The 57,671-nt window shown below is 48.4% G+C and carries 45 protein-coding genes, 15 tRNA genes, 1 rRNA gene, 2 pseudogenes and 2 riboswitches (2 of these 65 running past the window's edge); of the genes and pseudogenes, 3 read left to right on the top strand and 60 right to left on the bottom strand.

Going from position 1 to position 57,671, the window contains the following annotated elements; translation table 11 throughout:
- From ACKKE8_RS03780 to ACKKE8_RS03755, 6 genes are all read right to left on the bottom strand, one after another.
- On the bottom strand, positions 1 to 13 hold the 5' portion of the coding sequence (locus ACKKE8_RS03780) for a type II secretion system F family protein (protein ID WP_409176973.1). Its footprint begins 923 nt before the window's first position; the window shows 13 of its 936 coding nt (coding positions 1–13); it begins with the start codon at positions 11 to 13; its stop codon lies beyond the left edge, outside the window.
- A gap of 4 nt (positions 14 to 17) precedes the next feature.
- Entirely contained in the window at positions 18 to 944 is a 927-nt protein-coding gene (locus ACKKE8_RS03775) for a type II secretion system F family protein (protein ID WP_409176972.1), read from the bottom strand.
- Positions 922 to 2,310: a CpaF family protein gene (locus ACKKE8_RS03770; RefSeq protein WP_409176971.1), complete on the bottom strand. Its 1,389-nt coding sequence runs from the start codon at positions 2,308 to 2,310 to the stop codon at positions 922 to 924. Before ACKKE8_RS03770 ends, ACKKE8_RS03775 begins: the two co-directional genes overlap by 23 nt.
- Positions 2,311 to 2,323: 13 nt before the next feature.
- Complete coding sequence (locus ACKKE8_RS03765) at positions 2,324 to 3,481, bottom strand: CpaE family protein (protein ID WP_409176970.1); 1,158 nt, start codon at positions 3,479 to 3,481, stop codon at positions 2,324 to 2,326.
- 3 nt (positions 3,482 to 3,484) lie between these two features.
- A complete protein-coding gene (locus ACKKE8_RS03760; protein ID WP_409176969.1) occupies positions 3,485 to 4,327 on the bottom strand; it encodes a flp pilus assembly protein CpaB in 843 nt (280 codons plus the stop codon).
- A 97-nt stretch (positions 4,328 to 4,424) separates the two neighbouring features.
- Positions 4,425 to 4,880, bottom strand: coding sequence for a prepilin peptidase (locus ACKKE8_RS03755; protein ID WP_409176968.1), 456 nt, complete (start codon positions 4,878 to 4,880; stop codon positions 4,425 to 4,427).
- 221 nt (positions 4,881 to 5,101) lie between these two features.
- On the opposite strand from ACKKE8_RS03755, the gene ACKKE8_RS03750 reads away from it, so the two are divergent.
- From ACKKE8_RS03750 to ACKKE8_RS03740, 3 genes are all read left to right on the top strand, one after another.
- A complete protein-coding gene (locus ACKKE8_RS03750) occupies positions 5,102 to 5,422 on the top strand; it encodes a thioredoxin family protein (protein ID WP_409176967.1) in 321 nt (106 codons plus the stop codon).
- A gap of 265 nt (positions 5,423 to 5,687) precedes the next feature.
- Complete coding sequence (locus ACKKE8_RS03745) at positions 5,688 to 6,842, top strand: response regulator (protein ID WP_409176966.1); 1,155 nt, start codon at positions 5,688 to 5,690, stop codon at positions 6,840 to 6,842.
- Between the two features lie 32 nt (positions 6,843 to 6,874).
- Positions 6,875 to 8,269, top strand: coding sequence for a DUF4832 domain-containing protein (locus ACKKE8_RS03740; RefSeq protein ID WP_409176965.1), 1,395 nt, complete (start codon positions 6,875 to 6,877; stop codon positions 8,267 to 8,269).
- A gap of 67 nt (positions 8,270 to 8,336) precedes the next feature.
- On the opposite strand, the gene ACKKE8_RS03735 is transcribed toward ACKKE8_RS03740, so the two are convergent.
- The 54 genes and pseudogenes from ACKKE8_RS03735 to ACKKE8_RS03470 form a co-directional block, all read right to left on the bottom strand.
- Positions 8,337 to 9,023 (bottom strand): DUF4956 domain-containing protein, encoded by a 687-nt coding sequence (locus tag ACKKE8_RS03735; protein WP_409176964.1) that lies wholly within the window; start codon positions 9,021 to 9,023, stop codon positions 8,337 to 8,339.
- 22 nt (positions 9,024 to 9,045) lie between these two features.
- On the bottom strand, positions 9,046 to 9,780 hold the full coding sequence (locus ACKKE8_RS03730) for a polyphosphate polymerase domain-containing protein (RefSeq protein ID WP_409176963.1): 735 nt from the start codon (positions 9,778 to 9,780) through the stop codon (positions 9,046 to 9,048).
- Positions 9,777 to 11,501, bottom strand: a complete 1,725-nt coding sequence (locus tag ACKKE8_RS03725) for a CotH kinase family protein (RefSeq protein WP_409176962.1) — start codon at positions 11,499 to 11,501, stop codon at positions 9,777 to 9,779. The genes ACKKE8_RS03730 and ACKKE8_RS03725 overlap by 4 nt, the downstream gene beginning before the upstream one ends.
- A gap of 31 nt (positions 11,502 to 11,532) precedes the next feature.
- Positions 11,533 to 12,933: an exopolysaccharide Pel transporter PelG gene (pelG, locus tag ACKKE8_RS03720; RefSeq protein WP_409176961.1), complete on the bottom strand. Its 1,401-nt coding sequence runs from the start codon at positions 12,931 to 12,933 to the stop codon at positions 11,533 to 11,535.
- 5 nt (positions 12,934 to 12,938) lie between these two features.
- The gene (gene pelF, locus ACKKE8_RS03715) at positions 12,939 to 14,345 is read right to left on the bottom strand and encodes a GT4 family glycosyltransferase PelF (protein WP_409176960.1); all 1,407 of its coding nucleotides are present in this window, start codon (positions 14,343 to 14,345) and stop codon (positions 12,939 to 12,941) included.
- Between the two features lie 3 nt (positions 14,346 to 14,348).
- Positions 14,349 to 16,139 (bottom strand): DUF2194 domain-containing protein, encoded by a 1,791-nt coding sequence (locus ACKKE8_RS03710; protein ID WP_409179066.1) that lies wholly within the window; start codon positions 16,137 to 16,139, stop codon positions 14,349 to 14,351.
- A gap of 113 nt (positions 16,140 to 16,252) precedes the next feature.
- A complete protein-coding gene (locus ACKKE8_RS03705) occupies positions 16,253 to 17,227 on the bottom strand; it encodes a hypothetical protein (protein ID WP_409176959.1) in 975 nt (324 codons plus the stop codon).
- Positions 17,220 to 19,424: an NAD-dependent epimerase/dehydratase family protein gene (locus ACKKE8_RS03700; RefSeq protein ID WP_409176958.1), complete on the bottom strand. Its 2,205-nt coding sequence runs from the start codon at positions 19,422 to 19,424 to the stop codon at positions 17,220 to 17,222. Before ACKKE8_RS03700 ends, ACKKE8_RS03705 begins: the two co-directional genes overlap by 8 nt.
- 30 nt (positions 19,425 to 19,454) lie before the next feature.
- Positions 19,455 to 19,841, bottom strand: coding sequence for a response regulator (locus ACKKE8_RS03695; RefSeq protein WP_409176957.1), 387 nt, complete (start codon positions 19,839 to 19,841; stop codon positions 19,455 to 19,457).
- Positions 19,842 to 20,088: 247 nt separating this feature from the next.
- Positions 20,089 to 20,952 carry a cellulose biosynthesis cyclic di-GMP-binding regulatory protein BcsB gene (locus ACKKE8_RS03690; protein ID WP_409179065.1) on the bottom strand — a complete coding sequence of 288 codons (864 nt, stop codon included), beginning with the start codon at positions 20,950 to 20,952 and terminating at the stop codon, positions 20,089 to 20,091.
- 14 nt (positions 20,953 to 20,966) lie between these two features.
- A pseudogene (locus ACKKE8_RS03685) lies at positions 20,967 to 21,071 on the bottom strand (response regulator); the annotation flags it as partial.
- A 140-nt stretch (positions 21,072 to 21,211) separates the two neighbouring features.
- Entirely contained in the window at positions 21,212 to 22,822 is a 1,611-nt protein-coding gene (gene ggt / locus ACKKE8_RS03680; protein ID WP_409176956.1) for a gamma-glutamyltransferase, read from the bottom strand.
- A 315-nt stretch (positions 22,823 to 23,137) separates the two neighbouring features.
- Complete coding sequence (locus tag ACKKE8_RS03675; RefSeq protein WP_409176955.1) at positions 23,138 to 23,668, bottom strand: chromate transporter; 531 nt, start codon at positions 23,666 to 23,668, stop codon at positions 23,138 to 23,140.
- Positions 23,665 to 24,246 carry a chromate transporter gene (locus tag ACKKE8_RS03670; RefSeq protein ID WP_409176954.1) on the bottom strand — a complete coding sequence of 194 codons (582 nt, stop codon included), beginning with the start codon at positions 24,244 to 24,246 and terminating at the stop codon, positions 23,665 to 23,667. The genes ACKKE8_RS03675 and ACKKE8_RS03670 overlap by 4 nt, the downstream gene beginning before the upstream one ends.
- 24 nt (positions 24,247 to 24,270) lie before the next feature.
- Positions 24,271 to 25,257 carry an ABC transporter ATP-binding protein gene (locus tag ACKKE8_RS03665; protein ID WP_409176953.1) on the bottom strand — a complete coding sequence of 329 codons (987 nt, stop codon included), beginning with the start codon at positions 25,255 to 25,257 and terminating at the stop codon, positions 24,271 to 24,273.
- Entirely contained in the window at positions 25,254 to 26,228 is a 975-nt protein-coding gene (locus ACKKE8_RS03660) for an ABC transporter ATP-binding protein (protein ID WP_409176952.1), read from the bottom strand. The genes ACKKE8_RS03665 and ACKKE8_RS03660 overlap by 4 nt, the downstream gene beginning before the upstream one ends.
- A 35-nt stretch (positions 26,229 to 26,263) precedes the next feature.
- Positions 26,264 to 27,094 (bottom strand): ABC transporter permease, encoded by an 831-nt coding sequence (locus tag ACKKE8_RS03655; protein WP_106652428.1) that lies wholly within the window; start codon positions 27,092 to 27,094, stop codon positions 26,264 to 26,266.
- Positions 27,094 to 28,050 carry an ABC transporter permease gene (locus ACKKE8_RS03650; protein WP_409176951.1) on the bottom strand — a complete coding sequence of 319 codons (957 nt, stop codon included), beginning with the start codon at positions 28,048 to 28,050 and terminating at the stop codon, positions 27,094 to 27,096. Before ACKKE8_RS03650 ends, ACKKE8_RS03655 begins: the two co-directional genes overlap by 1 nt.
- 41 nt (positions 28,051 to 28,091) lie before the next feature.
- Positions 28,092 to 29,654 carry an ABC transporter substrate-binding protein gene (locus tag ACKKE8_RS03645; protein WP_409176950.1) on the bottom strand — a complete coding sequence of 521 codons (1,563 nt, stop codon included), beginning with the start codon at positions 29,652 to 29,654 and terminating at the stop codon, positions 28,092 to 28,094.
- A gap of 114 nt (positions 29,655 to 29,768) precedes the next feature.
- A complete protein-coding gene (locus tag ACKKE8_RS03640; protein WP_409176949.1) occupies positions 29,769 to 30,245 on the bottom strand; it encodes an Lrp/AsnC family transcriptional regulator in 477 nt (158 codons plus the stop codon).
- 241 nt (positions 30,246 to 30,486) lie between these two features.
- A complete protein-coding gene (locus ACKKE8_RS03635) occupies positions 30,487 to 30,957 on the bottom strand; it encodes a nucleoside deaminase (protein ID WP_409176948.1) in 471 nt (156 codons plus the stop codon).
- A gap of 70 nt (positions 30,958 to 31,027) precedes the next feature.
- Positions 31,028 to 32,914, bottom strand: a complete 1,887-nt coding sequence (locus tag ACKKE8_RS03630) for an FtsX-like permease family protein (protein WP_409176947.1) — start codon at positions 32,912 to 32,914, stop codon at positions 31,028 to 31,030.
- Complete coding sequence (locus tag ACKKE8_RS03625) at positions 32,889 to 33,659, bottom strand: ABC transporter ATP-binding protein (protein WP_007729857.1); 771 nt, start codon at positions 33,657 to 33,659, stop codon at positions 32,889 to 32,891. Before ACKKE8_RS03625 ends, ACKKE8_RS03630 begins: the two co-directional genes overlap by 26 nt.
- A gap of 67 nt (positions 33,660 to 33,726) precedes the next feature.
- Entirely contained in the window at positions 33,727 to 34,743 is a 1,017-nt protein-coding gene (locus tag ACKKE8_RS03620) for a sensor histidine kinase (protein ID WP_409176946.1), read from the bottom strand.
- Positions 34,740 to 35,438, bottom strand: coding sequence for a response regulator transcription factor (locus ACKKE8_RS03615; RefSeq protein ID WP_409176945.1), 699 nt, complete (start codon positions 35,436 to 35,438; stop codon positions 34,740 to 34,742). The genes ACKKE8_RS03620 and ACKKE8_RS03615 overlap by 4 nt, the downstream gene beginning before the upstream one ends.
- 560 nt (positions 35,439 to 35,998) lie before the next feature.
- On the bottom strand, positions 35,999 to 36,514 hold the full coding sequence (locus ACKKE8_RS03610; RefSeq protein ID WP_409176944.1) for a sigma-70 family RNA polymerase sigma factor: 516 nt from the start codon (positions 36,512 to 36,514) through the stop codon (positions 35,999 to 36,001).
- A gap of 242 nt (positions 36,515 to 36,756) precedes the next feature.
- Positions 36,757 to 37,144: pseudogene (locus ACKKE8_RS03605) on the bottom strand (GNAT family N-acetyltransferase).
- Positions 37,145 to 37,391: 247 nt separating this feature from the next.
- The gene (purB, locus tag ACKKE8_RS03600; protein ID WP_106842108.1) at positions 37,392 to 38,687 is read right to left on the bottom strand and encodes an adenylosuccinate lyase; all 1,296 of its coding nucleotides are present in this window, start codon (positions 38,685 to 38,687) and stop codon (positions 37,392 to 37,394) included.
- The gene (gene purK / locus ACKKE8_RS03595; RefSeq protein WP_409176943.1) at positions 38,684 to 39,847 is read right to left on the bottom strand and encodes a 5-(carboxyamino)imidazole ribonucleotide synthase; all 1,164 of its coding nucleotides are present in this window, start codon (positions 39,845 to 39,847) and stop codon (positions 38,684 to 38,686) included. Before purK ends, purB begins: the two co-directional genes overlap by 4 nt.
- The gene (gene purE, locus ACKKE8_RS03590; RefSeq protein ID WP_012684280.1) at positions 39,844 to 40,332 is read right to left on the bottom strand and encodes a 5-(carboxyamino)imidazole ribonucleotide mutase; all 489 of its coding nucleotides are present in this window, start codon (positions 40,330 to 40,332) and stop codon (positions 39,844 to 39,846) included. Before purE ends, purK begins: the two co-directional genes overlap by 4 nt.
- Positions 40,333 to 40,513: 181 nt before the next feature.
- On the bottom strand, positions 40,514 to 42,052 hold the full coding sequence (locus ACKKE8_RS03585) for a M1 family metallopeptidase (RefSeq protein WP_409176942.1): 1,539 nt from the start codon (positions 42,050 to 42,052) through the stop codon (positions 40,514 to 40,516).
- 19 nt (positions 42,053 to 42,071) lie between these two features.
- The gene (locus ACKKE8_RS03580) at positions 42,072 to 43,568 is read right to left on the bottom strand and encodes a M1 family metallopeptidase (RefSeq protein WP_409176941.1); all 1,497 of its coding nucleotides are present in this window, start codon (positions 43,566 to 43,568) and stop codon (positions 42,072 to 42,074) included.
- Positions 43,569 to 43,627: 59 nt separating this feature from the next.
- Positions 43,628 to 44,929, bottom strand: coding sequence for a histidine--tRNA ligase (locus tag ACKKE8_RS03575; protein WP_409176940.1), 1,302 nt, complete (start codon positions 44,927 to 44,929; stop codon positions 43,628 to 43,630).
- Between the two features lie 292 nt (positions 44,930 to 45,221).
- Entirely contained in the window at positions 45,222 to 46,598 is a 1,377-nt protein-coding gene (locus ACKKE8_RS03570; protein ID WP_409176939.1) for an NCS2 family permease, read from the bottom strand.
- A 196-nt stretch (positions 46,599 to 46,794) separates the two neighbouring features.
- A riboswitch (purine riboswitch) is annotated at positions 46,795 to 46,896 on the bottom strand.
- Between the two features lie 280 nt (positions 46,897 to 47,176).
- The gene (gene guaA / locus ACKKE8_RS03565; RefSeq protein WP_409179064.1) at positions 47,177 to 48,715 is read right to left on the bottom strand and encodes a glutamine-hydrolyzing GMP synthase; all 1,539 of its coding nucleotides are present in this window, start codon (positions 48,713 to 48,715) and stop codon (positions 47,177 to 47,179) included.
- Between the two features lie 159 nt (positions 48,716 to 48,874).
- Positions 48,875 to 48,977: riboswitch (purine riboswitch) on the bottom strand.
- 20 nt (positions 48,978 to 48,997) lie between these two features.
- Positions 48,998 to 51,232 carry a DUF3488 and DUF4129 domain-containing transglutaminase family protein gene (locus ACKKE8_RS03560; RefSeq protein ID WP_409176938.1) on the bottom strand — a complete coding sequence of 745 codons (2,235 nt, stop codon included), beginning with the start codon at positions 51,230 to 51,232 and terminating at the stop codon, positions 48,998 to 49,000.
- A 4-nt stretch (positions 51,233 to 51,236) separates the two neighbouring features.
- Positions 51,237 to 52,442, bottom strand: a complete 1,206-nt coding sequence (locus tag ACKKE8_RS03555) for a DUF58 domain-containing protein (RefSeq protein WP_409176937.1) — start codon at positions 52,440 to 52,442, stop codon at positions 51,237 to 51,239.
- A gap of 14 nt (positions 52,443 to 52,456) precedes the next feature.
- Entirely contained in the window at positions 52,457 to 53,410 is a 954-nt protein-coding gene (locus tag ACKKE8_RS03550) for an AAA family ATPase (protein WP_409176936.1), read from the bottom strand.
- Between the two features lie 195 nt (positions 53,411 to 53,605).
- Positions 53,606 to 53,682, bottom strand: a tRNA-Arg gene (locus ACKKE8_RS03545).
- A 7-nt stretch (positions 53,683 to 53,689) separates the two neighbouring features.
- Positions 53,690 to 53,765: transfer RNA gene (locus ACKKE8_RS03540), tRNA-Gly, on the bottom strand.
- 51 nt (positions 53,766 to 53,816) lie between these two features.
- Positions 53,817 to 53,898 (bottom strand) — tRNA-Leu (locus ACKKE8_RS03535).
- A gap of 68 nt (positions 53,899 to 53,966) precedes the next feature.
- Positions 53,967 to 54,042 (bottom strand) — tRNA-Lys (locus ACKKE8_RS03530).
- Positions 54,043 to 54,047: 5 nt separating this feature from the next.
- A tRNA-Gln gene (locus ACKKE8_RS03525) sits at positions 54,048 to 54,122 on the bottom strand.
- A gap of 4 nt (positions 54,123 to 54,126) precedes the next feature.
- A tRNA-Thr gene (locus ACKKE8_RS03520) sits at positions 54,127 to 54,202 on the bottom strand.
- A gap of 18 nt (positions 54,203 to 54,220) precedes the next feature.
- Positions 54,221 to 54,296, bottom strand: a tRNA-Phe gene (locus tag ACKKE8_RS03515).
- Between the two features lie 35 nt (positions 54,297 to 54,331).
- A tRNA-Asp gene (locus ACKKE8_RS03510) sits at positions 54,332 to 54,408 on the bottom strand.
- Between the two features lie 5 nt (positions 54,409 to 54,413).
- Positions 54,414 to 54,490, bottom strand: a tRNA-Met gene (locus ACKKE8_RS03505).
- Between the two features lie 57 nt (positions 54,491 to 54,547).
- Positions 54,548 to 54,623 (bottom strand) — tRNA-Val (locus tag ACKKE8_RS03500).
- 33 nt (positions 54,624 to 54,656) lie between these two features.
- A tRNA-Glu gene (locus ACKKE8_RS03495) sits at positions 54,657 to 54,730 on the bottom strand.
- Positions 54,731 to 54,744: 14 nt separating this feature from the next.
- Positions 54,745 to 54,829, bottom strand: a tRNA-Leu gene (locus ACKKE8_RS03490).
- Between the two features lie 8 nt (positions 54,830 to 54,837).
- Positions 54,838 to 54,914: transfer RNA gene (locus ACKKE8_RS03485), tRNA-Met, on the bottom strand.
- Between the two features lie 24 nt (positions 54,915 to 54,938).
- Positions 54,939 to 55,029 (bottom strand) — tRNA-Ser (locus ACKKE8_RS03480).
- Positions 55,030 to 55,036: 7 nt separating this feature from the next.
- Positions 55,037 to 55,112 (bottom strand) — tRNA-Asn (locus ACKKE8_RS03475).
- Positions 55,113 to 55,165: 53 nt separating this feature from the next.
- A 23S ribosomal RNA gene (locus ACKKE8_RS03470) occupies positions 55,166 to 57,671 on the bottom strand (it continues 423 nt past the right edge of the window).

Below are 57,671 nucleotides of genomic sequence, written 5' to 3'. Positions count from 1 at the left end.
TGAGAGCATCCATGTTTTCACACCTTTATGTTGGTCACTTTCTTTACGAGGATATAGGACAGGAGAGTTCCGATTACGAACAACCCCAGAAGAAAAAGACCAAATCCGGAAAACAACGGATCAATGAAGCCTTCGTTCATCATGTTCATCATCAGTACCAGGGCAATAGGCATAATCGGCACCAAGATGGAGACGTATCGCTGTTCTGCGGTCATCGTCTTGATCTCCTGATTCACAATGCGGCGATCCTCCAATGTCTCCGCCATTTCCTGCAGCACTTGGCTCAAATTCCCCCCTGCGCGCCGTTGAATCAACAGCGTAGCAGTAAAGATACGGAAATCCCGCGTCGGTATCCGTTTTTCCATGTCAGAGAGCGCCCGGTCAAAGCTAACGCCAAGCTGCAGCTCGCGCGCCATGCGACTAAACTCATCACCAGCGGGATAATTCATCTCCTTGGCTACCAATGAGATCCCCTGCGAAAGCGTAAGACCTGCGCGCAGCGAGTTTGCCAAAAGGCGGCACACCTCGGACAGCTGTTCATTCAACCGCTCCTGATACTTATTTCGTCTTACAAAGAACAACACGTTCTGTATGAGATACATCACCGCTGCACCAATAATGATGTTGTAAGGAAAGGGAATATTCACCACGTTACTGAGTAAGAAAGCGAGTCCCATCGTCCCTACAATCAAAATTCCGTAAAACTCGGAGGGCGCAAGAGGGAAATTTGCTTTGATCAGCTTTTTTTGTATTTCTTTGGCATAAAGCGTCTGGTCGAATTTGTCCCCCCAGACGATGACGACGCTTTTTCGTTTGCCCTTCACCTCAAACCATTCTTCTGCTTTCTTTTTCCATTCGGTCTTCTTGGCCCGGTAACCGAGATATTCATAGAGGCCCCAGATACCAAACAACACCGCAAGACTAAACAGAATAGGCATGGTCACGCTGCTTCCCTCCTTCCGCCCTGAACATGGATTCGTCGAGATTGATTCCAAATACTTGGAGCCTCTCCAAGCACCGCGGGATCACTCCGGTTGCCGTAAAGTAGCCAAGCACTTCCCCTTTTGCGCCGATTCCCTTTCGCTGGAAACGAAAAATCTCGTTGACCTCCACCCGTTTGTCTTCCGTTTTCGCTACTTCCGAAATCGAAACAATTTTACGTGTTCCGTCTGACAGGCGTGTGACCTGGACGATGATATCCAGCGCACTGACGATATATTCACGGACAATCGTGGAGGGCAAATCCATCCCGGCCATGACGACCATCCCTTCCAAACGGTTGAAGGCATCCTGTGGTGAGTTGGCGTGGACAGTGGTAAGCGATCCTTCATGTCCGGTATTCATGGCCTGCAGCATGTCGAATGCCTCTGGACCCCGTACCTCCCCTACGATGATGCGGTCTGGCCTCATCCGCAGGGAGTTTCGCACGAGCTGACGGATCGTGACTTCCCCTGTTCCCTCCATATTGGGCGGGCGTGCCTCCATCCCGATACAGTTGGGGTGAGTCAGCTTCAGCTCGGCCGAATCCTCAATCGTGATGACACGTTCATAGTGAGGAATGGCTTTTGCTGTCGCATTCAGCAGCGTCGTCTTACCACTACCGGTACCGCCGGAGATCAGCACGTTCATCTTGGCTTCCACCACGGCCTGAATGAACTGAGACATTGCTGCACTGAAAGAACCAAATTGCATCAGATCATCCATCAAGAAAGGCTCTTTGCGAAATTTACGGATCGAAACGAGTGTGCCATTGAGACTGATCGGAGGAATGACGGCATTCACGCGGCTTCCATCCTTCAGACGGGCGTCGACCATCGGCGAGCTTTCATCGATACGTCGTCCAAGCGGTGCCACAATCCGGTCCACGATATGCCGCAAGTGTTCCTCGTCGCGAAATTTTAAATCGGTTAATTCCAGCCTTCCTCGTTTCTCGACGTATACCAGATTGTGTCCGTTAATCGAGATCTCCGTGATTTCCGGATCGGCGAGCAGCGGTTCAAGCGGGCCAAGTCCCACCGATTCATTGATCAAACGAGTCAGCAGGATATCCTTTTCATTTCTCGGAATGACTACTTTTTCTTCCGACATGTATTGGGAGACGAGACGTTCGATTGCGAGACGCATCTCATCTGAACGAAGGCTGGTCAGTCTCTCCAGATTGGTCTCCCGCAAAAGTCGGGTCTTGTAGTGCTCAGCCAGCTCGTCGATGTACGGATTGAAGGAAGGAGCTGCTAATGTAGTAGCGAGTGTCGTCTGCTTTGCCTCATCCCCTGGCGCTGTCTGCTCTTGCTTGCGTCGGAATAAAGCCATCTAACTCCCACCTTTATGACAGTTTCTTGAGTACCCATTTTCTGATGTCTTTCGCAGCCGGAGAGAGCTTCTTCTCATTCGGTTCTTTTTGCAATGGTCGGCCTTGATTGACGGCCGCTTGCACTCCTTGGTGATCTCTGCTGATTTCAGCAGTAATCGGAGCGTTGAATAATCCTTTCAAATCCGATACGCTCAGTTCGTTATCCCGTCCCACCTGGTTGACGATCACTTCGAGCCTGCCTGCTGTATCAATCCGAAGACGTCTGAACAAGTCTTCCACGAGTCGGTAAATTTGAACAGACGGTGTGTCCAGATTCATCACGTAGTAAATCATGTCCGACTCTGACAAAGCGGCAAAGTTGAGCTCGTTCATATGCGTTGGCAGGTCGAGAATGACAAAGTCATAACTGCGGCGACTGGCGCGGATCAGCCTGGTGACGAAGGCTTCGGACATATTCTCGGCTGTCTCGGCATCCCGCGGGCTGACCAGCACCTCCAGCTTGGAATAGTTCTCCCTCTGCGCCACGTTGCGAATATGAAATTCGTTGATTTCGTCCATAACCGGCATCAGATCGCCCAATGTACGGTTGTTTTCAAACGACAAGAAGGTTTCTACACCGCCGTATTGGAGATTGAGGTCGATGAGCAGCACACTTGCCGTAGATTCCAGCTTCAATGCTTGCGCAAAGCCAGTTGCCAGCTGCGTTCGCCCGCTTCCCCCTTTTCCGCTGTAAAAGGAGTACACCTTCCCCCGTCCTCGCACAAAAGCCTTGCCGGATACATCCGCGCCCTTTTTTCTCTGTTTGATTAGGGATAGATCGGATATTTTGTCGAGACGATCAGACAAAAGGTTCAGCTCATCAGGCATGACGATGTATTCAACCGCACCCGCACGGACGACATCTCGCAGCAAGACAAAATCCTGTCTTTCCGTGAGATAAATGACAATGCCCTCCGGCAGCTCGCCTTGTATATACTGCACCAGCTCTACTCCTGCTCCGTCTTCCGGCTGCACGAGCAAAACGACATCGGGTCCAATGCGGTCAATTTCTTTTTTCACTTCGATGGAAGTCGTGTATCGTACTTGCTCGTAAGCGGACAGAATTTCCCTCAGCATGTCTTTTACAGAGTCGTAATCCGCAACGACGAGAATTTTCATATCTTTGTTCATGACTTACCCTCCGGTTTTCGGTGGTTGATTAGTTGGCTGCGGTGGTACCGAAGTTGGTTTGCTTTGTGGCTGAACCGGAGCCGCTGGTGGTTTCTGGACGGCGGCGGGCAGTCCGGCAGGCTGTGCCGCAGGTGGCGTTACTGCTGGTGTCCCAGGCTTGGCGTCGGCTGGTTTGCCAGGCGGTTTCGTCTGTTCCGGCGTAGGCTCCACAAACGGATCGGGAATACCCAAGTCTCCTTTGCCCACATTCGCTTTCAAAATGCGAACCATCTGGGCATAATGCTGCTGGTGAATGAATTTCGGTGCTTCCTCGAACGGCAGCTCGAGAGCTACCCCCTTGAAGCTGTTCTCCGATTTTGCCACCATGGCGACTGGCACGTCTTTCATGAACACTTCCGTTACGGGCTTTCCACTCACCTCATGCGAGATGATGATGTCGACCCGGTCTAGCGCTTCCAACTCCTGGTCGAAGACGATATTATTCGATGAAAATACCGTCACGAGCCTGTTGTTCTCGTCCCGAACAACGTTCGCTGGCTTCATGATGTTTTTCGTAATGATATCCCCCTTCGACAAAGGGACAATCGTGACTTGATTTTTCAAACTGGCTTTATCGATCACATACGAATCATCCGCATACTTTTTGGGGATTTCCCTTACCGTCAATTGGTCGGGTTGAATCAATGCCCGAGATGGAATGTCTGCATTCGCCTCGTAAATTTCCACCATCTCGCCAAGCTGCGCGTTCAAATCCTTGATTTTTTGCAAAAACAGAAAGCCCGCCAGAGCAGCAAGTAGGAACGATAATACAAGGAAGATGATTGCTCTACGTTTTGATTCCAACATCTGAAGATTCCCTCTCTTTTTTGAAAAATCCATTCATGCGTCATGATTTGTCGTTTTATTACCAAGATTCCGAATCTACATCCTTATGAGAAAAAGACTAGTAATACATGACCATGACCAGCATCAGACTGGTTCCGCCAGCGACAAATGGCGCCAGTGGTATCTCTCGGTTAAGCTTCATTCTGCCCGTCATCTTGGATATGACCCACATGGGAAGTACACTGACTCCCGCGAGCAAATACGTAAGCATGAGTACGACCAATCCTGCTTGCCATCCAACCGCCGCTCCCACCAGAGCCAGCAGCTTGATATCTCCTCCGCCCATCTGCCCTTTACTGATCACCGCCATGAGCAGTGAGATTCCACCCAGCGCGATAGCGCCTATCGCATAGGTTAGCCATTTTTCCGGATGAAGGTACGCATGCACGAGGAGAAAATAAACGATTCCCGGAAGCGTCAGCCAGTCGTAAATGAGACGACTGCGCAGGTCGGTATACATAGCGACTGCCATTACGAAAAGAATGGGAATGATGACATACATGGATAACACCATATGTCCTCCTTCCTGCTTTTTAGGAAAAATTCACCATTACAGACGAAGGATTTTAGAAGATTGTTGCAAAAATACCCAATTTTTTTGGGTGTTTTACTGGAAATCGCTTTCATTTTCTTTTTTCCTGGGATTGTGCGGGACGTTTTTCCTTTTCAATCTGTCGAATCGTAGGTTAAGCTGATGGTAATGTGTGAGGACAACGAAACAAGAGGTGGAGAACTGTGCAGGAATATGTAGAACTGACTAAACTGCTTACAGACATCGAGGGCCATCCCCTCAGCCTGCTGTTCATTAAAACGACAAACTGCGGTGTTTGCGATGTCACCTACGCAAGAACGGTAGAACTGCTGAAACAATACCCACAAGTGAAAAGTATGGTTGCTTCCATGGAAAAAATGCCTAATCTTTCCGGTGAGTTTCTCGTATTTACCGCTCCGGCGATCCTGCTGTTTATGGACGGAAAAGAAGTGTTCCGACAAGCCCGGTTTGTCTCGTTTGATGAGTTGGAGCATGTTCTGAAGTTGACAGTGGAGGGGACCTAGGCGAAGAAAAATACAAAAGCATAACATTCCCTACTTTTTGTAGCGAATCATCATGCTTTCCACTTTCGAAAAAATCCCGGGCATACCACTTGAGTACACTAACTCCCTATTGGCAATTCACCGTAATTTGCTAAAAAATTCACATTTCCTTCCACCGTAAAGATTTGGATAACCTCTCCTTTGATGATAGAGTAGAAAGTATGAACAAATCAGATTCACAAGACAATCTGTTGCATTTTATCGTTTTTTGAAGGAGAGACAGTGGATGAGAGCCTTATTGGTAGACGACGAGCAACTACCCTTGATGCATCTGCAACGATTGCTAGAAAAAGATGTTGGCGGCGTTAAGGTAGTCGGAGCCTACACCAATCCTCTCGAAGCGATCGACCAAGCAATATCCCTTCAACCAGATGTCGTATTTTTAGATATTAATATGCCGCGCATCAGTGGACTGGAGATCGGAGAACGTCTGCAAGGAATCGATAACTCTCCGGAGATCGTTTTTGTCACGGGGTACGATAAGTACGCCGTCAACGCTTTTGAGCTGTGCGCGCTGGATTACATCATGAAGCCTGTACAACTTCAACGATTGCAAAAAACAATGGACCGTCTTCGTGAGAGAATCAAGTCCGCGCAAGAAGCCGAGCCTGTTAAAGAAGAAGAATCAGTCGTTTCCATCCAATGCTTCAATAGTATTTTGTTTCACCAGCCGAATCAGGAGCCGCAAGAGATCAAGTGGCGCACGAATAAAGCCCGCGAACTGTTTGCGTATTTGTTGCATTACCGTAATAAGATGATCGACAAAGATTCGATTATCGAGCTTTTGTGGCCAGACTATGATGGAAGCAAAGGCGTAACCCAGCTATATACGACGATTTACCTCATCCGGCAAACCTTGAAACGCTATGGTCTCCAAACGATATCGATCAACAAAGGAAATTTAGAAGGCGGCTATAAGTTGACGATCGATTCAGCTGTGATCGATGTGGAAGAATGGGAGAATCGTCTCAAACAGTTACCGCCCCTCTCTCTTGCCAGTATGCAAGAGTATGAGCAAATCCTCGCGACGTATACGGGCGATTATTTCGGAGACTACGACTATTTGTGGGCAGAGTACGAGCGGGAAAGACTCCGCAGGATGTGGCTTCAGCTCGCGAAAACAATGAGCAGCTTCTATTTGGGACACGGCAGAGTGCAAGAGGCGATCAACGTCAACCAACGCATTCAGCATTTGCACCCGCTTGAAGAAGACAGCTACATAATCTTGATGCAGTTGTACGCTTCCTTGGACGATCATGCGGCTGTAGAAGAGCAGTATCAACTCTTGACCTCTCGATGGAAGATTGAACTCGGCTCTACTGTAAATGAACATATCACCAAGTGGTATCACATATGGAAACAGGAGACAGAACAAAAGTAATGATACTCTCTCACTAGATCTAGGGGGCACTCATGAAGATCCGAAGTGGTCTATACAGCGTACTTCTCGCTGCTTTTTGCATTCTACCTTCCTCTGCCGCCGCTTCCAGTTATGGAACCGCGACTTATTCGCCAAAGCAATCCCAAGACGTACTACAAAACCCTTATATGGGACTGGCTCCCGATTCACGGACGAGTAATAATGAGCAAGAGCACACCCTCGTCTATGCCAATCTAACCTGGAGGATGCTCGAGCCAACCAAAGGGGATTATGCTTTTGATGAGGTCGAAGATGCGATCCGGTTTGAAGAATGGACAGAAAAAGACGTCAAGTTCATCCTCCGCATCGTTATGGATCTTCCTGATAAAAAATCGGACATGGAGATACCGGATTGGCTATACAACGAGATCGGCGGCGACAATGACCATTTTGATGATGGCGAGTGGTATCGAAACGACTATGGCAAAGGCTACAGTCCCAACTACAGTAATCCATTGATCATCAAGTACCACAAAGAATTGATTGACGCTCTGGGAGAGCGCTACAAGGACGATCCCCGTATTGCTTTCATACAACTGGGAAGCGTCGGTCACTGGGGAGAATGGCACACCGATACGTCTATTCCTTTCCCTGCAACAGAAATCACGGATCAGTACGTACAACCGTATCTAGATAACTTCTCTGATTCCATGCTGCTGATGCGCAGACCACACCCAATTGCCAAGGAGTACAAACTGGGGCTGTTTAATGACATGTTCGGCAACAAAGAAGATACAAACAGCTACCTGTCCTGGATACAGAAGGGCTACGTCTCCTGGCTGACCAAAGAAAAAATGCCTGCCATGCCCGACTTTTGGAAGTATGCGCCAAGCGGCGGAGAATTCTCTCCATCCGACTCATTGACAAGCTACTTTACTCGCTCCTCGATTAACCAGGTAATCTCACAAGCCAAAGCTTCTCATATTAGCTGGCTTGGCCCGAATACACCCGCACGTTTCGAAAAAGACGGCGATCAACAAGAATATTTGGACCGCTTTTTAAACACGATGGGCTACCGCTTCTCCATCACCAAAGAGACACATGTCAAAGCAGTCGAGCCCGGAGACAGTCTCGCTGTGACGATGGATTGGCAAAACCGCGGTGTTGCTCCCTTTTACTTCCCGTGGATTCTCGAGCTGTCACTCGCGGATGAAGATGGCGAGATCGTAACCAAGACCAACACGGATGAAGACATCCGCAAATGGCTTCCCGGCAAGAAAACCGTCAAGCAAAGCTTGGAAATCCCAGATGATCTTCCAGAAGGAACATACACCCTCTGTGTAGCGATCCTCGATCCCCATACAGAAAAGCCGGGCATTCAATTTGCTATGGAAGGCAAACGCTCGGACGGAAGATATACGTTGGGTGCTGTCCAAGTACGAGACTGATCCATCAAAAAAATCCCTTCCTGACCACCTGTAAAGGAGTCAGAAAGGGATTTTTTTCTTCTAATCATTATGGTGCATAATCGCCATCGTAGCTTACCAATGATACGTTTTTCACACCTTCTACCTCTGAAATATCTTGAACAAATGCCGTATTATCTCCTTTGATTTTGACTTCCACGATCAATTCCACCATCTCTTTGTGTACGGTCTTTGACTTCAAGACGTATTTCAATTTGTTCAACTGGTATTTAACCCCGTCATTGGCTTCATCGTGATAGTTGATAATGAGCAGATAGGCAACATCCTTCATTTGCCGCTTGGATAATACGACAATGACAGCCGCCACCACCAGTGATCCCAGGACAGAAACCGGATACACGCCCGCTCCCGTCGCAATGCCTACCGAGATCGACCAAAACATGAAGACAATATCCAACGGGTCTTTGATGGCAGTACGGAACCGCACGATGCTCAACGCGCCGACCATCCCGAGAGAGAGCACGATATTGGTGCTAATCGTCATGATAATCAGGCAAGTAAGCATCGCCATTGCCACCAGCGTGATGTTAAAGGTATGTGTATAGACGACACCGCGAAACGTTTTTTTATAAATATAGTAGATGAACAAACCTATCAATCCCGACAGCACAAGCCCAATGATGGTATCGATGATCGAGATGCTGGCGAATTGATCCATTTTCAGGACGCTTTTTTTGATGATATCTTGAAAATTAATCGTATTGGTAGTATCCATAGTTTCCCGACTTCTCCTCACACTAAAGATTATAGTATCTTTTGGTCTCCTCTCTGCAAATGACATATTTGGAGATAGCCGATCGCTGATTACTCAGGTTTTGTAGTAAATGCCTAATATTGAACGGCAGGAATTGGTCGTACTTCACTTCCATGATCATCATGGGCTGATGAATAGCTCTGACCATCATGATGTTTTCGTCAAAAATATCGAGTGAATTGACGTTTGCCTTCAAATACTTATCAAACGTAATTCTGACATTCCCTTCTCTCACCAAATACGCCTCTCGAACATAATCCGTAATGACGCGAGGCCGAAACAGATGATTTTTGCACGATAAATAAAAATCTCGTAGCACAGCACTTTCCGTCTCTCGCAGAAACTCAACATCGCCTGCCAAAATCAGTTCATATTCATCCCGCGTGATCGACGCTGATTCTTTGCAAATGTATCCTCCGAACTTGCTCTTTCGCTCCATTTTGATGACTGCATCACTTTTGTTGTAGATGCGAATGCGATACTTTTTTCTTTGAAAAACCCCGTAGTTTTTTTCATAGAGAGCCGTATCGTGATAGTCGTCAAAGTACAGGCTGCGAATATGATACCCTTCCTCACTCACAGAATAAGGGTCAGGAGTCGCGATCAGACGCAATTTCTGTCGCAGCGGCTCGTAATGACTCAGCCGAAGATAATACTTCAGCTCATGCCTCAATCGCTTGTTGCCGAGCTGGATGCCCGTGCTCTGTATTCCTTTCATTTCAATACGAACTCCTTCACCCCATGATAAAGCGCATCCTCGGACTCTACCCTGTCAAATGCCGTCTGTGCGTTTCCTTTGCTGTCCCGAACAATCACGCGCCAGAAAAAGCGGCCTTTACCCGGATCGTTTATGGTGTATTGGACCCCTGTCAGCCCCTTGGCCTGCGCGTGTATCTTCGTAAACGCAGGATCGTAACTGACAGCAAAGTCGTAGGTCAGATCGTCACCTTGCAGGTCATAGGAATGGTCCCAGGCAAAAATGAGCTTATCTCCTTCTTTTCTTGGCTCCCCCATAAAAAAGGGCATCGGATTCTCTTGGCGCTCATAGTACCTCTTTTTGTTACGCTCCGGTTCACCAGAGAGAAGTGCTTGCTCATTGTGAAAATAGGAGACATCCAACGGTAAATTATATAAATCAGGTTGTTGCAGCACATATTTACTCACAATCGGATAATAGCTCTTTAAGTATTTTTCCGTTTGCTCCTTCGTAATGATCTTGCTGACTTCCTCAACCTTTTCGTTAAGCGTTTTGATGTTTTCAGGATCTTTAAAGATGCGGCGATGCAAATTCGACACCCAGTAGTCGGAAATGCCAAACTGCCATTGTCCTAGCCCTTTTTCCGGGCTTCGCTTGAGCTCTTCTTCAAAAAACCCCCACGATGCGTCGTAGTCCCACGGTAGGAAATACCACTTGTTGGAGTTGCTAGGGCTGTACAAGTAAAAATTATGAACAGCCGTGTCGTGATTCCCCATCAACAAGTTGGATGCCAGCCATGTATAGTAGTTCTCCCGATCAAAATGCTTGTCCAAAAAGTCTTGCGTATTGATCGCAGGATTGTGAAGATCGTCCAGCATCGAAATGAGCTTTTCATGGTTCTCGCTGCCTTTGATCTCCAAAATTTTCTCAAAGGCTTTCTTGTCGTAGGTAGGATCGGTTGCCAGCTTGATTTGATCCTCGTAACGGTGGAACTCGAAATCAATTGCCTTGTACAAATTTCCGTTTCGGTCCAATCCGTGCGCCTGTAAAAATGTTTTGTTCGGCTGTTCAATTTGAGTGAACAAACCGTAATCAACAAAGTCTCGGTCCGGATTTCTTTTGGTCAAATCCTTGATTTTTACTTGAACGAACTGCGTCCGCAAACTGGTCATATTGGGCATTTGTTCGAAATAATCAAAGCTAAGCTTTTGTCGAACACGCGTCATGTCAGACTTGTGCTTGCTTAAGTTGATGTTGCGCTGATCCCGCCAGTATCCGGCGCTGTCGAACAAACGGATTTTGTACGATTTTTGTTCCGCTCTTCTGCTCGATTCCCCCCGCAGCTCAATCGTTCCGTTCGCTCTCATCTCGCCAAAACCAAAGTACCCCTGAGTTGGCCCCTCCGCCGACCCTTCCTGCATAATGACTTTGGCCCGGAGATCTTCTCCCTTTTCATTCCGTCCGTTAGGAGCTAGATTGAGTTCCGTAAAGGTGGTCGTCTTCAGTTTCGAATTTTCTTCGTTGACTACCGTCACATATAAATGGACGATGCTCCCATCAACATCCTGATCGTATACGCTTCTATTCTCAATCAGACCCTCGTTGATCTGCTGAGTTGACGCCACCTGACTCGTTGCTGGCGGGTTGTCTGACACTGGCTGTTCAGGCGCATCCTGTGTACAACCAGTCGATACAACTCCTAATGCTACGAGCAGGCTCAGTATGAATCGTTTTTTCTTCAACCTAAGTCCTCCCCAATCTATGCGTACCCGTCTATTCCATTCGCTTTCCTTTGACAAAGAGCGGCTGTAGGCAATAGGTGTAATAATCGATATTTTTCAAGTAATAGATCAGCCTGCCGAGACTGGCTACCAGTGCAAGAAACGAAGCAATAAAAAATGAAAAACCGTAGTTATGAAGGGGCAACATCGCTATGGTGATGACAACGGTACTGACGAGAAATAAGGTTGTCACCGTAAGCGCTCCCTTCCGATCGTCAAAATAGAGCAACATCAGCACGATCACAAACATAACAGCGTACAAATATCCCGCGATGACCAAGATGTTGTACCGCTCGATTTGATCGGACGTAAAACCGATGTGCGGAAGTAGCGTAATGCCTAGAGCCAGTGCAACGAAGGAAAAGAACAGCTGCACCTCCATCATGAAGCTGAGCTCCTGCATCAACGTTTGAACCATGTCTGTTTTCGCCCGCTTGATATCCTGTACCGAGCCCGTGCCCAATATCGTTCCGTAATACGCTCGATACTTCTCGTAAAAAGCAGTCTCCACAGATACCACAAACATGACCATGGTAGGCAATATGCTCAAGGAAGCGTAGAACGCCGGCACGTCGTAAAAAGGCGCAATCACGTAAGTATCCGCCACGACCTCCTGCAACGGACTCCCCAGCCAGTAAATAAAATGGTGCACATAAAAACCAAGAGAACAAAAGAGACCCACACCAAGCAGACTTGGGTACTTTTTCACGTACTTCAGAAAATCAAAATAATTCCTCTCCCGCTTAGGGAAAAAACTCTCCAGATGAATCATAGAGAGGACGATCATCGTAAAAAAGCCGAGATCCAAAGAGATCAGCATCGCGATTCCTTTTTCCAGCTCAGTCAGATTCAACAGCAGAAACGCAGCCAGAAGCGTAACGGCAACAGCAGCCAAATACCCACGAATGATGCGCATATAATCCTTTAATGCGGACAAGTAGGCGGATTGCAGCCATACGACGATCAGTTCCACAAAAAGAAGGTAGGCTACGAGTTTGAAGCCAGACGGCAGAGGCGCGAGCCAGTAAAAAACACCGCCCAGAATTCCCCCCAAACCTAGACAAACAGCGATAACTCCATACAAAGACGCAATGATGTCGTTATACTCACGCAAGTAAATTTTGTCTGCAATATAGCGAGAAACGACCATGGAAAAGCCGCAGGTAATTAACAGCGAAAACACGAATGCATAAACGACAGCTGCTAAAAAAGACATCCTTTCCAAATAGCTGACATTCAATTGAAGAAGGATTTGCTGTAGCACCGTAATCATGACCATACAAATCAGCATCGGTCCGACTGTGACCAGCGAAGAAAATGCATACGCCTTCACACTGGACAAATACCCTTTATTCCGAAACATTTTCTTCAGTTCAAAGCCAATGCCCGCCATGTTTCTTACACCTCGTATTTCCGATACATATTGCGATATCCCGCCAAGAAATTCTCATGTGTGTAAATAGTCGATACTCTCTGGAAGCCACATCTGCCCATACGCCGTCTCATGGGCTCGTTTTGGCATAACGTAATGATCGCTTGAGCAATTTGAGTAAAATGCATGACGGGTACGGTTATCCCTGCGTTGCCATAGTTGTCACCATTGCCGTACAACAATTCCCGACAGCTTCCCACGTCCGTTGTGACGAAGGGCTTTCTGCATGCCATTCCTTCCAAAATAACGAGCGGTTGTCCTTCACTGATGCTGGTCAAAACAAGCATGTCCATTTTTCCGAGATACTCTTTCACATTGACCGCACCCGTAAACGTAACATCCTCCAGCTGCAGGCTTTCGACCAATTGTAGGCATTCTGTGTAGTACTCCTCGTCTTCATCCGTCGGGCCCATGATGACAAAGCGTGCGTGTGGCACTTGTTCTTTGACGAGCCCGAAGCTGTGCAGCATTGTTTTAATATCCTTGATGGGTACCACGCGGACGACAGCGCCAATCGTTATTGCGTCGTTCTTTTTTTCCTCCACGATGTCTGCATAGTCGCTCACTTTTACACCGTTTGGGATCACTGATACTTTGGAAGGATCACAGCCTAGCTCAATCTGAATTTCCTTGTTTCGCTCAAACAACGTGATTACCTCATCCGCGTAGGAGTAGGCACATGCAGAAAGGTTATGAAAATAATTGATCCAAATATCTTTAAAGTGACCCTTAATCCAGTTTGCCTTGATAATTTCTTCTTCCCGCTCGCGGGTGTAGATTCCATGCTCCGTCAGCAAAAACGGCTTTGCATGCAAATACTTCCCGAGACTCCCAGCTACACCGCCATATCCCGTACAAACACTGTGATACAAATCCGCTTGCGGCATGCCGTTTTGAATGACCAGACATAGTGGCAACACCATCGAGCGAATCATCCAGATCATTTCGGTAAAGGGAATTTGCGGGTATTTTTGCTCGCAAAGTCGCTGGATTACCTCGAAAAAGTCCTTGCTTGTAAGCAACTCGGCTACGGCTGGCACCTTACTCCCTGACAACACGGAAAAAAGAGCCTGCCAGTCGCCCTTACTGCCATCAAGCAACGAAAGCAACGCTTGCTGCTCATCCTCAGTTAGCCCCAGGCGCTTGCCCGGTGCAGCCTCTTCTTTGAGATAGGCATCCAGAAATACCTCTTTGATTTCCACCACATTTGCGGGGAGCTGGTAGACGTATTTCCCCCTGTTTTTCTCTTCTGCACCAATCGCATAAATGATAAACTCATGCTCTGGCACGCTAGCGATTAAGGAATGAATCCAACTAGAGACGCCCCCTGTAATAAAAGGGTAAGATCCTTCAGCAATCAGACAAATTTTCATCGCTTACTCTTCCAGTCCTATTTCAAATTTTGCACCCGTTGCATGTACGAGATAGGCGCCTTCCTCTATTTTTTCTACCGTGCAATTTACCAAGCTCGTCATTTTTTTGTTTGTCCGCAAGATGTAATACATTTCGTCTGAGAAATTGTTCATGTATCCTGTCATTTTTTTATCTGTATGCGCGATATACACATCCGTCTGCAAATAGCTCTCAAGGCTTGCCGCAGCTTCGGAAGCAGTCTGGCTGCGCAGCCATGGATACTGCTGGTAAAGCTCTTCCAGCATGAGTTGAAAGTCTTTTACCAATTCCGGCCACGACTTGTTATTGCTTCTCTCCTTGTCCAACACATCGTCTGGGTGAACAAAATGAGAAAAAACACCGATGGATGTGATCGCATTCGCTATGTACCAATCATGAATGTCTGTGCGACTGTATCCCGAGGTAATACGCGGCAGCTCTACGATGCCATCTTCGGCCACGGAAAACTCCTGGATGTATTCGTGCGTGCTGTCTGATTCCGCATACAAGGAGGCAATGACTCTCAGATCAGGGAAGGACTTTTTCAGCGCTCGACGCCCTTCCGCTCCCAACACGTTGGAAGGCGGGACATACACCTGTATGTCGTATGACGAGAAGACCTTCCTGATATAATCGTCCAGGTACGCAAGTGACTCAGCCATGCTTGCTTCATCAGGCCAAGCCTTATACTCGTAATGGCTCGCCGTCGCTTGATCAGTAACCAGCGATTGATGATTGTATCCGTGGATGCCCAATTCACCACCCAATTTCAACAAATCCCTGCCGTACGTAATCAGATTGTTCGAATCCGTTCCTTCCTCATCTGTGAAGGGGGCTACAACTCGGTTATTGTAAGTTTTGATAATCGCTCCCGTGTAGGTCACATCATAATCAGCAGCAAGCTTGATCATGTCGGGCCACCACACATCCCGAAAGAAGCTGGGAATATCTTTGCGGTACTCGCGGTAAATACTCGGCTCGATTCCCTGACGAAAGGGAGCGGGAAAGTCGTCAATATACGTGATTTTCATATTGAAAATGGGGTACATGAAATCTTGATTCAGTAAACTGATGCCACCAGCAATCAGTCCTCTGTTCATTGCAGATTGCATATTCGTCCCGTTATAGACCATGAACTTTCCCTGTCCATGCTGGGCCTCCCATAGCAGTGGCATATTGTCGGCAGAAACTGCATGTACTTTCGCTTTCCTATCCAGCTCTACAGGAATCGAGGAATTCACAATGGACTCTGCCCCGATTTTTGCATCTTCTCCTTGGATCAACAGATTGGATGTCATCTGAATGCCGTTTGTCACGATAGGGAGATCGATGGAATTGATCCCTAGCTTTCGGTAAATGCGATATAAGCTGTCGTTGTATTCAGGCGTACGTGAAAGGAACACATTTCCCCCATTGTGCGCATATTGCATCATCGCATCCAGATCGGCTAGCAAGCCCAGATTTTCTATGGTGATAATGACCGTCATGTATTGGGAATCGGGCTTCGAGAACTGATTAACGTCTGCGAGATCGTACTCCTTTTTCATATACCGCAGCACTTGCTCCACATTCCTCGCGATTGCCATACTGCTCTCATCCTTGGAATCATGCAGAATGAGGAACCGCTCCCTTGCAAGCTTGGCGATTTCCTCCTGGCTGATTGCGTTTTGCTTCGGCTCATCAGTCCGCACTCCCGAGCCTCCCGATTTATTACTGCTCACCTGGAGGATGAACTGGGAACGGGTAGCTTCTATGGTGATCCCCAGAATCGCCACAAAGATCAGAATGAGGTAGATGTTTTTTTTCACAGGAATGTCGTTGGACCTCGGCCTGCCCCATTCTCGGTCCTTTTCCCTGTCTCTTTTCTTTCTTCTGTTCCTTGTCATTCTCATTTTGTATCGCTCATCTCTTTCGAATTCGTACCTGTTTCCTGTGCAGCAGCGACTTCCTTCCAAGTGCTTTCTTGCTCATCGGCTTCCAGGGTGTTCCAGTAGCGGATCATCATCAGCGTAGCGTGGGAGATTTTAACCGACGAGCTTTTTAACCGATTCATTTCTGCCACAAAACCTACATGGTCTCTGATCGTAAAGAAGCGCTTTAGCGACATGACATATGGCTGCTCGCTTTCTGGATGATACTCATGAAACAATTGACAGTACTGTGCGGCTTTTTCATAGGACTGGTTCACCAGCTCGCAATTGATCTTGTCCACAAAATAGCTTTCTTCTTCCTGATAAATGTCCAATAAAGACTCCAGCACAAAGGAATACGTATAGCTGTATTTCACATAGGTGCGTTGATCAATCAGTGAACTGTCCAAGTACTTCTTCAATACGTCTGCGTAGGCGCGCAAAACCTCAAGATTCTGCTTGTTTTCCTCGTATTTCACCGATAAATCCTGCAGTTGGAGCTGAAGGTTTCGCCGCATTTCCGTTAAAGCAGCTGCCGCGTAGTGAACCGTTTCCGAATCCTCGTTTTGCAAGGCTGTCTCCAATGTGCCGATCTGCCAAATGGTCTGCTCTTTCAGGACATCGATTAGCATCTTTCGGCGCGTGCTAGTGTCGTTCAAAAACAAAATGTCCTCAACTGGAACGATGTTCATTTCCTTTTCCATGTCCGCTCTTCGGAAAATATTCGATCCCTCGGCTAGTTTAAGCAAATCACTCTCCAGCATTAGCTCATTCACATTCTTTTTCGACGTTCGCTTGTACACATCGGTAATTCCCAATAACAGGAGTCCAAAAACAGGAAGAAAGCCAGCAACAAGCATTCGCATAATAAGCACCTGCTTGTTTTTGCCGCGGCTTTGCATCCAACTGTAACTAACAGTCACCAAGACATGGAGGAGGACTAGATTAAGCATAGGCCCCATCCTTCAAGGAGAAGCGATCCTGGTCTTTTTCCTGTACAATTCTCGCTGCAATGCCGAGTCTACCAAGCCGATCAATCACGATATTGGCTTCTTGCTCGTTTGAATTGGAGAGAATGATATAGACATCTCCTGCTTCGTCCATTCCCATATAATCCGCTTCGCGCAGAGAGCTAGCGATAAAGGTAGAGAGCGTATGATGGTCCATTTGCGCAGCGTCCACTGCCAAAAGTGTAAAGTCAGTGTTCAACTGTTGCTTGGCGTCCCTTTTATTCTTCAACATAGCCGAAAAATAAGCTGGAATCAGGAAGGAGGTGTCTTCTAGGTAGCGATCCTTTTGTGTGGAGTTTAAGAAACGAAGTGAACGCGACAACGCAGAAGAGATCAATTGGACGGCGACCTGGAAAAGATTTTGGGTGTACATCGTAAAATTTTCGAATCCGAGTTGTTGCAGCGTTATGACTGCCACCATTTTGCCCTTGTCAAAAATAGGAGCTGCCATAAGAGGCATATCGTGACGCAGCTCTTTATTCACGATGATCTTCTTCATTGTCATTAATTCAGTAAGATAAGCATGCTCACTCATTTTCAACGAGCGTGGCAGATCAAAGCCCGCTTTATTCGATTTAGCCATCAATCGCAAGAAGGAGCCACTTTGATTCATCGTATAAATTGCGATCTCATCGGACTTCATGATTCTTTCCAACACCTTGACCGATTTCTGCAATACACGTTCCGGCTCGAGGCTGTCCAGCTCCTTGGTGATGTTGTAGATTTTTCCGAAGCTGTCTTCCGAATTCACAATCTGCTGCTGCAGTTCTTGCTTGACCACCAGAACATCGTTGTAAATGTCTTTTAAAAAGTCATACTTGTCTTCCAGCGCTTGCTTTTGCAGTTCTTTGGACAGTACGTCCCTGTTGCGTTTGTCGATCGAATAACCCACAGCAATCCCGATAATAAAATAGACAGCGATATGAAACAGAACATTGGCGTCATACAAGAGCGATACGACATCGCGCCCGTTATGCAAACTTTCTCCGATGAAAAGTCCACAGGCCAGGATGACAGACAAGAGGGATTGCTTCGTTCCGTAAATCGCGCCTATCAACACGATGTAAATCAGCTTGAGATCAAAAACACCGCTGTTAACCGTTCCAACTGTAGCGAAAATCACCACAAGAAAAGCGAGAATGTTCTCAATGTACGGCCTTACATCCCATGAACGGAGCCAATGGATCGTTTTCTTCGCATCGCTCTCCCGCTCTTGTTCTTTCTCTGCGATGGTCGTTTGATACCACTGCGCCGTTTTTTCCAACCCCTCTGCCAATGAATACATCGGAATCCAGTCGAGTCTTCTCTTTGCCCGCGAATTGTCCAAAACCGACTTATCTACGTCTCCTGGGCGTTTTTCCCTTTGTAATATTCCCTGGAGAGACTGGTTCACCCCGAGAATGTCAATCAGCTCATTAATGCTGCTTTCCTGATTCGTAGACAAATTCATCACACCGGTATCATCCGTGGTAACGGAACGGAAAATGGCGTCAGCTACATCCTCTACATAAATAAAATCTCTCGTTTGGCTGCCATCCCCGTGCAAAACTATCTCTTTCCCATGGTTGATCTGGGTTAAAAAAGTAGAGATGACGCCGCCTTCCCCTACTGCACTTTGTCTGGGGCCATACACATTCGCCAGGCGAAAGGCTACCGTTCGCAAGCCGTACATTTCCGTCCATTTGCGGCAATACATCTCGCCGATGTGCTTGTTTATTCCATAAACAGATACCGGATCACACACTGAATCTTCATGTAACGGAGTATTTTCATTCATGCCGTAAACGGCGGCCGATGACGCAAAAATAAATTTGGACACGCCATATTTGCTCGATAGCTTCAGCATATTCACGAGTCCAAGAATGTTCGTATTCGAATCCAGCAGGGGGTCTTCCATGGATGCAACAACACTCACTTGGGCCGCTAAATGTACGACGACATCGAACTTGTTGCTTTTAAAAACCTCATCGCATTTTTTATCCGCTACATCCAGCTCGTATGCCTTATGCGGAAATGTGACGTTCCTCTGATTGCCTGAACTGAGATCATCCAAGATGAAAACTTTATAGCCTTCCTTATAAAATCTCTCTGCGACAAAAGAACCGATGAACCCATAACCACCTGTGATCAAAACTTTCATACTAACACCTCAGCTATTTGTTTCACCTATCTATCTCCACGACGGACATCCCAACCCTGTTCCCAATACTTTTTGGACAGCCCATTCGATCCGCTCCAGCTGCAATGGCTTGGCTATAAAATCCCGCGCACCTGCCTGAAGTGCCTTGATGACGGTATCGTGCCTAGACACTGCTGAGCAAATAATGATTTTGGCATCCTTGTCCAACTCCATGATTTTGCGTGATGCAGTCAAACCGTTCATGCCGGGCATGGTAATATCCATCGAAACGAGTGATGGTTTATACAAGCAGTAATTTCTAACAGCCTCTTCTCCCGATGCAGCTTCTGCAACGACATGCAGTCCTAACGACTCAAATATGTTGCGTAGCACATGCCTCGTAAACGCTGTATCATCAACAATCAGTATGCTATTCATCCAAAATGCTGTCTCCTATCCTATTATCTATATCTTTTGGACTATATCATTATAGTAATAAATTGCTATTTTTACTACGAATCAAAGCAATAGTTTCTTAACTTTTCATAGGCAAAAAGCCCCCCATTCCGTAGCTTTACCCATTCTACTAGGATCATCTCAACAATTTCTGAACAAGAGACAAAAAGAAGAACAGGGACAGTTACCTATACGGCAACTTATCCCTGTTCTACTTCATACTTTTTTACTATCTACCTCTACGTGACTTCTCTTTCTCTTTTTTCAACAAGCGAATAAAGATCACCAGTACAATGAGGAATACCGCCAAAATCACTCCGATTAACCAGAGCGGGATATTGCCCACTACCTCGTTTATGCCTTTTGTCTGTTTCTCTTCTTGGTCTTCGAGCTGAATAGAGAAAACCTCGTTTGATTTGCTCATCACGACAATTTGCCCATCTTCGTTGGAATTCTTCAGATATTCAAGTAGATCGGCATGAAGGAAGGTTCCCTGACTAGCCTTACTCTCGTCTGCAGATTGGAAAACACTCAACGTCCGCTCTTTATTCCAGATCGAGGGCTGGACCCAGGCCACATAACGGCTCGTCTCGTTGATTACGTGGTATTGGTTCAACTGCTTGGCCTCATTCATCAAAAGCTGCCCCTGAACCTTCTCCAAACTCGGGTACTGCTCAATATCCCCCATCGCAACCACATTGTACGAGGCAATCTCTTGCAAGGCCTTCTCGTTCAGAGGCTCCTGGAAAATGACGAAGGAGCTTCCCTTCCGATTGCTTACCTCCGACAGCATGTCATTCATCAGCATCGAGAACTGCGACAAATAAGAACCTGTCCATTTTTCCGGCAGCAGGAAGGCGGTGTCCTTCAATCCAGCATCCTGCACAAAAGGAGCGGGCCAGTACCGGAAGCTGCGCTGTGCAGGTACCTCGTGCGGCACGTTCAAGCTACTTTCCTTATCCACAAACAACCAGCGTCCCATGTTGTTCTCAGGCGCGCACACATCACCCTTCTGGTTCATCGAAGCCGAGAAAGAGACGGTCAGCCCATGATTCGCCTCTTTGATGACAGACTGTGAAATCGGAATACTCACATGGTATATCGTTACATGCCCGGCATAGTAATATCCATTATGACGAGTGACGGTCGATACAAACAATAATTTCTAACAGCCTCCTCACCTGAATCAGCTTCTGCAACTACCTCAATCCCTTCTGAACAAGAGAACATCGTCACAAGTATAGAACAGGCACAAAGAACTATAACCTGTCGTCAATTCCATTACGGGGAAATAAAAAAGGCCGAAGCATCCGCTTCGGCTCAACTCACTCTTTTATTCGGTTCTCTTTTCCCTACCAAGCTGCAATACAACTATCCGTACGCATATCAGTACCACCGCTCAGCACACCATTTTCATCACGCCAAATGATTTGACCGCGTCCAAAGTAATTGCCGAGCTGCGCCCACTTGATGGTATGGCCCCTGCGCTCCAAGGCTTGTGCCAGATGCTCAGGGAAATGACGCTCCAGCTCCACCGTTTTGCCTTCCATCCACTGCCAGCGCGGCGCATCGAGCGAAGCTTGCGGATTGAGGTGGAAGTCGATCGTGTTCATGACCACTTGTACATGTCCTTGTGGCTGCATGAAGCCGCCCATTACGCCGAATGGCCCCACTGCTTTTCCATCCTTCGTCAAGAAACCCGGGATAATGGTGTGGAACGTTCTTTTGCCGGGCTCCAAGCAATTGTCATGAGCAGGGTCCAGCGAGAAGTTATGACCTCGGTTTTGCAGGGCGATCCCTGTCCCCGGCACAACTACCCCGGAACCAAAGCCCATGTAATTGCTTTGGATAAAGGAAACCATATTGCCCTCACCGTCAGCCGTGGCCAAATAGACCGTGCCGCTCGTTTTCGGCTGACCTGGCTCTGGCGTCAACGCTTCATGACCAATGAGTGCACGGCGAGTGGCAGCGTAATCCTCTGACAACAACGCTTCCTTGGAAATCTTCATTTTGCTCTCTTCTGTGATGTATTTTAATCCATCGACAAATGCCAGCTTCATCGCTTCGATTTGCTTGTGATACGTTTCCGTCGTGTCTTTTGCGTCGAAATCAAAACCCTTCAAAATGTTCAGTGCCATCAGGCCGATCATCCCTTGCCCATTCGGCGGGATCTCCCATACATCATAGCCGCGGTAGTTGACACTGATCGGCTTCACCCATTCCGGCTCATAGGCAGCGAGATCTTCTTTTCGCAAGTAGCCATCGCACTCACGGGAGAACGCGTCGATCTTGTCTGCCAGCTCTCCTCGATAGAAGCTCTCTGCATTTGTTTCCCCGATTTGACGGAGCGTCTCAGCATGACCCGGCGACTTCCAGATGTCGCCCGCTTTTGGCACCTTGCCATCTGGCGTAAAGGTGGAGAACCAATGCGCGAACTCTTCCCCTTTGCATTGCTGGGAAAACTTTTTGTATGCGGCATTCCAATAATGTGCCAAAGTCGGCGATACCGGATAGCCATTCTCCGCATAATCAATCGCTGGCTGCAAAACCTCTGTCAGCGGAAGGCGACCAAAACGCTTGGACAAGGCTGCCCAGGCAGCAGGTGCTCCTGGTACCGTGACAGGTGTCCAGCCGTAGGTCGGCATTTCTTCCAGACCTTTTGCTTTTAATGCCTCGATGGAGATTCCTTGTGGAGCAGGCCCGCTTGCATTCAGTCCATGCAGCTCGTCTTTGATCCACACGAGGGCAAAGGCGTCTCCCCCGATGCCGTTTGAGGTCGGTTCTACTACAGTCAGACACGCAGCCGTTGCAATCGCCGCATCCACCGCATTTCCGCCCTTTTTCAATATATCGAGACCTGCTTGTGCCGCCAGTGGCTGCGAGGTCGCCACCATGCCATTCTTGGCAAAAGTCGTCACACGCTTCGATGCGTATGGGTATTCCATTGCGTCATAGTTAACCATGGTTTTTGCCTCCTAAAGTAGTTCGTTGTTAGCGAATATGAAAACCAATGAAGGTCCTTTTGGTTTGAGTCAACATAGTGGAGGAGAAGAAAAAGCACAGTTCTCTTCGACTCTGACACGCCAGCATGGGGGGATTGACTGTCCGTCTCCACTTCCAAAAGGGGACCGTCGAGCCAAAGCCACCCTACGGGCGGAAGTTTCGCAGGGAAGACGTGTTCGACAAGCAGGTCCCCTTTTAGAAGTTCCGACTGGGTAGGCGTTGTCAAGGTCTACGAGCCCTGTGCTTTTTCTTCTTACCAGCTTACGTAAACTTTCCTAGTCGATGAAAACAAACCCGTACGCCATTGCTCCCAGAATGACAAAAGCGGGATGGACCTTCCACGTTTCGAGCAGAAGGTAGGATGCTACTGTCAAAATTCCTGTTTGCATCCAGCCAATGCCTTCGACTGCTCCCATCAGAAACTGGTACGTCATGGTTCCGAGCAATACGGTAACCACCGGTCGAACTGATTGGGTCATTGCTTTTACCTGTGGAGCACTGCGGAATAAATTAATAAAGCCCATCAACAAGATCATGGCAATTGCCGTTGGGGCTACAGTTGCAAATAACGCAACTGCTGCACCCGGTACACCCGCTACCTGATAGCCAATGTATCCAGCGAGCTTGGTCGCGATTGGGCTGGGCAGCGCATTTCCTACTGCCAGCACTTCTCCGAATTCCTGTACAGTCATCCACTGGTAATGGTCAACCACTTCATTTTGGATTAAAGGGATGCTCGGTGGTCCTCCCCCGTACCCCAAAATGTTGGAGATGAAAAAGGCCCAAAATAATTGTAGGTAGATCATGCTACTCCCTCCTTGCCGCCCTTGTCCTTGCGCTTGCGGACAGACCAAGTGGAGTAGGCAAATGAAACGGCCAGCGCAATCCCTACGACGATGCCCGGATGCCAATCAAGGAAGAGCAACGCTACGAGTGAGAGGGCGAGGGAAAGGCTCACACCTGCTTTGCTGGACGCTCCCTTCCAACCCTTTGAAAGGAATTCCCATGTAAGGACGCCTGTCATGACTGCGATTACCGGACCGATTGCCTGGATCATGCCGTATACACCCGGCGCATCCTTCCATTGATAAATAACTTGCAGCAAACCGATCATCACAAGCACGATTGGCATCACTACCGCGATGTTTGCCACCAATGCACCCTTCCAGCCTTTTACCCGATAGCCGATAAATGCTGCCAGCTTGGTCGCAATTGGCCCTGGAAGAGCGTTGCCGAGCGCCAGATTGTCGGAAAAGTCCTCATCTGTCACCCATTTGTACTTTTTCACGCATTCGGTGTAAAAGAGGGGAACCATCGTAGGTCCTCCCCCAAACCCGAAGATACCGATGCGGAAAAAGGCGAGAAATAATTGCCAGTAAATCATAGCTGTACCTCCGTCCTTGCCTAGCTAGCGGAAAAGTTCGCCCGATTGAACCAAATGACAGGATACCAGTTGGCCCTTGCCGATGTCTGTCAGACTGGGCACCTGCGTCTTGCAAGTCTCTGTCGCATATGGACAACGCGGATGAAAGGTGCAGCCGCTCGGTGGGTTTGCTGGACTCGGCAAATCGCCTGTCAACAAGATCCGTTCGCGCTTTTGCCGTGGTTTCGCTACTGGAACAGCCGAGAGCAGCGCCCGTGTATACGGATGACTCGGGTTCTCAAACAGCGTCCGCTTGTCAGCAATTTCTACGATCCGCCCCAAATACATCACCGCGATCCTGTCACACAAGTGCTTCACGACCGACAAATCATGCGAAATGAACATCAGGGTCAGATTGAATTCTTTTTTCAAATCCTTCAACAAATTGAGTACCTGTGATTGAATTGATACGTCCAATGCAGATACGGGCTCATCGGCAATGATCAGCTTTGGTTTTACGACCAGTGCGCGGGCGATTCCGATCCGCTGCCTCTGTCCGCCGGAAAAATCGTGTGGATGGCGGTTCAGATGTTCTTTTCGCAAGCCAACGACCTGAATAATCTCTTCGATGACCTTTTCCCGCTCTGCCTTTGTCCCGATGTTGTGCACCATCAGCGATTCCATCAAAATCTGCTTGATCGTCATCCGTGGATTCAGCGAAGCGTATGGGTCCTGAAAAATCATTTGCAGGTTTCGGCGCATGACGCGCATTTCTTCTTTAGGAAGCTTCGCTAAATCTTTGCCATCAAACCAGACTTCTCCTGCTGTCGGTTCCAAGAGGCGTAGAATCGTTCGGCCCGTCGTTGACTTGCCGCAGCCCGATTCCCCTACAATCCCAAGCGTTTCACCGGGATACACTGTCAGATCAATACCATCAACTGCTTTGACATGTCCCGTCGTCCGCTTCAAAAAGCCACCCTTGATGGGAAAATGCTGTTGCAGCCCTTTTACTTCTAAGAGAGGTGTCGTCATGCCTGTTCTCCCTCCTTCGCGTACAGCCAGCAGCGACATTTTTGATTGTCCAGTTGCAAGAGTTCAGGAGGCTTTTCGTGACAAATCGCAATTGCTTGCGCACAGCGCGGGGCAAAACGGCAGCCCACTGGCATTTGATACGGCAGGGGAACTGCTCCTGGAATGGTTTCCAGATATTCACGCTCTTCGTCCAGCTCAGGAATCGAGTTCATCAGACCGATCGTATACGGATGCTTCGGACTGTCAAACAGCGTATCGACATCAGTTTCCTCTACAACTTGACCCGCATACATGACGATAACGCGCTCACACATCTCGGCTACTACACCCAAATCATGCGTAATCAGCATGATGGAAGTTCCGGTCTTTTCTTTTAAATCGCGCATCAAATCAAGAATTTGCGCCTGAATCGTCACATCCAGTGCCGTTGTCGGCTCGTCTGCAATAATTAGCTTCGGATCGCAGGACATGGCCATCGCGATCATGACACGCTGGCGCATCCCTCCTGACAGCTGATGCGGAAACTCTCCGTAAATCTCTTCTGCACGAGGCATCCCGACTGCTTTTAGCATGGCAATCGCCCGTTCCTTTGCCTCTGCCTTCGTTACCTTGCGATGCAGCATGACTGCTTCCTCAATCTGTTTGCCTACGGTATGCAGCGGATTGAGGGAGGTCATTGGCTCTTGAAAAATCATCGCGATTTCATTACCGCGTACACCTTGCATTTCTTTTTCCGACAGCGCAAGCACGTTCTTCCCATGGAAGCGAATCGATCCTTCCGTGCTTCCGTTGGGCGGCAGCAAGCGCATGATCGACAGGCTGGTTACACTCTTCCCACAGCCCGATTCGCCCACGACGCCAAGCGTTTCACCAGCACGGATAAAGAAGTCGACGCCGTCCACGACACTGACGACACCGCTGTCCGTGCGAAAACGGGTTCTCAGTTGTTCCACTTCCAAGATGGTCGTCATCTGCTCCACTCCTTTTCTCCCGTGTAGGGCATTCATTATTTACGTGCGCGTGGGTCCAGAACTTGCTGTAGACCATCCCCCAACAAGTTGAAGCCCAGCACGACTAAGAAGATGGCAATCCCCGGATAAAATGTCGCATATGGCGCGACAGACATAAGTGTTTGTGCTTGGTTTAGCATGCTGCCCCAGGAGGGAGTCGGCGGCTGTACACCCAATCCGAGATAGGACAAGGATGCTTCTGCGATAATCCCGGATGCCATTGCCAACGTCGCTTGAATCACAATCGGGTTCATGGCGTTCGGCAAAATGTGGCGGAAAATAATGCGTGCATCCTTTACCCCAACCGAACGTGCTGCTTGAATATACTCCATATTCCGAAGCGAAAGAACTTGACCGCGTGTAATCCGTATAAAAGCAGGCGCAAAACCAATCCCAATCGCCAGCATGGCATTCCCGAAGCCTGAACCAAGCACCGCCGAAATTGCCAGAGCCAGAATCAAAAACGGAAAGGCCTGCATCGCATCGACGCTCCGCATCACAATCCACTCATCCCAAAAACCGCGGTAATAACCGGACAACAGTCCAATCGGCACCCCGATCAGCATCGCAATACCGACAGAGATCAGCGCTGCCTGAATGGAGATGCGCGCCCCGTAAACAACACGAGAGAAAATATCCCGACCGAGATCATCGGTCCCAAACAAATGCTCACCATCTGGCGGCATCAAAATTTTATTATAGTCTTGTGCATTGGGGTCGAAGGGTGCGATCAGCGGCGCGAAAATCGCCACCAAGATCAATCCGAGGATAATCACCGCTCCGATGACGCCTAAACCATTCCGGAGAAATTTGCCCACGGTTTTCATCACTCACCTGCTCCTTTCCCAGCCTTGATGCGCGGATCAATGACAGCGTACAAAATGTCGACAATCAGGTTTACCAAGACAACAAGAATCGCTGAAACAAGAATGGCTCCTTGAACCGTTACGTAGTCACGTTTGAATACAGATTCCACAATCAGACGGCCAAAGCCAGGAATCGAAAAAATCGACTCGGTAATCACCAGACCACCCAACAAGCCTGCGATCATCAAACCTGAGGTCGTTACTACTGGAACCATCGCATTTCTCAGCGCGTGCCCCAGAATCGTGCGAGCCTCATTCAATCCCTTCGCTTTCGCTGTCCGAATAAAGTCCATGCTCACGACATCGAGCAAAGAAGAACGCAGCATTCGCATCAATACGGCAGATTCCCGCAAGCCCGTTGCCAAACAGGGCAGAATCATGGCCATCAGGTTTTGTGTAGGATTCTCGGAAAACGGTACATAACCGGATGAAGGTAGCCACTGGTTTTCCACGGCAAAGAAAATAATCATCATCATCGCCAGCCAGAAGCTGGGGATACTCATACCGCCTAGCGCAGTAAAGGTACTTGTATAGTCAATCCAGGTCCCACGTCGCACTGCCGCGAGAATTCCCGCAGGAAACGCAATCAGGATCGCTACCAAGAACGTTCCGATCGTCAATTCCACGGTAGCTGGGAGTCTTTGCATAATTAAGTCTGCGACCGGCACGCGGTCCGTAATCGATATTCCCAAATCACCCGTTACCACTTTTCCTAGCCAGGAAAAATACTGCATCACGATCGGCTGATCCAATCCCAGCTCGGTTCGCAGTGCCGCATAGGCTTCCGGTGTCGCTTCCTCTCCTAAAATGACCCGGGCAGGATCGCCCGGGATCATATGAATCAAAGAGAATGTCATAATCGACACCAGCAGGAGAATCGGGATTGTCAGCAATAGACGCCTGACTATGAACATCATGACAATTCCTCCTTGCTCTTGCTGTTATAGTGTTGCGCTACCTATTGCTTGTCCAAATTGGCTGTACGGATCAAACCGTCTGGAACATATGTAAAGCCGGTTACTTTCTTGTTCATGCCGAGCAGTACATATTGGTGGTACATGTAAGCATAGCCCGCTTCTGCTTGCAGCAATGTGGCAGCTTCGTCATACAGCGCCTTACGTTTTGCTTCGTCCAGCTCACCACGTGCTTTGATTACTAATTCATCCAGCTTCGGAATGGAAATGCGGCCATCGTTGTTCGATGTATCCGTTACGACGAAATCATGAAAGTTTTGGTCAGGGTCCTGACGTCCAGACCAGCCCAATTGCATCGCTTCAAATTCGCCTTTATCGCCTGTTTCGATCAATTGTCCATATTCCAATTTTTCCAATGTCACGTTGATGTTGTGTTGTTTCAGCATGTTTTGCAGTACCGCACCCAGTTGCTCATTCTCTGGAGAAGTAGAGATGTACAGCTTGAAGTTAAATCCGTTTGGTTGACCGCCCTTCGCGAGCAAATCCTTTATTTCCGCTGCATCCGGCGGCTTCGGTGTGTTCAGTGCTTCATTGTAAGCCAGACTGCCTTTTGTAAATGCTGTGCGAGCCGGTGCCGCATAGCCGTTAAACAATACTTTTACCAGGGCATCACGGTCAATGGCACGATCCACTGCCTGACGGAGGTACTTGTTGTCAAACGGCGGACGGGAGTTGTTCAGGTAGAGACCTTGGTAACCCATGCCGGATTCCGCAACCAATTGCAGGTTCGCATCGCCCTTGATAGCCGGGATTTCTTTTACAGGGGTATCATCGATGATATCCAGCATGCCGGAGCGCAGGTTTTGCACCTTCGCTGTTCCGTTCGTGAATACTTTGTAGTTCACTTCATCGATCTTCACTTGACCATTCCAGTAGTTTTCATTCTTCTTCAGCGTTACATGGTCGCCTTTTACTTGCTCCACAAAAACATACGGGCCTGTACCAACCGGATGATTGAGGTATTGATCGCCATGCTCCTTCACCGCTTTTGGCGATACCATAATGCCCGAACGGTCAGTCAAGATGGACAGGAATGGAGCGAAAGGCTCTTTCATCTGGATTTTTACGGTTTGCTTGTCCACTACGGCAACGGAATCTACGAATTTTAATTCGCCTTTTCGACGGGACTTCTCATCGTTCATGTTGCGCTCGAAGTTGAATTTCACTGCCTCAGCGTCAAACTCGGTGCCATCGTGGAATTTCACGCCCTGCTTCAGCTTCAATGTATAGGTCTTGCCGTCTGGCGTTACTTCATACGATTCCGCCAGCATTGGCACTATTTTTCCTTCTGAGTCGATATCAAACAGCTTGTCATAGAGGCTCGCGTATACTTGACGGTCGTACAGCGAAGTCGAAGTGTTTGGGTCCATTGACGGCGGGTCTGCCTTTAACCCAATATTCAGTACTTTTTTACCGGAGGCTGGCGCTGTTGTTGCGGCTTTGCCGTTATCTGTACTCGCGCTATTTCCTCCTCCACAGCCTGTTACCAATAAAACTGTCCCCAGAACAGCACTGAGCATTGCTTTGCTCACTTTGGTCGAAAACATAGGATGACCCCTTTTCTCTCGTTTTTTCTCCAGTTTCTTTCTAGAATCGCTCGGCATTCATAATCCCAGCGGATTTTCGCCCGATGGCATTCCCCCTTCCAAGGTCACTCGTGCCTAACGGATAAAGTTATACTTCGACTTCAGTATTTTCAATTCGTTAATTACATTCGTTTTGGAGATGCCAGGAATCTTGTGTAGTTTTTTGAGTAAAAATTCCGATAATTCTTCGTTACTTGTTACGAGTACCTGTGTGAAAAGCTGATATTCACCAGAAGTGAGTACGATGAGCCTAATCTCTACGGTGTCCGTTAATGCAGCAACCACATCGTCCAGCTTTTCCGCATCCACAGCCACTTGAATCATCGCCTGTACGTGAAACCCTGCCTTGACTGGATTGACAATACCGACCAGACTCAGGGCACCTTCGTCCTGCAATTGCTGGACGCGCATGCGGATCGTCTTTTCCGTGACGCCGAGGTCCTTCGCAATCTGGGTAAACGGCAAGCGCGCATTTCCTTGCAAGGCTCGAATGATCCCGTAGTCGATATCATCTAACTCAGGATAAAGTGATCTTCGAAAAGTCTCTTCCATTTGAACACACCTTTATTCGTCTTTTTTTAACAATATACAACCTTATTACAGCTTTATTCCAGAAAATCTGGTCGAATTTCATAATGATTGTTGTTACTATAATACGATTTTCGACATAGCGCAATACTTTATCTGAAAATTTCATTTTGAAAGCATTTTCATTTTATTTCTTGCTTTCTACCTATTCTTACTATGAATAATACGTAAAAAAAGAGCCTACTCCGCTAGGAGAGGCTCTCTATTAATATTCGATACGGTCCAGAGATTGAGACCATGCTTCAAATGGACTCTGTCTATTCGCAAGATTGATTCTCTGAAAAGGAATGCTGCGCTCCTCATGAGGGAGAACAATCTGCTCATAAATAAACTGATCATCAAAACCGACATGCGCCGCATCTTCTTTCGTGCAAGCATAATAGACATTACGCGGTCTGGCCCAATAGATGGCTCCCAGACACATCGGACACGGCTCACAGCTCGTGTACAGGTCGCAATCGTTTAACTGAAAAGTTTGGAGATGACGACATGCTTCCCGAATGGCTTGAATTTCGGCATGTGCCGTAGGGTCATTGCTCGTCGTCACTTCATTGCGTCCTCGTCCGATTATGTGCCCGTCCTTCACGACAATGGCGCCAAACGGTCCGCCTATTTTATCACGTACATTTTCAAACGCAATCTGTACGGCTTGACCCATCCATGCCTCCCGTTCCATCCGCTTTCCCCCTCGCATCCTTCTCCTTTTATCCTATGTCCCTGCTCATCTGGACATGATGGAAAAGTCACTAGCGGTTCATCGATTGCTTTAAATGGAACAAGTAACGGTTTCGAATGATCCAGAAATACACACCTTGAACAACGACGAAGCTGCATAGGACAATCGCGGTCGGTTTGACCACAGACGCGACAAGAATCAGCTTCAACAAGCTTTGCAGGGAAACGAACGCCACCATGCTGTGAATAATGGCCACCACAATCGGCACGAAGAACAACAGGGCAACCTGAGTCGTGACGATCCGTGTCAACTCCGCATCCGTGAGTCCAATCTTGGAAAGCGATCCGTAATGCCGCTTGTCGTATTCCAGATCTGTGTACAGACGGAAATAGAGAAAGCTTGCTGCGGCCACAAAGAACAACACGCCCACAAACAACCCGATAAAGAGCCCCATGTTCGCCATTTGTTTCATGGAGTGGTAGTAGGGCGCACGAGCTGAAAACAAATAATTTTCTTCGACATGACTGATATCTTCCTGAAGCTTGAGACTAAGCTCCTGCGTTTCCTTCCATCTCGGCACCTCGTATACAAAGCGCTGTTCTTCCTTCATTTGCGGAAGCAGGTCATACACCTGATTCGGTACGACAACCAATCGCTCAAATTCAATCCCTCTGATCAACGGCGTCATATTCGTATCTGTTTTGACTGCAAGCTGTGCGTTCCCCACTTGCAGCGTTTTGCTCGCTACCGAATCACCAATCCAATTGAGCAGTACGAAGGCCTCTTTATTCGTCATTTCGAGTACAGTCGAATTGGACGCTACCGCCAGCCGGTTGTAGTCAGACAGCTTGACTACTCCGACCCTTTCCTCCTGAACCAATTCTGGCAAAACTCGCATAGCCACTTGATATTTTTCGAAGGAAAAGCCACTTTGCTGCAAGCTCGTTTCGATTAACGACAGATGCTTTACTCTCTCCGCATCGCTTTGTTTGGACTGGTATTCAAACGCAAACGGATGTGTTTTCATCACCGTGATCTGAATCGACCCAGCCAACGCTGCCAGCGTGCCAATCGCACAAAAAGCAACGGTAGAGACGATGCTCACCAAAAAGAACATCCGTGCATTATCCTTCATCCGATAGGCCAGATCTGAGAGCGTCAGGAGATTCGTACCTTTCCAATAGAAAACGCGACGCTTCTTCAGAAAATCGATGAAGATGACGCTCAGCTGAGTAAACAACAGATACGTACCTACAGTCGTCAGCGCAATGACCGGAAGCATCAGCACGAGCACATTCACGCCGTCAGCCGTGAGGGCTAAGGCATAGCTCATTCCCAACAAAGCTACAGCGACCAGAGACAGCACTAACGATGCCCTCGGCTCACGCTTAGGCCGACCGCTTCCTTGCAACAGATCCAACAGACTACGGCTTCGCAGCACGAGGACGGTAAACAGCGAAATGGCTGCATACAAGATGAGAAACGCCACCACTGTCAAACCGATCGCTTTCCACGGGAAGTAAAACCCGAGTGCTTTTACATCCAGCAAAAATCCGGCGAATTGGAAAAACAGCTTGGCGAGAACCAGCCCGAGCCCAATCCCGATGGCAATCGAGACAATGCCGATCAACATATTTTCCATAAAAATCAGCGTATTCCGCTGCAACGGTGTCATGCCCTGGATAAAAAGGATGCCGAACTCCTTCTCCCTCTTTTTCAGGAAAGCTCCGACACAATAAAAGAGAAAAAAGAAGGAGAATAGAAAAATGACGTACTCAGCCGCCATCATCCCAGTGGCAACGGATTCATGAATCTCCTGTCCGATAATTTCCGGATGAAAAATGAACATCGCATAGACGAAAAAGATTAAGACAGAAAAAACGCTACTCATGAAAAAGGCAGCGTACATCCGTTTATTTCGTACAACGTTATTACACGCGAATTGTCGAAAGGTCATAGGTGTTCCCTCCCAAAAACGACAACGAGTCAATAATTTTCTGGAAGAATACCTGTCGACTCTCACCACGATACATCTCGTTATGGAGCTGTCCGTCTTTAATAAAAATCACCCGATGGCAATAGCTGGCCGCCAAAGCATCGTGCGTCACCATCATCATCGTGGTATTGTCTCTCTTATTGATCGCTTCCAGCGTCTCCATCACATTGCGCGAAGACTTGGAATCAAGATTTCCCGTCGGCTCGTCAGCGAGCAAAAGCGATGGGGAATGAATGATCGCCCTGGCAATTGCCGTCCGTTGGCGTTGCCCCCCAGATACCTCGAAGGTCCGCTTTTCCAAAATGTCCTGAATCCCTAGCTTCTCTGCAACACTTTGCAGCTTTTCTTCCATGACCGACACTTTCTCATTGTCCAGCGTCAGCGGCAACACGATATTTTCCCCAATCGTCAACGTGTCCAAGAGATTGAAATCTTGAAATACAAAACCGAGCTCACGTCGACGAAACAGAGCGAGTTTATCTTTTTTTAAATGATGCGGATTCGTACCGTTCAAAAGAACCGCACCAGAGGTTGGTGTATCAATGGTGGAAATCATGTTTAATAGCGTAGTCTTGCCACTGCCTGAGGGGCCCATAATACCGACGAATTCGCCCTTGCGAATCGAAAAATCGATATCGGTCAGCGCGCGGTAGGTTACCTTGCCCCCGTATATTTTACTCAAGCTATTTACAGCAAGCATTTCCATGCGCCATTCCCCTTTCTTGCACTTCCAAATTCAACTATACGGAAGTGCGCATAGTCCAGCTATCGAATTAACTTTCAGCTATCTTACTTTCTTGTAAGGTTGGTACGACGGCAGACAAGACGATACGTACGGTTGTCCCCTCGCCCACTTCTGATTCCATCTCCACCCCATGATGGAGCCGCCCGCAAATTTCCTTCACCAAGTACAGCCCCATCCCGGTGGACTCAGGGTATTTGCGCCCGTTTTCTCCCGTAAAATACGGCTTAAACACGCGACGAATATCTTCGGTTGGGATTCCGATTCCATAATCCTGCACTTCCAGTATAGCGTGTACTCCGCGTTCATACGCACGAATGGTGACCTTGTTGCTTTTTCCTGCTGAATAACGAACGGCATTCGTCAACAATTGGTTGAGGACAAAAGCAAGCCACTTATCGTCCGATTCCACCCGCCAGTTTTCATCTACTTTTACCTCGGGATATACCTGATTGCGAATAAACAGCCGCTTGTTTTCAGCCAACACATTCTGCACCAAGGAACGCAGAGTTACAGGCTCAATCAGGAAGTCCTGTTCAAATCGGTCGAGGCGAGCTATGTACAAAACGGTTTCCAGTCCACGCTTGATCCGGTCCACTTCTTCACGGACGCTCTCAGCTGTTGGATCGTCTTCATTTTGTAGCAACAGATGAATAACCGAAATCGGCGTCTTCATCTGATGAACCCACTGCTGAATAAACGTCGTATGGTCCCGTTGCTTGTTTTCATAGGCATGAAGCTGTTCTTTGTAGAGTCGGTATTGTTCCTGACTAATTTCATCCATTGCGCGGCACAACGGTGAATTCCCGTATGTCTGGGTCAGTTCCTCTAATGTCTCTACCGGCTTGCTCAGTCGCTGATAGATTGTGCGGTGAGACAAATAACGGATAGCGAGAAAAGCCCCCGCGAAAAAAACAGATAAAAACATGACGTAGATCATCAATGACTCATTCCAGTACCCATCCATCGCAAAAATCATAATCAATAAGATCAATTGGACGAGAAAAAACGCTGCGAATGGCCATTGATCTCGAAGGAACAGCTTCATTGCCCTTCCTCCCAAGTCGCACGCAAGCGATAACCGGAACCGCGAACAGTCTCGACAGCTCCCTCCAAGCCTAAGTCCTTCAGCTTGCCGCGCACGCGTGTGATGTAGACATTCAGCGTGTTTTCATCGACAAACTGTTCATCCCACAGCTTTTCTAGCAAACGCTCACGGCTGACGACGCGCGGATGTTGATTCATCAAGGCTTCGAGCAGTAACGCTTCCTTTTTGCTCAGCTCGATTTTGGTATCGTGCATAGACAGCTCCATTCGCTCCAAAAACAGCTTGAGCCCCGCCACTTCAACCGTACGCTCCCCTTCTTGCGGAGCATATTGTCCATAAGCCCGGCGTAGCTGGCTACGGATTTTGGCCAAAACCACGTCGTAGTCGAACGGCTTTGTGATATAGTCATCGGCCCCATTTTCCAAGGCCATCACCTGGTCCATTTTACTTTCTCGTGCAGAGATGAACAGGATCGGGCAGTTGGACTCCTGGCGCATTTGCCGGCACCAATAAAATCCGTCAAATTTCGGTAGATTCACATCCAACAGAACCAGATCAGGGCGCCCTTGGGTAAATACCTCCATGACTCTATCGAAATGTTCAACATTGACTGTTTGAAATCCGTATTTTTCCAGTTGCTCTTGCAGCAGCTGGTTGATTTTCGGGTCGTCTTCTACAATCATAATTGTGGACATCACACATACTCCTCTCGTCTTGAGTCTCCTCCATTTTATTCTTTACTATACCATTAGAAAACTAGACTACGCCAAGCCTTTGACGTTTCTTGTACTGAGAATTTGAATGAAAAAACGGCTTGTACGTTGCTGTTGTGGAGGGGAGGAAACAGGAGAAAACGCTCAGCTTCTAGGGCCACCCCCTGCGGGATTGACTGCACGACTCCATGCAAAAAGCGAAACCGCGTCCAAAGTTGTCCATTCAGGAAGTTTTTCAGAGGTGGACGCTTAAGAGCGTGTTTCGCTTTTTGCATTCCGTCTCGGTCGGTGTCCCTAAGATCTTCGCTTATTTCTCCTGTTTCCTCTACGAGCTGTCAGTGTTAAACGGTTTATTAAAAGCCTTAATAGAATGTAACGACCTCATCAGTAACGACAGAGAAGAATATTTCCAGACGTAGCGACTTGTGGAGTCCTACCGAGTGTCTTAGCCCCCAGCAGGACGGAGCCTGGAGCCTAGTCTGGAAATATTCTTCTCTCCACTACAGCCACATAGTAAAAAAAGGAAGGACTGTTGTCCCCCCTTATGCTTGTTCTGTCATCAATGACTGCAATTTCTTGATCCCACGGAAGTGCAGGATTTTCACCGAAGCCTCTGTCTTACCCAAGATTTCAGCGATCTCATTCATTCGCAAATCTCCGAGATAGCGCAGGGCAATCACATTACGCTGATCCTTTGTCAGCGTGTGCACCTTATCCCACAAGCCCTCGGTTGTCTCCTGATTCAGAAGGCACTCCTCCGGCAGCTTATCTGTTGCGACCATATTGCTAAATGTGTCCTGATCTACCGGACTCTCCCGCTTCTTGCGCATGTAGTCAATCAAAGCGTTGTGCGCAATTCGGAAAATCCAGGCGCCAAAAGGATGGCGGCCATCGTACTGCTCAAGCTTGGAGTACACCTTAATAAACACAGTCGTTGTCAGGTCTTCCACATCCCAGACGTTTTTTACCCGGTAGCGGAAATAGCGATATATTTTAGCAGAGTAATCTTCGTAAATTTGTTGATGACTTAATTTTGGATACATGATTGCTGTCGTCATAATCGATCTCCCGTTTCGTGATCCGTATGAATTGATTTCATTGTACGGTCGAAACGAAGCAGGAACCATCGAGTTATATTTCAGGAAGCTTACACTTTTGTAAGGTACTTATGGGCTCGTTGTAAGCTCGCACAAGTAGGTACGGAAATGGTTTCATTTCGGTTACAACTTTCAAAAGAAATCTTTAAAAATTTCTTAAGGAATTTTTTAAGTTGTCTTCATCCGTTAGCTCAGCTCAGTTATCAATGATATTCATAACCTTTTGCTATTGAAAAGATATGGGTATCAGTTAGTTCTCCTGAGTCATTTAGGTTAACATTGCGTAAAGTACCCTCCAACGTAAAACCCGCCTTCTTAGCTACAGCTATACTTGCGTTATTCCGAGTATCACAGCGAATTTCAAGACGGTTAGCTTCCAACTCAGAAATGGCAAAGGCAACGATACCTTTTACTGCCTCTGTCATTAGACCCTCACCAGTACGCGATGTGCGACGGAAGCCAGGGGCTCATTTCATTTACACTCTCACGTATGGCTTCATTTACAAATTGACCATCACCCCATTGCGGTGCTCTAATCAATAATCGCTGAGTTTCTAAATGTTCCGGAAAAGAGAGTAGTAGTGGATTCATATGCGTCCTCCTTCTATCGGAATGAGTTTCCAATAATAGTAACCGCTTGACCGACATTGACAATTGAAGGCAACACTGGCAGTTAGCTTAACGATACTCTATTCAGTCTAAAACTTTATTATTTGAGAACAAGTAGTATCAATTTCACATTCTTGAATTCACTTTCAAGCTTTTAAAAAAAGCTTCTCCCCCCACTAAAGCTACTTTATAAAAAAAGCGCCCCCGAAAAATTCGAGGGCACTTGCATTTAAATCAAACCAAGACGTTGGAAGATCGTATCCACATGCTTCAAGTGGTAGCGGTAGTCAAAGCACTCATCCAGCTCTTCCTTGGACAGTGTGGAGCTGACCGTCGCATCCTCCTCGACAATTGCACGGAAGGAGCGTTGCTCTTCCCACGCCTGCATCGCACGAGGCTGTACCGTGTCATAAGCTTGCTCGCGGCTCATGCCTTTTTCGATCAGCTTGAGCATGACTTGCTGCGAGTAGATCAACCCAAAGGTACGATCCATATTGCGCTTCATGTTCTCAGGGAACACCGTCAAGTTTTTCACGATGTTCATGAAACGGCGCAGCATGTAGTTCAACGCTTGCGTCGCATCTGGCAAAATCACGCGCTCCGCAGAGGAGTGGGAAATATCCCGCTCATGCCAGAGGGAAACATTTTCATAGGAAGTGAGCATGTGTCCACGGATGACACGAGCCAGACCGCAAATATTTTCGCTGCCGATTGGGTTGCGCTTGTGTGGCATTGCGGAAGAACCCTTTTGACCTTTGGCAAATGCTTCTTCCACCTCGCGCATTTCGCTCTTTTGCAGACCGCGAATTTCTGTCGCGAATTTCTCCAAAGAAGTTGCGATCAGTGCCAATGTTGCCATGTATTCGGCGTGGCGATCACGCTGCAACGTTTGGGTCGAGATAGGCGCTGCCGACAGTCCCAGCTTCTCGCACACGTACGCTTCCACGAACGGATCGATGTTTGCATATGTTCCAACTGCGCCTGAGATTTTGCCGTACGCCACCTCTTTTTTCGCAGCCTGAAAACGCGCCAGGTTGCGCTTCATTTCTTCATGCCACAGGGCCAGCTTCAAGCCAAAAGTCGTAGGCTCCGCATGTACGCCATGCGTTCTGCCCATGCAAACCGTATCCTTGTGCTCACGGGCTTTGTCTGCCAAAATCTCGATGAAGTCTTGGATATCACCCTCCAAAATCTCGTTCGCCTGACGCAGCAGGTAAGACAGAGCAGTATCCACTACATCCGTAGAAGTCAGTCCGTAATGCACCCACTTCTTTTCCTCGCCCAAGGTCTCCGATACCGCGCGAGTAAACGCCACCACATCATGGCGTGTCTCTTCTTCAATCTCATAGATTCTGTTCATATCAAAAGTGGCTTTATCCCACAGCTTTTTCACGTCTTCCTCAGGAATGACGCCCAGCTTGGACCATGCTTCACACGCGAGAATTTCTACTTCCAGCCACGCTTTGAATTTGTTTTCTTCCGTCCAAATGGCGCGCATTTCCGGTCGGGAATAACGTTCGATCATGATAATACCTCCGATGTATTCGTCCAGATTTTCAGCTCATCAATCAGGGTGAGCGCTTCTTCTACAGTAGGGGCGAGCACATTGATATGCCCCATTTTTCGCTTAGCCTTGCTCTCTGCTTTTCCGTACAAATGGAGCTTGGCTGTGCGCGGCAGCTTGTCGATCTGATCGATGACAGGCTGTAGATGCTCTCCCAAAATATTAACCATCACGACGCTCGAGAGCAACTCTGTAGATCCCAAAGGCAGATTGCAAACCGCCCGAACATGCTGCTCAAACTGCGAGGTCACACAAGCATCCATGGTAAAATGCCCGGAGTTATGCGGTCGAGGCGCCAATTCATTCACATAAAGCTGACCATCTTCTGTCAAAAACAGCTCAACTGCAATGAGTCCGACCACATCCAGCTTTTCTACAATCGTGCGAGCAATTTCTTCCGCTCGGGCTGCTACTTCAGCCGAAATACGAGCTGGAACAATGCTCAGGTGCAGGATGTTTTCCTGATGAATATTTTCTGACACAGGAAAAACAGCCAATTCTCCCGCAGGATTGCGTGCAGCAATAACAGACAACTCCATTTGGAATGGTACAAATTGTTCCACGATCAGCTCTGTACCTGCTTTGGACAGCGTTTCATAAGCCTCCGCCAGCTCAGCCTCGCTTCTCAATACCCATTGTCCTTTACCGTCATACCCACCTGTTGCCGTCTTCATTACAGCTGGCAGTCCCAGTTCCCGCACGGCGTCCTGCAAATCCGCCAAGCTATTCACGACACAAAACGGAGCAACAGGAATGCCGATTTCGCGAATGGCGGTCTTTTCCCGAATCCGATTCTGGGTGATGCGCAAAAGACGGCTCCCCTGTGGTACATAAGCGCGGCTCTCCAACACTTCAGCAACCTGCGCATCGACATTTTCAAATTCATAGGAGATGACATCACTGACTGAGGCAAGCTGCATCGCTGCTTCTACATCATCGTAGCTGGCAACAATTTGCCGATCAGCCGTTTGGCCGCATGGTGCGTCTGCTGTCGGGTCCATTGTGACAAAGCGGTAGCCCATAGCTCGTCCCGCAAGAGCAATCATCCGTCCCAGCTGTCCTCCACCGAGTATTCCTAGGGTCGATCCTGGTTTGATTTGCTTACAGTCTCTGGTTGTCATTCGAGTTCACTAGCCTCCAGCACCTTATTGCGTACATCATCACGTCTTTGCACGAACCGCTCTTGTACGTCTGGATATTTGATCCCCAAAATTTGTGCAGCCAATAACCCTGCATTGATGGCTCCAGCTTTTCCGATCGCAACCGTCGCCACAGGCACGCCCCCTGGCATTTGCACAATCGACAAAAGCGAGTCGAGACCATTCAAGTTGGATGATTTCACCGGTACACCAATGACAGGCAGCTCTGTCTTAGCAGCTACCATTCCTGGCAAATGAGCTGCCCCGCCCGCACCCGCAATAATGACTTCCAAGCCGCGGCTTTTAGCAGTCTCGGCATACGTAAACATCAAGTCTGGCGTTCTGTGTGCAGACACGACCTTCTTTTCATACGGTACCTGCAATTCGTCCAAGATTGCGCAAGCTTCCTTCATTGTTTCCCAGTCTGACGTACTGCCCATAATGACTCCTACCAAAGGCTGTAGCATAAACCATTCGCCCCCTACGTTTTGTAACATCAGAAGAAAACCCAACCGACTTACGGCTTTGCGCGCCGCTCTCATCGCCTGGGCTATTCGAACTCGTTTTCACTCAACGTATTCAGTGTAGCAGGGAGAAAGTTTGCCTGTCAACCTCGTTTCCGAACATTTTAAAATGAGTAATCAAAAATTATTCGTGTTTGCCTTTTTCTACCCAATTGTTTGCCGCTACGGCTTTCTGTAGCTCGACCTGAAGCCAATAATCCAAATAGGGACTGGCATCCTCCCCGGCAGCTGCAGTCAATAGCGCTGTGATTTGCTCCCCGTTTGCCTGTTTGTATTGATGATCTCGTACATATTGACGCAACACCTGATGCAGTCGTTCGACTCCCCATTCTTCTTTCAAGTTCCACCACATGGCACCTGCTCGACCGTAGACGAGGTCATTGTAGCTCCTCCAGTCTGGAAAAGCCGTCACGGACGACTTCGCAGTGACTCCTTGGTTCGCATATCCTTCCGCTGCACGTGCTTGGCCCAGCCGCATCTGAATATACGCTTGTGAACGTGCGGGGGACTTTTGCTGCAAAAATACCATTGTCGCATAATCCGTCAGTCCCTCATCCAGCCAAGCCTCTCGCACCTCGTCGTTTCCGACCAACCCGTAAAACCACTGATGTGCCGTTTCATGCGCTACGACCGCTTCCCCCATGGCATCGCTACGGTCAAAATACTCCTGGGCAATAAAGACGAGGCTCGGATATTCCATTCCGCCAAAGAAGCCGCCTGTTTTGACAACATCGTATTCCTTATACGGATACACTCCGAACTGTTTTCCGTAATAGTCGAGAGACTCCCTGGCAGTCTCATGTATTCGTTCTACGTTTTTCGGGTCATCACTTTTCTGCACCCACGTACGTACGATGGTTTCCCCGACCTTGCCAGATATGGGCTGGTACGTATCGTCCATGACGACAAGGGCAAAATCACGAACGTTCCATGCGTCCACCTCATAGATTTTTAGCCGTTGTGGTCTCGTCTCGGTGATGACAGCCACGCTCTCCAATCCACTCGTAGCAAGCTGGTACCCCTCTGATAACTGCACACGCAAATGATAATTCGCCACATCCGAGTAAAAAGGATCGCCAATCGCGGAATAAGGATCGATCCGCCAGCCTCCTGCATCCTTCACCGCCAGGATCGGCAGCCAGTTGCCCAGCCACATTGCATGATCATGGTAAGACATTCGCCCATTATTATAAGGAACCTCGAGCTGAAAATTCATATCGACCACCGTCTCAGCAGACGATGTTCTTGCAGGAAGCGGCACTTGTAAAAGCGTATTGGTCACCCCCGCATACTGTACGCCGACACTTTTTCCGTTTACCCGTACTTCGCTTATCTTGATACCACCAGGCTCACGCTGTTTGCCCAGCACAACCTCCCAGTTTTCACCACTGAGAGCAGCATTTGCAGAAAAAGCATTGGGATATAAATGAAAAAAAGCTTGGTCATCTTGTGGGACAAAACGAGCCGTCAGCATGCCTTTCACCACGTGCTTGTTCATATCGATTTGTACGTCGGCCTTGTAAGTGACTGCGGCCTGCCTGTGATCCATCGCCACAATCTCCCGAGCATCTAAACCAGCCTGCCCTGTCCAAGGACGGACGGTCAAGAATACAGTCAAAACGACTCCTACTGCCACGATGACCACCCAATGCTTCCGCCACATCGTGATCCCCTGCCTTCGATTACTTCTTCTGATGCTTGAGACGTTGGCGCTCCAGCCAAGCTGCTGCCTGTTCCTGCTGGGACATGTCTACTTTCAACCAATAACCCAAGAAAGCACTCGCATCTTCTCCTGCTGTCTTGGATAAAAAAGCTTCCCATTCCTTTCCGGTCACAACCTGATAACGGTACTTCTCGACATACTGCTTCAAAACGTCATGTACCCTTTCTTCCCCCCATGCTCCCTGCAATAGCCACAGCATCGAGGACGGACGGGAATAGACGAGATCGCTATAACTCTGATTATCAGGAAATGCAGACAGTGATTGCCAAGGACGCAGCTCCTCTGCCACGTAATACTGAACAGAGGTGCCTTGCTCCAGTCTTCTGCGCACCCGTTCTGCTCCCAACATCTCGTCTTGCTGGGATAAATACGAGAGCGTCACGTACTCCGTAAATCCCTCATCCAACCATGCTTCCTTTACCTGATTATTTCCGAGCAAACCGTAAAACCACTGGTGTGCCGTCTCATGAACAACCGTGACGATACCTGTTTCTTCCCCAGAAAAGAAATGACGTCCGTCGAGAAAGACCAATGCTGGGTACTCCATTCCATTAATCGCGCCACCAGTCCTTACCACATCGTATTCGGTATATGGATAGGCACCTAATTGATGATGGAAATAGGCGAGAGACTTCGCTGCTGCTTCATGAATCTGCTCAGCAGTTGCCGGATCATCTGTTTTCCGCCACCATGTTCGGACGACTGTTTCGCCCACTTTCGTTTCCATTCGCTGATAGGAGGCATCCAAAACGACTAGGGCAAAATCCCTCACATTTTCTGCACCCAGCTGTATCGTCTTTTCTCCCTCACGAGCAGAAACGTGCTTCGCAGCGCTGTCTGGCGCTGTGCTCGCCAGTTGATAGTCTTTTGGCAGCGTCACGTTCACCTCATAATCTGCGTTCTCACTGTAAAATGGATCACCGACAGGCTCGTATGGATCGAGATGCCAGCCTTCCTTGTCGTAAACCGCGAGAACCGGGAGCCAGTTCCCCAGCCAGATCGATTGGTCATCGTACGACATCCTGCCGTCGTTTTGCGGAAGAGTCATCTCGAACTCCAACACAATCTTTCGCAGGCCCGTCCCTCCTTCTAGAGGCACTTCGAGGATGTTCAGGTCTTTTGTCTGTTTGCCGACAACCGCTTCACCATCGACCAGGAGCTTTTTATTAGTGTATGAGCCAAGTGTTGGGCCATTGCCTAAAAGTTCCTCCCATAGCATGCCTTGATGCTCTTCTGTAAATACATTCGGGTAAAGATGGAGATAGGCACGAGCAGGATCTTTTGGCCAAAAGGTAATCGTTACGGTTCCTGCTACTTCTTTCTTGATTGGATCAATTCGCACATCAGCCTGATAGAGTGGTTTACGCTTAGGCGCAGTACCCTCCTCAGCATTTACAGGCAACATCCACGTCAAAAACAATAAGCTACAACCGACCATTGAGACCCATTTCTTCACGCCATCTCCCCCTTTTCTCTACTGTACAAAAAATGGAAGAAAAAGACTATCTTTCCTCTTTACCCTGATAGCTTGTCGGACAGCCACTTTTCAACCAACTCCAAAGAAACCGGCTGTTCCGTTCCCTCTCGCATATCTCGGACGACGACCTGCCCACTGTTCACTTCGTTTTCCCCATAGATCAAGGCAAAAGCAAAGCCTTCTTTGTTTGCATAATCGAGTGCTTTTTTCAGTCGTCTACCAGTCAGCTCCAGCTCGACTCCGATACCGCTCTCGCGCAATCGATTGGCAAGGCCAAGACTGGATGCTTCTGTCCCAAGGGGAATGACGAATACATCGGCAGCCTTCTGCTCTTCCGTGTTGCGATTTGCCAACGCTGCAAGAATGACATCCAATCCAAACGAAATCCCTACAGCGGGATACTCTCTTCCATCATCCAAAAGCCGACCAATAATCTGATCGTAACGTCCCCCACTGCCGATACTGGACGTAATACTTCCATCCTGCAAAAAGATCTCATACACAATCCCCGTGTAGATCCCTAAGCCTCTTGCCAAAAATGGCGAGAAACGAAGCTCTCCACCCACACCCGCTCCTTTTACATAGGCAAGCATGTCCCGCAGCTCCCGAATCCCTTCCTGAACAAGCGGGGATGCAAAGCGCTCTGCCAACAGATCCAGGGTAATCACACCTTCTTGCAGGAAAGACGTAATCGCCAAAACGAGTGGCTCCTCGACGTTTCGCTCCCGCAAATCATCACGCACTCCGTCCACGCCGATTTTCTCGAGCTTATCCAGCGACAGCATGACATCCCCGGCCCGCTCTGAGGGAACTCCCAGCTCCTGAAGCACCCCCGATAACAGCTTGCGATTGTTGACCTCAATGTACACGTCGAGCCCCAGCCGCTTGAATGCCTCAAACGCCATACTGAGCAATTCTGCTTCAGCCAGCACCGATGTCGTTCCCACGATATCGACATCGCATTGAATAAATTCGCGCAAGCGCCCGGTTTTTACTGGACCGTCCCGAAATACTTTTCCGATCTCATACCGCTTGAACGGCATCCGCATTTCAGGATTCATGCCCACTACCTTTGTCAACGGTACGGTCAAATCATAGCGTAGCCCAAGCTCTCTATCTCCTTGGTCGCTTAAGCGATACACTTCCTTCAAGATTTCATCCCCGCCGCCGTACTTGGATGCCAGCAATTCGTAGTGCTGTAGCATAGGCGTCTCCAGCGGCTTGCAGCCGTATGTCTCGAATACCGCTTCGAGCCTCCGTCGTATCCAGTTTCGTTGCATTTGCTCCTGCGGCATGAAATCTTTTGTCCCTTTTACCGTTTTTAATACTTCGTTTTCCATGAGAAACACCCTTTCTTTTTTCAGATAGAGAACACCAAAAAAGCCATGCAAGGCAACTTCCTGCCCGCATGGCTTCCTAAATACACCACCGCAGGCACGAAGCACAAGAAGCGCTTGCACCTGCGGAAAAATTTCCGAAGATACAAACGCTCTACGTGTGGTGATGCTGTTGAAGGAACATGTATAGACCTGTCATGGTTATCGGTCCATCCTTCCAAAAAAAGATTTTTCCTATCATAGCGCAAAAAAAGCTCCCCGTCCAGTAGACGAAGAGCCTGATTCCCATAAAATTCTATTCGCGCAACCAGATGAAGTACGCCAGGAAGACGAAGAACAGCACATACATCGCCGGATGCACTTCGCGAGCCTTGCCCTTCATGACCTTCATCACTGGATAAACGATGAAGCCCGTCGCAATACCTGTTGCAATACTGTAAGTCAACGGCATCAACAAAATCGTCAGGAATGCAGGGAACGCTTCATCCAGGTCATCCCAAGCCACTTTTGCAATGTGAGAAGCCATCAGAACACCGACGATAATGAGCGCTGGTGCCGTAACCGCTGGTGTCACAATTGCGAGAATCGGCGAGAAGAACAACGCCAGAAGGAACATAATCCCTGTGACAACTGCTGTAAATCCAGAACGTCCGCCGGCCGCTACCCCTGCTGTCGATTCAACATAAGCTGTAGTGGTAGATGTACCGAGTACCGCACCTGCCATACCTGCAATCGCATCGGAAGCGAGTGCTTTTCCTGGACGTGGCAAATTGCCGTCTTCGCGAAGCAATCCCGCTTGGTTCGCTACACCCAAGAGCGTACCCGTCGCATCGAAAAAGTCTACAAACAAGAACGTCAAAACAACAATCAGCATATTCATGGTGAACAATGCGGATGGATCACCCAGATATTGGAACGCAGCACCGAATGTAGGTGCAAGGCTCGGTGGTGCAGAAACGACTTGCTCAGGCAGATTCACCAGTCCGAAAAACATCCCGGTAATCGCCGTAATCAACATTCCGATAAAGATACCCGCATTGATTTTGCGAGAAAGCAGAATGACCGTCACGATCAGACCAAACACAGCAAGCAATGCATTTTTCGCTGCCAAAATTTCTTCCGGCTTCATGCCCTCGTGATAGAAAGTCAGATGTCCCAGTGCTACGAAGGTGGCATCATTTGCTACGATGATACCCGCGTTTTTCAAACCGATAAACGCGATAAAAAGACCAATCCCTGCCGAAACGGCGTACTTCAAGCTTTGTGGAATCGCTTTGATGATCGCTTCACGAACACCTGTCAGGGACAGAATCAAAAAGATCGTACAAGAAAGGAATACGCCAGCCAAAGCCTGTTGCCAAGGAATTTGCATCGTCAGAACGACGGTATAAGTGAAAAATGCGTTCAATCCCATACCCGGAGCTTGACCGATCGGCAAACGTCCGAGAATACCCATTAACAGTGTACCGAGAGCAGCAGCCAAAGCCGTTGCTGTAAAGACAGCCCCAAATTCAGGGTAGTTCGCCTTTAAATCTGGCGGCAGATCTGCACCACTGAGAATGAATGGATTGACAGCTAAAATATATGCCATTGCCAAAAAAGTAGTGATACCCGCGATGATTTCGCGACGGTAATTGGTGCCTAGCTTGTCAAACTCGAAATACTTCCGCACCTATAAGTCCCCCCATACTAATCTTGTTGCAAAAAACAGTCTAACTGTTTTTTGCCGACCGTAAACGGTCACATCTTATTTAATGAAAAACGTCGAGACGATTTTCACAAAAAAAAGGCCCGAACGCTCTTATCATGCGCCTGGCCTTCAAACAAAACACTCCGGGAATAATTCCAAATATAATAACAAAATCAGATCCCGATGACATTTTGTTCGTAGCCAGGTCGTTAACGGCGACCATGTAGAAACTCTCGAGCCATATCCTCAAGAATATACGAACCTTCCTATATTACCTGCTCACATTGAGAAGTGTATCAGGTGACATAGGGAATGTCAATGAAAATACGAACGTTCATTTTTGGAAGGAGTTTAATATCCGGATATTCTCTAAGAAGGCCTATGTTATACTTGCATTGATTCCTCCAGATCTTAACAATCTCTTTTAGGGTGGTACAAAATGAGCTATATGGAGGCTTGGGAGCGAATAATAGCGGAGCAGGAACGAGATAATTCTTGGTCATAAAAAAACTCTCTTTTATTCGCAAATCACGCAAATAAAAGAGAGTAATTTTTTGCTCCTATTCCCACTCAATTGTTGCTGGTGGTTTGGACGTTACATCATACACAATGCGGTTTACATTGTCTACTTCATTCACGATACGCACAGAGATTTTCTCCAATACATCCCACGGAATGCGTGCCCAGTCAGCAGTCATACCATCAATGGATGTTACCGCACGAATCCCTACTGTGTAAGAATACGTACGAACATCTCCCATTACGCCTACGGTCGTCATGTTTGGCAAAGCCGTGAAGTACTGCCAGATTTCCCGATCGAGACCTGCCTTGGCAATCTCCTCACGCAAGATCGCATCGGATTCACGAACGATCTTCAGTTTTTCTTCCGTAACTTCACCCAAAACACGAATGCCGAGGCCTGGTCCTGGGAATGGCTGACGCCAAACAATCTCATCTGGCAAGCCCAGCTCTTTACCCAGTTTGCGTACTTCGTCTTTGAACAATGTTTTCAATGGTTCAATCAACGTGAACTTCATATCTTCTGGCAAACCGCCTACGTTGTGGTGCGATTTGATCGTTTGTGCAGTTGCTGTTCCACTCTCAACAATATCGGTGTACAGCGTACCTTGTGCCAAGAAGTCCATATCTGTCAGCTTCGCCGCTTCTTCATCGAATACATAAATGAACTCGTTACCGATGATTTTGCGCTTTTGCTCTGGGTCAGATACACCTTTGAGCTTGCTCATGAAACGCTCGCGAGCATCGATCTTGATCACTTTCATGGAGAATTTCTCACCGAATGTCTCCATTACCCCTTCTGCTTCCCCTTGGCGCAGAAGACCGTGGTCTACGAACATGCACGTCAATTGATCGCCAATCGCTCTGTGAATCAGCGCTGCTACTACGGAAGAATCCACACCACCGCTCAACGCACACAGTACTTGCTTGTTGCCGACTGTTTCACGAATGCGAACCAGCTCGTCCTCGATAAACGTCGTCATGCTCCAATTCGCTTCACATCCACAAATGTTGAACAGGAAGTTTCCGATAAACTCCGTACCTTTTACGGTATGAACTACTTCTGGATGGAACTGTACACCGTACAGCTGGCGCTCAGGGTTGCTGATCGCAGCTACCGGGCAGCTGTCGCTTACCGCATCAATGACAAATCCGGTTGGGAGCTCCACTACTTTGTCAGAGTGGCTCATCCACACGATTTCGTTCGTATCCCATTTGTCGTACAAGCTGTGTTTTTGCTGCATACGCAATTCAGCTTTTCCGTACTCGCGTTTACCCGCACGTTCTACTTTTCCGCCCGTCAAATGGCTCATCAACTGCATACCGTAGCAAATACCCAATACAGGCAAGCCCAGATCAAAAATCGCAGGATCTACAGTTGGTGCTCCCTCTTCGTACACGCTAGCAGGTCCGCCAGAGAAAATAATCCCTTTTGGATTCATCTCTTTAATCTTTTCAACAGGTGTATTGAACGCTATTAGTTCACTATAAACACCCAGATCGCGTACACGGCGCGCGATCAACTGATTGTACTGGCCTCCGAAATCGAGTACGACGACCATTTCCATTGACTTGTCCATCATATCCCCCTTCTCCTGTAACATACAGGACGTGCAAGTGTCGGCATGCCATGCGAAGTTGTCGCATATTTGCAAAAAAGCCGGGACTGCTTTTCTCCGATAAACAATACGGAGGCAACGTCCCAGCTTGTGTACACATGTGCGGTTTGCATGTACAAAAATCCGATGTGCTCTCCTCGTAGTCGCCAAATTTACGGTCTAGCGGTAGAAACTTTCAGGCCCTATTCCTGATCATTATACGAGTCTCATTGATCGTCATTCTAGCAGATGGAACGGCATTGTTCAAGGCTTCAATTGACGGATTAACCGATCGAGTATTTGCTCTGCTATTGTTCTCGCCTTTTGTTCCATTTCTTTGTAGCCATACACGGTACGTTCGTACAGCTCCGTCAAATAGCGCAGGTCTTGTCGCTTGTCTGCCGGCAGGGTCATCCTGCCCACGTACTCCCGCAACGTTTCTCCTGGCTGTCTGCGCGTGTAGACTCGCTCCATCATTCGCATCAGCAGATGGTACCGATCCGGGAACTCACTGCTTCGCTCTTGATTCAGTTGCCTGCGCATCCACCATAGCTGGATGTCTTGTCTGCGACGCCACGCAATAATTCCTGCCACGATAGCGGCTACAGCCAATCCCGCGTTTAGTTGCCACGGAATTTTAATCCAGCTGCCTGCTGGGCTGTCGCCCTCTTCCAGCTCATTGAAACGTCCATCTCCACGATCGATGTTCGTTTGATTCTCCATGTTTGGCAATGGAACGGGGACCTGCGGCTGTGAGGTGACCAGATCATAATTAAAACGAACAGGTGACATGAATGTACTCGTCGCTTCAAAAGGAACCCAACCAACCCCCGGGAAGTATACCTCTACCCACGAGTGAGCATCCTTGTTACGCACTTCTACAGTCTCGTAGTTAAACGCATCCGTTCCCACTCGTTCACCTGGAGCAAAGCCCTTGACCCAACGTGTTGGGATATCCAGAGTACGAAGCATAACCGCCATCGAAGTGGAGAAATGGTCACAGTACCCTCGAAGGCTGTCAAACAAGAAGTGATCGACAAAATCCTGACCTTCTGCAGCGACTGGAACGTCTTTCGTTTCATACTTATATTTTCCACTTGAGCGCAAGTAATTCTCGATCGCCCTCACTTTGTCGTAAGGAGTCTTGGCATCCTTGGTAATCGTTGCAGCAAGCTCTCTTACTCGCGGAGGCACCGAAGCTGGCACTTGCAAATAGCGCTCTTTGATATCATCCGGATAGTTCGTCCCTGCATTCGTCACGGCCTTTTCACTGACAATCGGTACTTCTGTCTCGACCTTGTATTGATTCAGTTTGAGCAAAAGTGGATTGGGGCCATACTCTGGACGACCGTTTTTCTCACTAAGCTGAACCAAGTTGATTTTTCCTGCCCGTACCTCGAGCTGCTGATTCATTTTGTCATAAACAACGGTTGCCTCTGGTGGAGCGTAATTGCTCACCTTTTTCAGCTGACCTTGATAAAAGACAGTCGGGAATTGCTGCGGGCCTTTAAATTCTAATGTAGCTTGTACCTTCTTCGTTTCAAGCCCTTGGAACAACGTATTCTCCCATGTATAGGTTTGCGGGTCCAGGATTGACTCATACTCTCTATCGCCTTTTTCCCATCCAACTCCCGTATACACGTCCTTCGAGTCACCGCGCCAATAGCTGCGCTCGTTCGTCTTTGCAATAAACACTAATGTGTTATCTTGCATGAAAGGACCGCCCAACCGTTCGTCGTTGTTGTCGTATCCTACTTTTTTCATCACACCAACAGGGGTATCGTTTCCTTTCCCTGTTAAAAAGGCGATCGGATCAGGCCATGACGGTCCTGTCTTCGGTGCAGCATAACCGATACCTATACAAGCCATAATGACCATCACCGAAGCCAGCAGTGAGTTGAGCATGATTCGGCTTCTCTTCCCTGCGAGTGTTGCCATGTTCGTCATCTTCATCAGATGGCTAATGGCCAGCATCAGGAAACCAATGATCAGCGTCCGTACAACCCCTAAACTGGCATCATACGGGAGAAACGTATCCAACACAGCCAAATACAGTTCCGTTAAAAAGACAAACCATAAGCCTTGCCGTTGTTCCAGCACGAGATACGTTAACATCGTTGCTAACAACACCAAAACGAGATCAAACATGGTATTCCGCGACAAGATCGACATGCTGGCCCAATCCTGTTGGAACGCTAACGGAAGATCGTGAATCATCTGCCCGTACAATTCGCCAATCCATTCCGTGTCAAAAAACGGTTTGTCAAATAAAGTAGCATGCAAAAGCACCATTAGCCCCAGAGCCTTGATCGGCAAGGTTAGCCACCGATAAGGGATCAAAAGGTCAATAATAATGACTCCAGCCACAATCGCATAAAACGGCCACAGAACACCCGTATCGGTTAATGTCTGTAGAGGAATTAGCCACTCTCTTAGCATCAGGAACAGAAAAAGGGCCAAGACCCATTCCCAAATCGTTGGACGCTTCCAAACGCTCATGAGTCTATGCACCTCCAATCCGTTTCCACTCTTGATCATCCATGTGAATAGACGTACATGTTACTTTGTTTGCGCCAAGCAGATGCAACGCTTGCTTTTGTTCATGCGAAATCGTTGACTCGTTCTGCATGAGAAACAACTGCACCCGTCTGCCTTTTTGAGCCAGTGTGATTAAACGACTGATCAGCGTTTTTTCTACATGCGGTGTAATAATAATCAAAGTGACACCTTGAGGCTGTTCCAATGCTTCTCTTCCCACAATTTTTGCAAATAACTCTTGTCCTTCTGGCGCGACACGAGCTAATTGATCAAAAACTCTGAGGAAATGAGCATGGGACAGACCTGGTGGTATCGATATGCGTTCTGTTTGTTTGTACACGAGCCCATAATGGTATTGATTCCGATTGGCGTAAGCGATCAGACTCGCGGCTAGCTTCACTGCTGTTTCGAACAAGTGCACAGGCTTCCCTTGGTAACTCGCCTTCTCTACATCAAGGAAAAAGACAGCCTGATTCATCGCCTGATGCTCAAACTCCTTCGTCTTCAGACCCGTCCCCCGTGCGGAAGCTCGCCAATGAATTTGGCTTAACCGATCGCCCCGATGATAGTCTCTTACGCCGCGTACTGCTGCTACGTCATCAGAGCGTCGGTGTGAAACATGCACCGTCCCACTGAAGCTGCCGTCACCCAGGGCCCAATGAGTCAATTCTTTGTATTTTGGATAAACGAGAAACTCCTGAGAAATCGAATAGACCTTACGGCGCTCAAAAAATCCAAAAAAATCCCCGCCGCTCACTACACATTCATCGAGACGATAATATCCACGCGGTACATTGGGTATGACATAACGAAACTCGACTTCCCTTTTGAACCACGGGAATATCAGTTGTCGATGGGGCTCGTACACGCCAGCCAACCTCGCCGGCAATGGCTCCATAATCATATTCCATCCCAGCGGAAACCAAATCCTCCGGCGCAGACGTATCGTTACAATGACATCTTCCCCATCCTGTAGACGATTGCGATCTAGTTCACGCTCGACTTCTAGCTTCGTGAACATGAGTACATAAGCGACAATTTCATACAGGAGAAACACCAAACTACTATAGAAAAGAAACCAGCTCGAGAAGCCACCTTGAAATTTTGCGAATACATAAGTGATCAGGACTAATGCAATCGCCTTAAGCCTACCCCACCTTTGCTGTCTCATCTGCAATCACCGCCTTAGCTTACCGGGACACGGGTCTCAGACAAGATCATAGCCAACACCCGATCTACGGTTGCTCCTTCCAGTCTTGCTTCTGGTTTCACAATCATACGGTGTGCAAACACTACTGGAACTAGTTCCTTCACGTCATCTGGAATGACATAGTCACGTCCACGAACGAAGGCCAATGCCTGAACAGCCCGGAAAAGAGCAAGGGAACCGCGTGGGCTCACACCTAGATAAATATGATGATGCTCACGCGTACGATGACATAGACGTACGATGTATTCTTTTATTCCTTCCGATACCTTGATCGTCGATACCTGGCGTTGAAGTACCGCAAGCTCGGCGGTGGTCATAACCGGCTGAAGCTCTTCCAATGGATTCGCTGCCGAGAATCTGGACAACATCCGCATTTCTTCCTCTACCGTTGGATACCCCAAGCTTAATTGCATGAAAAATCGGTCCAATTGAGCTTCAGGTAATGGGAAGGTCCCTTCATACTCTAATGGGTTTTGTGTAGCCATCACAAAAAACGGCTCTACCAATCGATACGTAGCACCATCGATTGTTACCGAGCGCTCTTCCATTGCTTCCAAGAGTGCAGATTGTGTTTTTGGCGAAGTCCGGTTGATTTCGTCTGCAAGAATGACATTTGCAAAAATCGGCCCTTGACGGAACTCAAATTCCAGACTTTTTTGATTAAAGATAGCAACCCCTGTCACATCCGTTGGCAACAAATCTGGGGTAAATTGAATACGTTTAAACTCACCGCTGATTGATTTCGACAAAGCCCGTACCATCATGGTCTTCCCAACGCCTGGTACATCTTCAAGCAAAACGTGACCATTCGCTAGAATAGCCGCTACCATCAGCTCAATCACAGAGCGTTTACCAATCAATACTTTCTCTATATTATCGATTAAACTGGTTATTGCAGGATTTACTTGTTCCAATTTGATAGGGTTCATGTTGATACAACTCCTGTTCCATGATATTCTTCCGCAGGTTTGTAACAGCTGTTCCTCATGCTTTCAGTGTAATTCTAAAGTAATGGATGCAAATAGGAGATACAAGGGAAAAATGCTTAAAATTTGCAAAAATACACAAGTCATTATAAAAAAAAGAGTAGGATCTATTCCTACTCTTCGGTTTCATATGAAATATGGCGTGCCCTGAGAGATTCGAACTCCCGACCTTTTGATTCGTAGTCAAACGCTCTATCCAGCTGAGCTAAGGGCACAAATAAATGGAGCGGACGAAGGGTCTCGAACCCTCGACCTTCGCCTTGGCAAGGCGACGCTCTACCAATTGAGCTACGTCCGCATGTTACATCTTATGTGGTTTGTACTGAGGACAAAGCTTTCTGTCATAGTATGGTGCGGGTGAAGGGACTTGAACCCCCACGGTTGCCCGCCAGAACCTAAATCTGGTGCGTCTGCCATTCCGCCACACCCGCATTTTACTTAGAACAGAAAAGGCATTACTGTTACTATCACGCAGCTTTGCTTGTTCAGCTAAAAAAACTGGTGAGCCATGAAGGACTCGAACCTTCGACCCTCTGATTAAAAGTCAGATGCTCTACCAACTGAGCTAATGGCTCGCAAATGGCTGGGGTACTAGGATTTGAACCTAGGAATGACGGAGTCAAAGTCCGTTGCCTTACCGCTTGGCTATACCCCAATGGTGGTGCCGGCAATAGGACTTGAACCCACAACCCCCTGATTACAAGTCAGGTGCTCTACCAATTGAGCTATACCGGCGCTGTTAAATTTAATTAGTGGTGGCTCGGGACGGAATCGAACCGCCGACACGAGGATTTTCAGTCCTCTGCTCTACCGACTGAGCTACCGAGCCATTTTATGATTAATCTTCGCCATTCTTTAAAAAAATGGCGGAGCTGACGGGACTCGAACCCGCGACCTCCGGTGTGACAGACCGGCGTGAACTCCAACTTCACCACAGCTCCATATTTGGTTGCGGGAGCAGGATTTGAACCTGCGACCTTCGGGTTATGAGCCCGACGAGCTACCGAGCTGCTCCATCCCGCGACGATTAGGACTATCGAGTGTCAGTGTTGACTGACCTTCCTTGCCCTTTGATATAAATGGTGGAGGCTGACGGGATCGAACCGCCGACCCTCTGCTTGTAAGGCAGATGCTCTCCCAGCTGAGCTAAGCCTCCAGGATCCCTGCGTTTGCAGGGCATTTTGCTAGGTGACCCGTAGGGGATTCGAACCCCTGAATGACAGCGTGAAAGGCTGCTGTGTTAAACCGCTTCACCAACGGGCCAGGATTATGAATTATGGTGCGGTCGGCGAGACTCGAACTCGCACGGGTCGCCCCGCCACCCCCTCAAGATGGTGTGTCTGCCAATTCCACCACGACCGCAACTAATATGGTAGCGGCGGAGGGAATCGAACCCCCGACCTTTCGGGTATGAACCGAACGCTCTAACCAGCTGAGCTACACCGCCATGAAGCTATGAGATTAAAACATATGGCGGAGAGTGAGGGATTCGAACCCTCGCTACGCTTGCGCATACTAACGGTTTAGCAAACCGTCCCCTTCGGCCTCTTGGGTAACTCTCCGTATATATGGCTCCTCGGGACGGACTCGAACCGCCGACCGATCGGTTAACAGCCGATTGCTCTACCAACTGAGCTACCGAGGAACGTTGAAGGATTTATTCCTTCAAAACTGAATACGCATGATTGCTAAGAATGTGTGGATAAGTCCTCGACCGATTAGTATTCGTCAGCTCCACGTGTTACCACGCTTCCACACCGAACCTATCAACCTCATCGTCTATGAGGGGTCTTACCAGCTTGCGCTGTGGGAAGTCTCATCTTGGAGGGGGCTTCACGCTTAGATGCTTTCAGCGCTTATCCCGTCCGCACATAGCTACCCAGCTGTGCCACTGGCGTGACAACTGGTGCACCAGCGGTGCGTCCATCCCGGTCCTCTCGTACTAAGGACAGCTCTCCTCAAACTTCCTACGCCCGCGACAGATAGGGACCGAACTGTCTCACGACGTTCTGAACCCAGCTCGCGTACCGCTTTAATGGGCGAACAGCCCAACCCTTGGGACCTACTTCAGCCCCAGGATGCGATGAGCCGACATCGAGGTGCCAAACCTCCCCGTCGATGTGGACTCTTGGGGGAGATAAGCCTGTTATCCCCAGGGTAGCTTTTATCCGTTGAGCGATGGCCCTTCCATGCGGAACCACCGGATCACTAAGCCCGACTTTCGTCCCTGCTCGACTTGTAGGTCTCGCAGTCAAGCTCCCTTCTGCCTTTACACTCTACGAATGATTTCCGACCATTCTGAGGGAACCTTTGGGCGCCTCCGTTACCTTTTAGGAGGCGACCGCCCCAGTCAAACTGCCCACCTGGCATGGTCCTCTCGCCCGATAAGGGCGACGAGTTAGAAACTCCGTACATCAAGGGTGGTATCCCACCGACAGCTCCACAGAGGCTGGCGCCCCTGCTTCTCAGCTTCCCACCTATCCTGTACATGATGCACAAAGTTCCAATACCAGGCTACAGTAAAGCTCCATGGGGTCTTTCCGTCTTGTCGCGGGTAACCTGCATCTTCACAGGTATTATGATTTCACCGGGTCTCTTGCCGAGACAGCGCCCAAGTCGTTACGCCTTTCGTGCGGGTCGGAACTTACCCGACAAGGAATTTCGCTACCTTAGGACCGTTATAGTTACGGCCGCCGTTTACTGGGGCTTCGGTTCAAAGCTTCGCTTGCGCTAACTCATCCCCTTAACCTTCCAGCACCGGGCAGGCGTCAGCCCCTATACTTCGCCTTGCGGCTTCGCAGAGACCTGTGTTTTTGCTAAACAGTCGCTTGGGCCTTTTCACTGCGGCCCCCTCGGGCTATTAACCCTACCGAGGCGCCCCTTCTCCCGAAGTTACGGGGCCATTTTGCCGAGTTCCTTAGCAAGAGTTATCCCGCGCACCTTAGGATTCTCTCCTCGCCTACCTGTGTCGGTTTGCGGTACGGGCACCTTGTTCCTCGCTAGACGCTTTTCTTGGCAGTGTGAAATCAGGGACTTCGGTACTTATATTTCCCTCGCCATCACAGCTCATGCTTAACGGTGTGCGGATTTGCCTACACACCACACTTACTGCTTGGACGGCCATCCAATAGGCCGCTCACCCTATCCTCCTGCGTCACGCCATTGCTCAAGCGGAACAGAGGTGGTACAGGAATATCAACCTGTTGTCCATCGCCTACGCCTTTCGGCCTCAGCTTAGGTCCCGACTAACCCTGGGAGGACGAGCCTTCCCCAGGAAACCTTAGGCTTTCGGTGGACAAGATTCTCACTTGTCTTTTCGCTACTTACACCGGCATTCTCACTTCCAAGCGCTCCACCGCTCTTTCCAGTACGGCTTCACTGCTGCTTGGAACGCTCCCCTACCCAGTCCGTAAGGACTGCCATAGCTTCGGTGATACGTTTAGCCCCGTTACATTTTCCGCGCAGAGTCACTCGACCAGTGAGCTATTACGCACTCTTTAAATGGTGGCTGCTTCTAAGCCAACATCCTGGTTGTCTGGGCAACTCCACATCGTTTCCCACTTAACGTATACTTGGGGACCTTAGCTGATGGTCTGGGCTGTTTCCCTTTTGACGATGGATCTTAGCACTCACCGTCTGACTCCCGGACATAAGTCATTGGCATTCGGAGTTTGACTGAATTCGGTAACCCGATGAGGGCCCCTAGTCCAATCAGTGCTCTACCTCCAAGACTCTAAATTCCGAGGCTAGCCCTAAAGCTATTTCGGGGAGAACCAGCTATCTCCGAGTTCGATTGGAATTTCACCGCTAGCCACACCTCATCCCCGCACTTTTCAACGTGCGTGGGTTCGGGCCTCCAGTAGGTGTTACCCTACCTTCACCCTGGACATGGCTAGATCACACGGTTTCGGGTCTACGGCAGCGTACTATCGCCCTATTCAGACTCGCTTTCGCTGCGGCTCCGTCTCTTCAACTTAACCTCGCACGCTACCGTAACTCGCCGGTTCATTCTACAAAAGGCACGCCGTCACCCTTTTAACGGGCTCCGACTATTTGTAAGCACACGGTTTCAGGTACTATTTCACTCCCCTCCCGGGGTGCTTTTCACCTTTCCCTCACGGTACTGGTTCACTATCGGTCGCTAGGTAGTATTTAGCCTTAGCAGATGGTCCTGCCAGATTCACACGGGATTTCACGTGTCCCG

The organism is Brevibacillus fortis (assembly GCF_046196545.1).
Taxonomy (GTDB): domain Bacteria; phylum Bacillota; class Bacilli; order Brevibacillales; family Brevibacillaceae; genus Brevibacillus; species Brevibacillus fortis_A.
The sequence above is the reverse complement of the archived record's forward strand: the minus strand, read 5'-3'. Positions and strand labels throughout refer to the sequence as shown.

Bases quoted from the DNA above. Each gene is read 5' to 3' on its own strand.
- ACKKE8_RS03760 (WP_409176969.1), bottom strand. From the start codon at position 4,327: ATGTTGGAATCAAAACGTAGAGCAATCATCTTCCTTGTATTATCGTTC.
- ggt (WP_409176956.1), bottom strand. From the start codon at position 22,822: ATGGTTAACTATGACGCAATGGAATACCCATACGCATCGAAGCGTGTG.
- ACKKE8_RS03765 (WP_409176970.1), bottom strand. From the start codon at position 3,481: ATGAACAAAGATATGAAAATTCTCGTCGTTGCGGATTACGACTCTGTA.
- ACKKE8_RS03755 (WP_409176968.1), bottom strand. From the start codon at position 4,880: ATGGTGTTATCCATGTATGTCATCATTCCCATTCTTTTCGTAATGGCA.
- ACKKE8_RS03670 (WP_409176954.1), bottom strand. From the start codon at position 24,246: ATGATTTACTGGCAATTATTTCTCGCCTTTTTCCGCATCGGTATCTTC.
- ACKKE8_RS03660 (WP_409176952.1), bottom strand. From the start codon at position 26,228: ATGACGACCATCTTGGAAGTGGAACAACTGAGAACCCGTTTTCGCACG.
- ACKKE8_RS03770 (WP_409176971.1), bottom strand. From the start codon at position 2,310: ATGGCTTTATTCCGACGCAAGCAAGAGCAGACAGCGCCAGGGGATGAG.
- pelG (WP_409176961.1), bottom strand. From the start codon at position 12,933: ATGGCGGGCATTGGCTTTGAACTGAAGAAAATGTTTCGGAATAAAGGG.
- ACKKE8_RS03640 (WP_409176949.1), bottom strand. From the start codon at position 30,245: ATGGAAGAGACTTTTCGAAGATCACTTTATCCTGAGTTAGATGATATC.
- ACKKE8_RS03745 (WP_409176966.1), top strand. From the start codon at position 5,688: ATGAGAGCCTTATTGGTAGACGACGAGCAACTACCCTTGATGCATCTG.
- ACKKE8_RS03615 (WP_409176945.1), bottom strand. From the start codon at position 35,438: ATGTCCACAATTATGATTGTAGAAGACGACCCGAAAATCAACCAGCTG.
- ACKKE8_RS03625 (WP_007729857.1), bottom strand. From the start codon at position 33,659: ATGGAAATGCTTGCTGTAAATAGCTTGAGTAAAATATACGGGGGCAAG.
- ACKKE8_RS03555 (WP_409176937.1), bottom strand. From the start codon at position 52,442: ATGAGACAGCAAAGGTGGGGTAGGCTTAAGGCGATTGCATTAGTCCTG.
- ACKKE8_RS03730 (WP_409176963.1), bottom strand. From the start codon at position 9,780: ATGAAAGGAATACAGAGCACGGGCATCCAGCTCGGCAACAAGCGATTG.
- purE (WP_012684280.1), bottom strand. From the start codon at position 40,332: ATGCTACAGCCTTTGGTAGGAGTCATTATGGGCAGTACGTCAGACTGG.
- ACKKE8_RS03665 (WP_409176953.1), bottom strand. From the start codon at position 25,257: ATGACGACACCTCTCTTAGAAGTAAAAGGGCTGCAACAGCATTTTCCC.
- ACKKE8_RS03650 (WP_409176951.1), bottom strand. From the start codon at position 28,050: ATGATGTTCATAGTCAGGCGTCTATTGCTGACAATCCCGATTCTCCTG.
- ACKKE8_RS03635 (WP_409176948.1), bottom strand. From the start codon at position 30,957: ATGGAACGGGAGGCATGGATGGGTCAAGCCGTACAGATTGCGTTTGAA.
- ACKKE8_RS03575 (WP_409176940.1), bottom strand. From the start codon at position 44,929: ATGGAAAACGAAGTATTAAAAACGGTAAAAGGGACAAAAGATTTCATG.
- ACKKE8_RS03645 (WP_409176950.1), bottom strand. From the start codon at position 29,654: ATGTTTTCGACCAAAGTGAGCAAAGCAATGCTCAGTGCTGTTCTGGGG.
- ACKKE8_RS03700 (WP_409176958.1), bottom strand. From the start codon at position 19,424: ATGAAAGTTTTGATCACAGGTGGTTATGGGTTCATCGGTTCTTTTGTC.
- pelF (WP_409176960.1), bottom strand. From the start codon at position 14,345: ATGAAAATTTGTCTGATTGCTGAAGGATCTTACCCTTTTATTACAGGG.
- ACKKE8_RS03655 (WP_106652428.1), bottom strand. From the start codon at position 27,094: ATGAAAACCGTGGGCAAATTTCTCCGGAATGGTTTAGGCGTCATCGGA.
- ACKKE8_RS03740 (WP_409176965.1), top strand. From the start codon at position 6,875: ATGAAGATCCGAAGTGGTCTATACAGCGTACTTCTCGCTGCTTTTTGC.
- ACKKE8_RS03550 (WP_409176936.1), bottom strand. From the start codon at position 53,410: ATGAACCCTATCAAATTGGAACAAGTAAATCCTGCAATAACCAGTTTA.
- purK (WP_409176943.1), bottom strand. From the start codon at position 39,847: ATGACAACCAGAGACTGTAAGCAAATCAAACCAGGATCGACCCTAGGA.
- ACKKE8_RS03705 (WP_409176959.1), bottom strand. From the start codon at position 17,227: ATGCTTAATCTAGTCCTCCTCCATGTCTTGGTGACTGTTAGTTACAGT.
- ACKKE8_RS03695 (WP_409176957.1), bottom strand. From the start codon at position 19,841: ATGAATAGCATACTGATTGTTGATGATACAGCGTTTACGAGGCATGTG.
- ACKKE8_RS03560 (WP_409176938.1), bottom strand. From the start codon at position 51,232: ATGAGCGTTTGGAAGCGTCCAACGATTTGGGAATGGGTCTTGGCCCTT.
- ACKKE8_RS03585 (WP_409176942.1), bottom strand. From the start codon at position 42,052: ATGTGGCGGAAGCATTGGGTGGTCATCGTGGCAGTAGGAGTCGTTTTG.
- ACKKE8_RS03620 (WP_409176946.1), bottom strand. From the start codon at position 34,743: ATGAAGCTGTTCCTTCGAGATCAATGGCCATTCGCAGCGTTTTTTCTC.
- guaA (WP_409179064.1), bottom strand. From the start codon at position 48,715: ATGGACAAGTCAATGGAAATGGTCGTCGTACTCGATTTCGGAGGCCAG.
- ACKKE8_RS03630 (WP_409176947.1), bottom strand. From the start codon at position 32,914: ATGACCTTTCGACAATTCGCGTGTAATAACGTTGTACGAAATAAACGG.
- ACKKE8_RS03735 (WP_409176964.1), bottom strand. From the start codon at position 9,023: ATGGATACTACCAATACGATTAATTTTCAAGATATCATCAAAAAAAGC.
- ACKKE8_RS03675 (WP_409176955.1), bottom strand. From the start codon at position 23,668: ATGATCTACCTACAATTATTTTGGGCCTTTTTCATCTCCAACATTTTG.
- purB (WP_106842108.1), bottom strand. From the start codon at position 38,687: ATGATCGAACGTTATTCCCGACCGGAAATGCGCGCCATTTGGACGGAA.
- ACKKE8_RS03610 (WP_409176944.1), bottom strand. From the start codon at position 36,514: ATGACGACAGCAATCATGTATCCAAAATTAAGTCATCAACAAATTTAC.